This window comes from Runella limosa DSM 17973 (assembly GCF_000482465.1).
Classification (GTDB): domain Bacteria; phylum Bacteroidota; class Bacteroidia; order Cytophagales; family Spirosomataceae; genus Runella; species Runella limosa.
Window position 1 is genome coordinate 300,206 of sequence record NZ_KI519420.1, and the last position, 57,671, is coordinate 357,876.

Genomic DNA, 57,671 nt, shown 5'->3' on the forward strand with positions numbered 1-57,671 from the left:
ATACCCTGAGAATTATTCGGCTGATTTCGTCGGGATATGAGTATCCCTCCGCACGGATTGTGCCTCAGGGTACTCCTACCCTGAGGAATGCACAGCACAAAAAAATAGCCCGAACACAAAGGCTCGGGCTTGCAAGGGGTAAGTAGAAAGCGAAAGATTAATTGTCCTTAGGGGAGTTCAAAGGATACTGTGTATCTTCTTTGGGAGCTACCTGAGGAGCGTGCTCTTGCGCGTATTTCTCGTAATTGAGGTCTTTTTCCGAAACTTTCGTCGTGACAGGTTCCAACACGGCTTCCACGTGTTTTTCAACCGTAAATTTCACCGCATCAACGGCAGCTTGGGTACGGAGGTAATACATACCTGTTTTCAAGCCTTTCTTCCACGCGTAGAAGTGCATCGATGTAAGTTTTCCGTAGTTGGCATTTTCCATGAAAATATTCAACGACTGCGACTGACAAATGTACGCCCCACGGTCAGCGGCCATATCCACAATCGTCTTTTGTTTAATTTCCCAAGCCGTTTTGTAAAGGTCTTTGAGGTGTTGTGGGATTTCGGCGATTTTTTGAACCGAACCGTTGTGCATCATCAACTTGTTCTTCATCGAATCGTTCCACAAACCTTCTTTTACGAGGTCTTTGAGAAGGTATTTATTAACAACCACAAACTCACCCGACAATACGCGACGAACGTACAAGTTAGAAGTAAATGGTTCAAAACATTCGTTGTTGCCCAAAATTTGACTGGTAGAAGCCGTTGGCATTGGCGCTAACAAAAGCGAGTTGCGAACGCCGTGTTTCACCACATCCTTACGAAGTTGTTCCCAGTTCCAACGACCACTCTTAGGAGTAACGTTCCACATATCAAATTGGAAAGTACCTTGTGAAATTGGAGAACCTTTCCACGTTTCGTAAGCACCATCTTTTTGGGCCAACTCCATTGAAGCGACCAAAGCGCCGTGGTAAATGGTTTCGTGAATGTCTTCGTTGAGACGGCGGGCTTCTTCTGATTCAAACGGCATACGCATCAACAAGAACGCATCGGCCAACCCTTGGATACCAATCCCGATAGGACGGTGGCGTTTGTTACTGCGTTCTGCTTCTGGGATAGGGTAGTAGTTGAGGTCAATGATTTTGTTGAGGTTGCGGGTCACCACTTTCGTGATTTCAAACAACTTCTCGTGGTTGAAATGCAAGAAACCATCCGTACCTTGTTCTACAAACTTAGGCAACGAAATCGACGCCAAGTTACAAACCGCTACTTCTTCAGGAGAGGTAAACTCCATGATTTCGGTACACAAGTTCGACGACTTGATGGTACCCAGGTTCTTTTGGTTCGATTTGCGGTTGGCGTGGTCTTTATAAAGCATGTATGGCGTCCCTGTCTCAATTTGCGACTCCATAATCGCAAACCAAAGGTCTTGGGCTTTCACCGTTTTGCGGGCTTTGCCATCGCGTTCGTATTGGGTATATAACGCCTCAAACTCGTCGCCATAAGTATCTGCTAATCCTGGGCATTCGTGAGGGCAAAGCAACGACCATGAGTCATTGGCTTCTACGCGCTTCATGAACAAGTCAGGAATCCACATGGCATAGAACAAATCGCGGGCGCGGAGTTCTTCTTTTCCGTGGTTTTTCTTCAATTCTAAGAAATCAAAAATATCGGCGTGCCAAGGCTCCAAATAAATCGCAAACGAACCTTTACGCTTACCACCACCTTGGTCAACGTAACGTGCCGTATCGTTGAATACGCGCAACATTGGTACAATACCGTTGGAGTTACCGTTTGTGCCTTTGATGTAGCTACCTTTTGCACGAATGTTATGAATACTTACCCCAATTCCCCCCGCCGACTGCGAAATAAGTGCGCATTGCTTGAGGGTGTCGTAGATACCCGCAATGCTATCCTCTTTCATCGTCAGCAAGAAGCAGCTCGACATTTGTGGCTTCGGTGTTCCTGCGTTGAAAAGTGTAGGAGTGGCGTGTGTAAACCATCTTTCTGAAAGTAAGTTGTAGGTTTCAATTACCGAGTCCAAATCCTCTAAGTGAATCCCTACCGCTACCCGCATCAACATGTGCTGAGGGCGCTCGGCGATTTTGCCGTTTACTTTCAAAAGGTATGATTTCTCCAGCGTTTTATACCCAAAGTAGTCGTAGCCGTAGTCGCGGTCGTAAATAATGGTTGAGTCGAGCAAAGCGGCGTGCTTGCGAATGACGTCATAAGCTTCTTTCGAAATCAACGAAGCATTCTCACCCGTTTTGGGATCGGTATAAGTATAAAGTTGCTTCATCGTTGCTGAGAACGATTTCAGCGTGTTTTTGTGCAAATTGGAAATAGCAATACGCGCGGCCAAGATGGCGTAATCGGGGTGCTTGGTGGTCATGGAAGCGGCGGTTTCGGCGGCTAACACGTCCAATTCGGCTGTAGTTACACCGTCGTAAATACCAGATACCACTTTTTTTGCTACTTCAATTGGTTGAACGTAAGCAGCTTCCAGTCCGTAGCACAACTTCTCTATGCGGGAAGTGATTTTATCAAATTTGACCGATTCACGGCGGCCATCGCGTTTAACAACATACATAGGTACTTCGTATTTTTATTGGGGTTATCTTCTGTTTGGTACTGATTTGGTTTGAAAAGCACAATTCACTTTTGCACGTGCCCAAAAGAGCACCTGAAAGGGCAAATAGCTTGTCATTGGTTTTGCGAAATTACAAACGTTTTATGAGTGACCCTAATCAAAAAAAACGATGCTGGCTCACATCTTATACTGTCGTATAGTGTTCAGAAATTAGTAACGAATTTGCTATTAGCGGGTTACGAGTCTCTTGGTTAGGGCATTCAATTTTGAAAAATCAAGAAAAAAAATACAAAAATTTAAGAGAGTATCGTAGCCCATTAAATCGCTATGTTTGGAGCTTTTCGTGGTACAATTTACGACGAACCTTTGGCTTCATTCAACTTTTCAGGAGATTTTTTTTTGAGGAATTTATCAAACGGTATTTTCTCCCCATTTATTAGGCATATTAAAAGGAGGTGCTATACCGTATCGTACCGCCAAAGGGGAAAAACGTCTCCTTTTTTAAATTCATTTTGGTCGCTTGGTAGTTCCAAAAACCCTTGATTTTCAACGAGATTGGCAAAGTCTCCTGAGCCGTGCCCAGTCACGGGGCGTGCCATAAGCGTTGCTTTGTCTTGGTATATTTGAACTTGTAAAAAGTAAGTTAAATTGGAAGTGTAAGTATAATTTTCGTCAAGAACGGCATACGTATTGTCAAAAGTTGATAGCCCTAATGACTGGCGTAACCACGGAATAAAATACCGTCTCGCGCACAGAAACGATGAAACGGGATTGCCTGGGAGAGCGAAGACAACGTTGCGGTCTTTTCGTCCAAACCAGAACGGTTTTCCAGGTTGCTGGCTCAGTTTATGGAAATATTTCTGCACGCCTTCGGCTTGAAGGGCTTTTGGAATAAAATCTTTTTTCCCTTGCGATACCCCACCGCACAAAATGAGGACGTCGTATTGTTGTAGGGCTTGTTGAATGGTCTGTTGTGTGGTGGCCAAGTCGTCGGGAATGTGAATAAAATCCACCTCGATTTGGTACGGCTTGAGCAAAGTGGCGATGCAGTGTACATTGGAACTCCGAATCTGGTGAGGAAGCGGCGTAGCTTCAACGGGCACCAGCTCGTCGCCTGAAGTAATAATCACCACCGACGGCAGTTTTTTTACCATCACTTCTGTGGCTCCAACGCTGGCAGCAATGGCGATTTCGGGTGGACCTAAAAACGTGCCTGCGGGAACAATAGCGGCACCCGCTCTGCGGTCTTCGCCCCGAAAGTGGACATTTTGTTTCTCGCGAACGGTAAATTTAAGCTGGGCTACTCCATTTTCGATTGTCACGTCTTCGTATTTGATAACCGTGTCGGTGTGGATGGGAAGCGAAGCCCCCGTCATTACCTCAATACAAGCGGTAGCATCTTGGAGCGTGTGCTGTACGTCGCCCGCAGTTTGGGTACTTTCAATCCGAAAGGTACGTTGACCGTTTTGGAAACTTTGCCATTGAATCGCAATCCCGTCCATCGTCACGCGGTCGAAAGGAGGAAAATCGCGGTCGGCTACGAGCGGTTCGGCCAGTACACGGCGATAGGCGTCAGTAAAAGCAACGGCCTCGGTACCGTAGTCGAGGGTATTTTCTAAAATAATGCGCGTGGCATCGTTTACAGATGTCAAGTCCATGTTCAATAAATCAATCGCGTTCGTGAATAGGGGTTGTGCGGAGGCGCAAGGCTTCTCCCGTACGCTGGGAAAAAACGGCCCGTATCTCGGCTAAAACTGACAAAGCAATTTCTTCTGGCGAAATAGCGCCTATGTCCAAACCTACGGGAGCGTGAATTCGTTCGCTTTCGGCTTTTGAAATAACAATCCCTTCGTCAGAAAGTTCTTTAAGAATTTTTTCGGAACGGACTTTGGGTCCTAACATCCCCACGTAACTCGCCGCCGTTTGTAGCACTTTGGGAAGGTTGTATTTGTCCGTCTTAAAATCGTGCGACATGAGAATAATAGCCGTGTGTTCGTCAATTAAAATGGTGCTAAAATCGGCTGGGGTAACAATCGCATTGGTAACAGCCACCAATTTAGACATCAGTTTCTGAGGATTGGCAACGATGGTTGTCCGCCAACCGATTTCTTTGGTAAGACGAGCCAATGGTAGCACATCGTATTGGTGACCCATCAATACAAGGTGAATTTCTGGAGGAAGAATTTCGATGAACAATTCAAGCGTTCGGCCGTCGGGGAGGTCAAACGCCTTGGGACGAGAACGCCCTTTTTCGGCATACACCTCTATCGTATGGGTAAGTTCTGCCTGAAGGCTTGAGTTGTCCAAAAATGCAATACTTTCAGGGCCTGTATAACGGAGCATTGTTCCTGCTTGTAAGCCTTGGTAGTCGTCTTCTAACCCAATCACAGTCAGTAGAATATGCGTCTGACGGCGCTCGTTCATGCAGCTTTTGAGAATTTCAACGGGATTATTAGCATCCTCAAACGAAAGGGGAGTCAATAAAACGTCAATGACCCCGTTGCAGCCCAATCCCACGCCAATCTGGTGCTGGTCGTCTTCGGTGGTGTCGTAAGTCACTAGGCTCGCTTGCGATTTGGCAATGGCGAGGCGTGCTCGCTTGAGGGCATCGCCTTCTAGGCAGCCCCCACTGATGCCACCTACCCACACGCCGTCGTCCATGACAAGCATACGGGCACCCGTACGACGATACGACGACCCTTCGACGCGCACAACGGTGGCGAGGGCGGCTTTGGTAGTGCTTCGGTCGATGCCGTCGTAGGCTTCGATGATGGCTTTGATTTCTTTCATGTTAACGTGCTAATTTATCTTAGTAAGAGCCACAACAAAAATAGAGGATTCCCAATTCCCGCCAATGATATTCGTTAGCATTGGTCAAATTCGTTCCCGATATTTGTGGCCAAAGCAATTATTAACAAACCGAGAATGAAGACAATTGTTGTGTATTGTGGGGCAAACGCGGGCAAGCGACCTGAGTATTTTCAAGCAGCCGAGGAAGCTGGACGTGCGTTGGCCAACCGAGGGATAAGTCTGGTCTATGGAGGAGGAAATCTGGGGCTGATGGGGGCCGTTGCTGATGGGGTATTGGCAGGCGACCAGAAAGTAACGGGAATTATCCCTAATTTCTTGGCCGAATTAGAAGTGGCGCACAAAACGCTCACCGAAATTCATTTTGTGGACACAATGCACGAGCGCAAAGCCAAAATGGTTTCCATGTCAGACGGAGTCATTGCGCTTCCTGGTGGCTTCGGAACCCTCGACGAGTTGTTTGAAATTCTGACGTGGACGCAGTTGAAAATTTTTCATGGGCCAGTCGGGGTATTGAATGTCAATGGTTTCTACAATCACTTATTAGCTCACATCGACCACATGGTGGAAGAAGGTTTTTTAAAAGCGGAAAATCGTGAGTTGTTGATAGTGGCGGATAACATAGAGGAATTATTGGATAAAATGATGGCGTTTGAACGGAAGGAAACTAAGCTTGAGTTGAAGAATATTCAGCAGGGATAAAGAGTCAATCAAAATGCTCAAAAATATGTCAGAGATGAAGCTAAAGTCCTTTACGATTAAAGGATACAAATCAATAAAATCAATTGAAAATTTTGAACCGAAACCTATTAATATTTTAATAGGGCCTAACGGAGCGGGGAAAAGTAACTTCATTTCTTTTTTTAAGTTTTTGAGTTGGATACTGAATTCTGATGGCAAGCTTCAAGAGCATGTGGCTTATTTGGGGGGAGCGAACGATATTTTGCACGATGGGGCCGAGATGACAAAAACAATCGAGGCCGATTTAGTCGTTGAAACGGAAAATTGGGTAAACGAATATTCTTTTGGCTTAATGTTTGCCCGACCTGATAAATTAGTGTTTCGTGAAGAAAAGCATCGGTCTTCGGCCAAAAACAAAAAAAAACAAGCAAATTGGGTTAGCCTTGGCGTGGGTCATGAAGAAGCAAGACTACCTCAAACACTTTCCCCTTATGCTGATACGATTCTTAATCTGCTTAGAAAATTGGTTGTATATCAATTTCATAATACCAGTGATACTGCGCCCATGCGTTTGAAATGGTCGGTGGCAGATGGTAGGGGGCTTAAACAAAACGGGGAAAATTTGGGAAGCTTTTTGTATCGTATTCAACAACAAGAGCGACCTTATTATTTGCGAATTGTCAAATATATTCGATTGGTTTTGCCCTTTTTTGATGACTTTGATTTATACGAAGAGTTTGGTCAAATTCTACTGCGTTGGAAAGAAAAAGGGACGAACAAAGTTTTTAATGTTGGACAAGCCTCCGATGGTATGCTACGAACGATTGCTTTGATTAGCCTATTGGCGCAAAATCCTAAAGATTTACCTGCCGTATTGTTCTTGGACGAACCCGAGTTAGGCTTACACCCAAGTGCAATCGATGCGGTTGCAGGCTTGATAAAGGTTGCTTCTAAACATTGCCAAGTATTTGTGGCCACGCAATCTATTAGCCTTGTGAATAACTTTGAGCTAGATGATTTGGTGGTGATTGAACGAAAAGGCCGTAGTTCTGAATTTCATCGGCCAGATTCAGACAGTTTAGAAGTATATCTTGAAGAGTTTTCTACGGGACAAATTTGGGAGAAAAATATCATAGGAGGAAGACCATGAAGTTCGTAAATATTATAGTTGAAGGAAGCACTGAAGAGGCTTTTGTAAATGATGTGTTAGTAAAGCATTTTTCTTCGTTTAATATTTTTATCTCTGCTCGAAAGATTAAAACAGGTTGGGATAAACTAAACAATAAACCAGCTAAAGGAGGTTTACTAAAATATAACAAGTTTAGGGGCGATGTCCAGAAATGGATTGTATCTGACAGGGGCCGTGCCGACACATTTTACACAAGCTTTATTGATTTGTATGCTTTTCCAAAAGATTCGGAAAGCCCTTATACAAAAGACTTACAAAGTATTGAAAATCCATATCAAAAAGTGGAAGCGCTAGAATCGGCTATTGCTACTGATATCAATCACCCCAATTTTATTCCTTATATACAATTACATGAGTTTGAGGCATTCCTTTTAGCTAGTCCAGATAGGTTGCTAGGAATGTATCCTGATGAACAAACTGCTATTGGTAGGTTGACAAAAGAGATTGCTTTGATGCCTCCTGAAGAAATCAATGAATCTCCCCAAACAGCTCCTTCTAAACGAATCATTCGTTACATTCCCGATTATGAAAGTCAAAAAGCTCAAGTCGGGCCAATGGTGGCAGAAGATATTGGCTTAACCCTATTACGGGAAAAATGTCCTCACTTTGGTGAGTGGATAACAAAATTGGAATCGGTTTAATTTTAGCATTATAAAACAAGTCCCGTTGGTTTCTCAAAACCAACCCGAGGACGCTCAAATCTTCGTTTTTAATCAAAAATAAAGAGAAACATGTCAAAAATAGTGCAAGATATACTGGCAGGTGTGGCTACTTTGTCGGTTCAGGGAGATGTGACGATTGCCATTACAGGCATCGAATTTGACTCTCGAAAAGTAACCTCAGGAAGCTTGTTCGTAGCTCAGAAAGGAACGCAAGTCGATGGGCATCAATTTATCCCGAAAGTCATTGAAATGGGCGCAGCAGCAGTGCTTTGTCAAGATATTCCAACAGAATTGGCCGACGGTGTCGTCTATATACAAGTGGAGGATTCTGCCCGCGCCATGGGCCAAATCGCGTCTAATTTCTACGATAATCCTTCTTCTAAACTTAAACTGGTCGGTGTAACAGGAACTAACGGAAAGACATCGTCCGTGACGTTGTTGTTCAAACTATTCCGCCAATTAGGGCATCGGGTTGGGTTACTTTCAACGGTGCAAAACCAAATTGACAACGATATTATTCCGTCCACCCATACGACGCCCGATTCAGTCAAAATCAATGAGTTGTTGGCCGAAATGGTTCGTCGCGGGTGTTCATATTGCTTTATGGAAGTAAGTTCACATGCGGTGGCACAGGAACGCATCGCGGGGCTGACGTTTGCGGGAGGAATCTTTACCAATATCACCCACGACCACCTTGATTTCCACAAAACGTTCGATAACTACATCAAAGCCAAAAAAGGATTTTTTGACCAGTTGCCTAAAACGGCCTTTGCACTCGTCAATATCGACGACCGCCGTGGGGGCGTAATGGTGCAGAATACCGCCGCCCGTAAAGAAACTTACTCGCTCCAAACCGTGGCGACGTTTAAAGGAAAACTCATTGCCGATAGCCTTTTCGGGCTTCAAATGGACGTGGACGGCCAAGAAGTTTGGTTTAAATTGATTGGAAAATTCAATGCCTACAACCTATTAGGCGTATATGGTGCGGCTATTTTGTTGGGCGAAGATACCGAACAAGTACTGACGGCGCTGTCGGCAGTTACGCCGCCACCAGGTCGTTTTGAGCAGGTGGTTAGCGCCACAGAAGTTGTTGGGATCGTGGATTATGCCCACACGCCCGATGCCTTGCAAAACGTTCTCGAAACCATCAACGAACTTCGCGAAGGCGACCAACAGGTAATTACCGTAGTAGGCTGTGGCGGAAATCGGGATGCGACCAAGCGCCCCGAAATGGCGCGAATTGCCTGCGAATTGAGCAATAAAGTGATTTTAACGTCGGATAATCCGCGCAACGAAGACCCTTTTGCGATTTTAGAGCAAATGCAGGCAGGCGTTTCACCCGTTGATTTTAAGAAAACCAAAACCATCGAAGACCGCCGCGAAGCCATTCGATATGCAGTGTCGTTGGCCCAGCCGCATGACATCATTTTGGTGGCGGGCAAAGGCCACGAAACTTACCAAGAAATCAAAGGTATAAAGCATCATTTTGACGATAGAGAAGAATTACGGGCGGCGTTTGAGTAACCAGCCAATGTAAAAATTTTGTAACTTTACGTAAGTTCAGAAAAGGAGAAACGCTATGGCCACTACAACACAAACCATTCCCCAAAGCCTTATTTACGAAGAGTTTGGCGGTCGTGTCTATTATCGCAAAGGATACCGTAAAGTATTGTTAGGACTCAAAACGGAAGAAGAAATTATGGGAAGTAGTATTTTTCAATCGCTTATTATTCAGGCTTTTGTCTTCTATTTGAAGTCCATTCTTCCTAAAAAAACGTTTTGGGTTCCTACCAATGAAGCAGGATTGCATTTATACCGAAGTAAAAATTTTGCAAACGACATCGCAATAATAGAAAAATCTAAGCTTGTAGATCCTGTTTCTGACAAATACAATGCTGTCCCTCCTAAATTCATTATCGAAGTGGATGTGAAAATTGATGCTAAAGCCGAAAATGAGGAAGAAGGTGGGACGGAAGCGGATTATATTCTTCAAAAATCGCAAGAATTGTTGACTTTTGGGGTGGAGGGAATTGTATGGATTTTGACGAAAAGTCGTCAAATTTTGGTGATACGTACCCACAAAAATGTAGAAGTATATGCTTGGAGCGAGAGCGTTCCGCTGTTTGATGACTATACGTTTTGCTTGCAACAAATTTTAGAAGACGAAGAGATTTTGCCAGTTACATAAAGGTTTTAGGGGGCATTTAATCTCCTAAAACCTCCCTTTCCACAAAAAACATCCCTTTCTCTCCGCGATTTTTGATGTCTTTTTTGCCACGGTCGGAGCAAATAAAATGCGATTTGACCAGCTCGTACGTACCTTCCGAAATATTGACTTTGCCAGGAAGGCTCGCTGATTCCATGCGAGACGCAATGTTGACGGTATCCCCCCAAAGGTCGAAGGCAAATTTCTTCTCCCCCACAATTCCTGCCACTACTTCCCCCGTGTGAATCCCGACGCGGGCTTCAAAAAAAGGCAAATTTTCGTGGAGCCGTTGCTGTTTGCGGGCTTCGATAAACTCTTGGAGCTCAAGCGCTGCCCGTACGATGCGCACGTGAGCGTCGGAGTCAGGCACGGGTACGCCACCTGCGGCCATGTAGGCATCGCCGATGGTCTTTATTTTTTCAATCTTATTGTTGCCCATAATTCGGTCAAAACGCTTGAAACAATAGTCCAGCTCGGCGACCAGTTCTTGGGGCGGGAGTTTTTCGGCCAAAAACGTAAAGCCCACAAAATCAGAGAACAATACGCTTACTTCTTCGTAATGCTTTGCTTCGGCGGCACCGCTTTTCTTGAGCTCGTCGGCTACTTCTTTGGGCAGAATGTTGAGCAGTAGGTATTCCGATTTGTTTTTTTCTTCCTCAATAATTTTAGAATATTTTTTGACATTAAGCAGGCTTCGGTAAATGCCAAGAGCGACTACCAAAACTCCCAGTACTACCACAATCAGTAAATTTCGTTGGCTTTGTTGAAGTTCGACTTCTGCTTCTTGCCGTCGAAGTTGGTCTTCTTTTTGGGTCAGGATTTTTTGTTGGTCGCTGATTTTGAGGGAGTCAATGACTTTGGCAAACGAAATAGAGTCGAGCAGTTGTTTTTGGCGCAAGAGTGTCAATTGGATTTTCATTTGTTCCTCAGTCATGAGTTTGAGGCTTTGGTTGCGGACAACAAGCTGCGAATCCAGAAAGTGCTGTTGAACATCCAACGCCTTTTTTTGTTGGTCGAGGGCGTCGATTTGAGAGGATAAATTTTGATTTTTCCACTCTAAAAATTGCTTTTCGTTTTCTACTTTTTTCTTCTCTTCCGAAACTTTGTCTTTTTCCTTTGAAACGGCTTCTAACTCTTTATTTTTTTTGTTGCCGAAAAGCCGCCACCCCTTTTTTTTCGTCGTAGCTGAGTCGGTTTTGCTCTTTTGTGCTGCTAAAGGGTGAGTAAGTGTCAATACCAATAACAATATCCAAAGACGTCTTTTCATAATGTATGGATTACCTAAAGGACTCAAGCGTCGTTTTTAATTGTTCATCAATTGCTTCAATGGCAGTTTGGTAGCCGATTTCAACGATTTTTTCGTACGATTTCCAATCTATGATGCCAAAATTGCTCACATTGGGGTTGATGTACAGGTCGCAGTAGGGCTTGTATTGATTGGCTTTAAAATCACTAGAAATGGTGGTTGACTGAAAAATCACGGACATCATATTGGGCATTCTCGTTCCCGTACTTTGCCCCATGACCCGCCCTTTGAACGCTTGCCATGTACCACCTGATTGGTAATCTTCGTTTTTTTGAAGCGTACGCTGCACGTTCATATCGACCGAAATTACTTTGCCCACCCCCTGCGCCAGCATAACATCTACGGGCGTATTATTAAAAATTCCACCATCCACCAGCAAGCCTTCTTCGTCAATCACTGGGGGTAAAATACCTGGCAGCGAGATGCTGGCCCGTACGTATTTTCGCAATTTTCCCGCTTGGTGAATCATGGCTTCGGCTTTGGTGAGGTTGCTAGAAATACAATAAAAATTGCGCCACAAATCTTCGATTTCGACGTCACCGCAATATTTTTCTAAAATCTCTTCCACTTTCTTGCCTTTAATGAGCGAAAAATAGGGGATTAGGTTAAAATCAGCCGTCGGATTTTTTCCCTCTACGTAGATTTTACGCATCACTTTGTCAAGCGTTTCGGCAGAATGCCCCATGGCAATAAAACTGCCAATGATAGAGCCCATGCTCGTTCCCCCCACAAAATCGACGGGAATACCACGTTCTTCCAAGGCGCGATACACCCCCACATGCACAAAGCCCCGCGCTCCGCCTCCCGATAGCACCAACCCGACGGATTGGCCCGTGAGGTAGCGTCGAATGCGCTCAACGTCGGAGGGGTTATCTTGTTCTACGTGGAAATGCCGCTGAACTCGCCTGCTTCGTAGCCAACTGGAGGTCTTGGTCGGAAAATCAGCCATGGGAGGATGAAGCAGCACCAGCGTTTTGTTGACACTTGAGGGGCCTGTATATAACAAGGCCATTTCGGCAGCGCTCGGTCCTGAGCTGTATTGACTTTCAGAAATAATTAGCACTTTATCCGCCTGACGAACGCAGCGTTTGGCCCATTCGCTGGTGAGGGTGTCGGCCTCGTAAAAAACATAATTGTATTGAGCTTCTTGTTCATCGAGCCAATTACTGAGCAGTCGGTAATTAGCCACGTCCGTTTTTTCTACATTCGCAATGTGTGGGTCGTTAAAGTGCTGGCTAATCCGCTCAATGGATAAATAGGAACAACTTGCCTTTGGGTGAAGTGCTTTGAAAACGGCCTGGCAAAATGCTTTTTCGGCGGGAGAATGATGCAAACAAATGAGGGCAACGTTGGTGATTTTGTAGTTCGTTTTTTTGGAAAGATTTTGCCGATTTAGTCGCTCAATAATCAAATTGGTGATGTTGAGAACGACTTTGGGTGACACCATGATGATTTTTTCAAAGGCGGCTTTACTGATTTTTACCAAAACAGAATCGCGGATGGCGACGATACTCGCACTGCGCGGAGACTCAGTAAAAATCCCCATTTCTCCCACCGTTTCTCCTGGCGGAATTTCACCCAAGGGGATTTCTGACCCGTCGTCGGTCGGAACATACGCCCGTAGCCGTCCGCTGAGTACGCCATACAAACAATCTGCTTCATCGTTTTTATGGAATAAAATTTCTCCCCCCGCTATTTCTTTCCATTCTAATAAATCAACGACTGATTCAAAAACATCCATTGGGAGTTCTCCAAAAATGCGGGTCAGCGTAATTTGGAGTAATTCGTAGTAAACAGCTTTTTGCATAGTCAAATATATCCCTAACTTCAATGATAGTCAAGCGAAGAGTATATATTTCTGGTAGAGTAAATCGCACTATAAAGCATGTGTTGAAATAAAATCAAATTAGCATAACAAACGCGTAGGTCGTAACTTTGCGCTTTCGCAGAAGATTTCGAAAACTCACCAATGACTCACCTACCACTTTCTGAATTAGCCCAACGATTTAAGGGCGAACTGTACGACGATACCACCATGCGAACGCTCTACGCTACCGACGCGTCGGCGTATCGTGAGATGCCGCTGGCCGTGGCGATTCCGCAGGACATTGAGGATTTAAAAGTGCTTATCCGTTTTGCAAATACCCATAAAACTTCCCTCATTCCGCGTACGGCTGGAACGTCGTTGGCGGGGCAAGTGGTTGGAAATGGCATCGTGGTCGATGTATCGCGGACGTTTACGAAGATTTTGGAAATCAATGCCGAAGAACGCTGGGTGCGCGTGCAGCCAGGCGTCGTTCGCGATGAGCTAAACATGGCGTTGAAGCCTTATGGATTGTACTTTGGCCCCGAAACTTCTACTGCAAACCGCGCGATGATTGGCGGGATGGTGGGAAACAACTCTTGCGGGTCTAACTCAGTGGTGTATGGCTCCACGCGCGAACATTTGTTGGAAGTGAAGGCCCTGCTTGCCGATGGGAGTGAGGCTACATTCGGCTCTTTAAGCTCAAATGGGGGAATTACTTCTTTCCCCACGGAAGGTTTAGAAGGAGCTATTTATGCCAAGACGTTTGAAATTCTTTCAGATACTGAAAATCAGGAAGAAATTCGTAAAAACTTCCCGAAAAAGTCAATTGAACGCCGAAATACGGGCTACGCGCTGGATATGCTCTTGGATTCTGTTCCCTTTGGAGGAACGGAGCCTTTCAATATGTGTAAGTTGATTGCGGGTTCGGAAGGAACGCTTTGCTTTTTGACCGAAATAAAGTTGAACATTATTCCGCCGCCGCCCAAAGCGCAAGGCTTGGTGTGTGTTCACTTTGATACCATCGACGACGCGCTTCATGCCACCCTCACGGCGCTAAAATACAAACCACAGGCCGTTGAGCTGATTGATAATTACATTTTGGAATGCGCGGCTGAAAACCCCGAACAAAGCAAAAACGCGTTTTTTGTTCAGAAAAAAGCGGACGGTTCATATCCCATTATTTTGGTGGTGGACGTGTCTCAAGATACCAAAGAGGAGGTAGAACGGGTAGCGGCAGCTTTGATTGAGGATTACAAAAAGGAAGGAAAAGGGTTTCATTATCCGCTCCTCCATGCCGATGATACGAAAAAGATATGGACGTTACGGAAGGCGGGTTTGGGTCTTTTGGCCAATCTCCCTGGCGATGAAAAGGCCGTGGCCGTGATTGAAGATACGGCTGTGGATGTACAAGACCAACCGTATTTTATTCGTGATTTTAACGAAATTTTGCACAAAAACGGCATGTCAGCGGTGCATTATGCGCACGCAGGTTCGGGAGAAATTCACCTTCGCCCCATCATTAACTTAAAAACCAAAGAAGGCCACCGCCAATTCCGAATGATTGCGGAGGAGATTGCTACTTTGGTGAAAAAATACGATGGCTCGCTATCGGGAGAGCACGGCGATGGGCGTTTGCGGGGCGAATTTATTCCGCAAATGGTGGGAGAAAAAAATTACACGTTGTTTAAAGAGCTTAAACGTGCGTGGGATCCTAATGCGATTTTTAACCCAGGGAAAATTGTGGATACGGTGCCAATGGATACGTTTTTGCGCTACGAAGCTGACCAACAAACGCCTGATGTTAAAACGTATTTCCGCTATCCAAACCAAACCATACTCCAACACGCCGAGCAGTGTAATGGCTCGGGCGACTGCCGCAAAACGCAGTTATCGGGTGGAACGATGTGTCCTAGTTTTATGGCCACGCGCAACGAAAAGGACACCACCCGCGCTCGGGCTAATATATTGCGTGAGTTTTTGACGCACAGTTCCACAACCGCTAATGGCGGTTTTAGGGATGATAAAAATACCTCCATTGGGGGCATGGAGGCTGTCAAAGAAGTATATGATTTGTGCTTGGCCTGCAAAGGTTGCAAAGGTGAATGCCCGTCGAACGTGGACGTTGCCAAACTGAAAATGGAGTTTTTACAACACTACTACGATACCCATGGCGTACCGATGCGTTCATGGTTGGTGGGTAATTTCTCCAAAATGACGGGTATTGCGAGCTACGTGCCTTGGGCGTACAATTTGGTGTTCAAAAATGCTCCTTTACGCCGTATTGCCAATCAGGTGGTTGGTTTTCACCCCGACCGAACCATGCCGTTGTTGCATAGCACGACTTTGAAGAATTGGGCAAAGGGCAGAGGGCAAAGGGCAGGTAGCAAAGTATATCTTTTTTGTGATGAATTTACCAATTATAACGACGTCGAGATTGGTAAAAAAGCCATTCAATTGTTGGAAAAACTGGGGTACGAAGTGGTGATTCCTGAACACGGGCCGAGTGGGCGTCCACAGTTGTCGAAGGGGTTATTGAAAGATGCCAAAAAAATTGCGGAGCAAAATGTGCAGCTGCTCAAAGGGTTAATTTCAGACCAAACACCATTGGTGGGAATTGAGCCGTCGGCTATTTTGACGTTCCGCGATGAATATCCTGATTTGGTGAGTGAGGAATTGGTCGAGGATGCCAAACGTTTGGCTAAAAATGCTTTACAATTTGATGAGTTCATCGCCCGCGAAATCGACGCCAAACGCATTACTAGCAAGCAATTTACCGAAGAACCCAAACGCATAAAACTGCACGGTCATTGCCAGCAGAAAGCCATTGCCTCAATGGTGCCGACGAAAAAAATGCTTTCGTTGCCTAAAAACTACGAAGTGCAGTTGATTCCGAGTGGCTGTTGTGGAATGGCAGGAAGTTTTGGCTACGAAAAAGAACATTACGACTTGTCGATGAAAATCGGAGAAATGGTGTTGTTCCCTACCGTACGTCAGCAACCAGAAGAAGTGGTTATTGCGGCGCCAGGGACAAGTTGTCGTCATCAAATTCATGATGGAACGGGCCGTCATGCGCTGCACCCAGTAGAAATTTTGTGGGAAGCATTGCGCTAAAACAAAAAATGGCAAACCGAGAATCTCACCGCTACAACCACTTACCCTTGCTTCGGTCAAGACCTGGGGGATTCAATGGGAGCTGGTAGTTCCGATTTGCCGATGCAAAATTAGGAAATTGTGAAGAGAGATGCAAAAAGTTAATTGTTAATCGTCGATAGCTAATCGTTAATTGCTTGATAATTATACTTTTAAATTTTATAAAAATTCGATTTTCTATGGATTATAGGCTAAAAACAATGGACTAACTGATGAAAAAATGGATAGAAGCGGCGCGTTTACGGACGTTGCCTTTGGCGTTATCGAGTATTCTAATGGGGTGTTTTTTGGCCGCAGCACACCATCAATTTAGCTGGACAGTGGCTATTTTGGCGGTTGTAACCACCGTTTGTTTGCAAGTACTTTCCAACTTTGCCAATGACTACGGCGATGCCGTAAACGGAAAAGACACCGAAGCGCGGCAGGGGCCTCAGCGGGCGGTACAGTCGGGAGCGATTTCGGCTAGTTCGATGCGAAACGCCGTGATTTTGTTTTCGGTAGTATCGCTGGTAAGCGGAATTGGGCTGTTGTACGAAGCCCTCAAAGATGCTACATGGCAGTCGTTTTTGGCCTTTTTGGGGTTGGGTATTCTCGCCATCATTGCGGCCATTACCTACACCGCAGGCAAGCGTCCTTATGGCTATGAAGGGCTGGGAGATTTGTCCGTGCTTATATTTTTTGGATGGGTAGGAGTGTTGGGCGTGTATTATTTGCATACCAAAACTTTTGATCCAACGTTGTTATTACCCGCCACAAGTTGCGGACTATTTGCCGTGGGTGTATTGAATATTAATAACATCCGAGACATCGAATCTGATACTTTGACGGGCAAGCGTTCGGTACCTGTGCGTATCGGTCGTGACAAAGCGATTATGTATCATTGGATACTATTGACGGTCGGAATGCTGGCTAGTATTGCCTATTTACTGCTCACGGAATGGACATGGAGTCAGTGGGTGTTTGTACTTAGCTTTCCGCTTTTTGTGAGGAATGGTCTTGCCGTTAGCCGACTGACAAACCCAAGAGAGCTAGATCCGTACCTAAAACAGATGGCGCTTTCCACATTGCTTTTTGTCTTGTTATTTGGAATAGGATTTTGGATAGGATAATTTACTTTTCGACATAAATATTTTAGGGGTCATGTTGGCTAGGCGTCTAAAAATCGGTAGTTTTGGCAAGCCAATCCCAATATTCATCAAACTTTTTTTACGTATTGCTATGAAGCAACGCTCAACTTTTATGTTTGTTTTTGCCTGTATTATGGCATTTACTCATGTTTTGAAAGCTCAAAAAACTGCCGCGGAGTATTTTGAAGAAGGTGTTAATAAAAGTAAATCTGGCGATTTTGTGGCCGCTCTTCAAGCCTTTAATTTGGCTATTACGATGAGCCCAGAAAACGCCCCTAGTTACTACAACCGCGCCATGGCGAAGGCGAATCTGAAAGACCACCGTGGGGCAATTTTAGATTTTGACCGTTCTATCGAATTAAATCCTAAGTATTCGGACGCGTACCTCTACCGTGGATCGAGCAAAGCCAAACAAGATGATTTCCGCTCTGCTATCCAAGACTTTTCACGGGCTATTGAATTGAACCCTGATGATCCACAAGGCTATTATCAACGCGGAGTAAACCGTGCTCGTGTAGAAAACTACCGTGGAGCGCTGCAAGATTTGAACCGTACGATTGAATTAGAGCCAAACAACGCAGGAGCGCTTTTTGCCCGTGGTACGGTCAAGACAAAATTGGAAGATTATACAAGTGCTTTGGTTGATTTCTCTCGTGTGTTGGATTTGACACCCAAAAGCCCATCGGCATTGTCAGGACGTGGTTACGTAAAAATCAAATTAAATGATTTTGCGGGTGCTGTGAACGATTACAGCAAAGCCATCGAATTGAAACCAGAGGATGCTGAGTCGTTCTACAACCGTGGTTTTTCTCGTAGCAAACTAGAAAAATACGAAGAAGCCATTGTTGATTTTGACCAAGCGATTCGCCTTGACCCACAAAACCACCGTGCTTATTACGGACGTGGATTTAGCAAAAGCAAATTGGGCAACCAACGCGATGCAATCTCGGATTTGAACAAGGCAGTTGATATTAACAACACCCCTACCGATACAAAAGTGGTTTATATGGGAAGCATTAGCCGCTCGATTTTGGACCAGCTTCGTGAAGTAGTGCAAGAAAAAAATAAAATTAACGAACTTTCGACTGAACGTTCGGAGGCATTTTTTGCGCGGGGAGTTGGTAAAAACAAACAAGGCGATGGCAAAGGTGCGATTATCGACTTGAACAAAGCAATTGAGTTTAACCCTACTTACGCAGAAGCATATTTTACGCGTGGTATGATTAAGTCTGCCATTGGCGACCAAAGAGGAGCTATCCAAGATTGTACAAGTGCCATCAAATTGAGCCCTAAACACGCAGAAGCATATTACGTTCGTGGTTTAATCAAACACAGTCTTGGCGACGAAAATAGCGGCTGCTTAGATTTATCGAAAGCGGGTGAATTAGGATATACGCAGGCTTACAAAGTAATCAGCGACTACTGTAACTAATTCCCAAATACGGTTAGTTGTAAGCACTACCAACAAAAAAGGCCTTGGCGAACGCCAAGGCCTTTTTTGTTGGAAAACCATTTATTCAAAACGTAAGTGTTTTACCGATTCGCCTGAGCTGGCTAGTTCCACCAAGGAGTCGATGCCAAGCTGAAGGTGACGGTTTACAAACTGAGAAGTTACTTTTTTATCGCTCTCTTCGGTTTTTACACCCTCAGGAACGAGTGGGTTGTCAGAAACCAACAACAATGCACCATGAGGGATTTGGTTGACAAACCCAACGGTAAAGATGGTCGCCGTTTCCATGTCAATCGCCATAGCTCTGATTTCGCGAAGGTATTCTTTAAACGTTTCGTCGTGTTCCCAGATTCGGCGGTTGGTGGTATAGACCGTACCTGTCCAGTAATCTAACTCGTGTTTTTTAATCATGGACGACACGGCGCGCTGCAAACGAAAAGATGGCAACGCAGGAATCTCTGGTCGCATGTAATCGTTGCTTGTTCCTTCGCCGCGAATGGCCGCAATGGGAAGTACCAAGTCTCCGATTTGCGTTTTTTTCAATCCACCACATTTTCCCAAAAATAGAACTGCTTTGGGATTGATGGCCGACAACAAATCCATGACAGTAGCCGCCATGGCGCTGCCCATCCCAAAGTTAATGATGGTGATATTATCGGCGGTTGCGGTTTGCATGGCACGGTCGCGACCATACACTTCGACCCCGTACTTGTCGGCAAACATTTGTACGTAATTGATGAAGTTGGTCAACAAAATGTATTCTCCGAAGACCTCCAGCGGAGTTCCTGTGTAGCGTGGGAGCCAATTTTCTACGATTTCTTCTTTGCTTTTCATTGGTTTTGTGTTGATTTTTGGGGAGAATAGGTTAAAAAAAAGATTTGTAAGATGCCCTTACAAATCCTCCTCTGTATGGTTGAGCTAAATTTGCCCCCCTTTGATTACAAAGTTACGAAAATTGCGGGAAAACCTCATATCTTCGACGTAATTCGGCGTAAGTACCTGCTTATCACGCCCGAAGAGTGGGTGAGGCAGCACGTCTTGCACTGGTTGATAGGCCATCATCAGTACCCAAAATCCTTGATTCGTACCGAAAGTGGCTTACAGTACAACCAACTGGCCAAGCGCACCGATATTCTGGTGTACGACCGCTCGGGTGCGCCTTTTTTGTTGGTGGAGTGTAAGGCCGTTCACATTCCGCTGACGGATGCCGTCCTCGACCAAGCCATTCGCTACAACGCCGTGCTGAAAGCGCCCTATTTGCTCATTAGCAATGGACTTGAACATTTATTGTTTGAAATAAAAGAAGGAGAAGCTAACGCGCTAGAAATAATCCCGTCTTTTGAATAAGATAACTCATTGGATTTTATTGTTTTATCAAATGTTTTCGGATGCTTTCGGTGGGAGTATGAACGCGTAATACGTACGTGCCCGAAGGCCCTTGAATAGGAATGCTGACGGTGGTTAAATCTCCCGATAAGTACTGAAACTTACTGGTAATTAGCTTGCCATTGAGGTCAAAAACTTCCGCCAAAATTTCCATTGGACGCGGAGCTTTAAAGAGAAGACGGGCGTCGTTAACAAAAGGATTGGGCGCTACTTCGACTGTTACTTCGTGGATGGGAGTAGGGTCAACGGCGGTGAGCGTACCGGGTATGTTCATGTCCATCCAGGCGAGGCGTTGCGTGAGCCATTGTTTGAGTTCAAGGACTTCGCCCGTCCAAGTGCTTGGAATGGGTGTAGGATTGGGCCAAATATATTGGCCCAAAACGGGCCACCGCTGAAAATTCCGCTGTTGTGCTTCTTGAAGAACAGTCGCTAGTGAGTCAATATACGACATAAGCGTTTCGGTTTTCCAAGCACCTTTGCGCATTCGTTGGTATTCGTCGTTGAGTTCGGTGACATAAGTGGGGTCTTCGAGCATTCGTTTCCAATGAAAAGGTACTTGCCAGCTATCTCTAGGACACACATTTCCGAATAAATATGCCCAGCCGTAAGTAAGTGGGGCTTCGCAATAGTCAGCATTCCCAAAGGCCAAGTCGTAGTCCCAAGCGGGGCCTGCTTTTATTTTCCCCCCTTTGCTGTCGCGGTCTTTGTGAAAAAACGTACTGATGCGGTAGCCGTCCACGTTGCGGGCTACTTCATTGACCAGAAAAATGCGGGCAAACGAAAGTCCATCATAAAACCGACGATAGCCTACTTGAGGGTCTCTGAACTGAGTACCATTTAAAGCCGCTTCGGCACTATCTACTTTGGCAATGAGGTATGATTTTTGGTTGGGAGTAATTTCGTCAAAATCGGGGTATTCGTACAAATACTGGATACGGCCACTGTAGTTGACTTTAGAAAACCAGCCTATCGACCCGCCCGAACCCGTTGGTTTGTCAACCTTAAAAATATAGCCACCCGTAAGCGCATCGCCGCTGTTGTCTTGGTCCGATAACTTGGTAATGTTCAATCGCCCGTTGACCCGTTTGATTTTTTCCATAAGAACATACACCCCTTCGTAGCGCCCATTGACGATGACTTCGACGAACTGCGTACGGCTGGCATACATCCCCAAATCGCGCGCCATTTTCATGGCGAGAACGTTGTGTAAAAGGCTTTTTTCGTTGTAAGAAGCAAACAAAATCCAGTCTTCCTCTTTGGGCATACCAAACAGCGCTACTTCTTTGCCGTCGCCTTTTTCGTTCCGAAATTCAAAACCGTACGATTTTTTGGGAAAAAGCTGAGAAGATGACCCACGAAATTCAATGCCTGCGATGCCTTGGTAAACGTTGGCCGCATCTGAGGGGCCTGTTCGTTGGGCAGGACCGTTGTAAATAATTCTCATTTGCGCGTTGATTTTGGGCGAATCCACAATCAACTGCCCTTGGGTATCAATAATGACGAGGGGCAAATTGGAGGTCACAAGGTTTTGGGCTGACACCACCGCACAAAAAAATAAATTCAACACCATCCCAAGCCAAGTTCTCATATTTACAATCTTTTTGTTTCAGTTACGTTTTTAAAGAGCCACAAAAGCGAGCGTTTTTAACGCTAAGTTCGATTATTAAAAAAACATTGAAAACTACAAAAAAATATCAATAACGCTATGGAAACGGAAGCAACGACGATTGACCGAAAAGAGTTTTTTCGCCTAGTGGGGGTAAGCTTTGGCGCTATCGTACTTCAACAGTGTTTGTCGGGATGTAATACGGGCGCTAGTCCCGACCCCAATCCGACGACTCCCACTGATTTTTCAGTGAACGTCAATAATGGTACATTTACGGCCTTGCGCAATGCAGGAGGCTTTGTCCGAACCAACGGAGTAATCATTGCACGCACGCAGCAGGGTGGGTTTATCGCAGTTTCGCAAGCTTGTACGCACGAAGGAACGGCGGTCAACTACATTGTCTCAAACAATACTTTTCTGTGCCCCAATCACGGCTCAGTGTTTTCGAGCGAGGGAGAAGTGCAAACGGGGCCAGCCACTAAGCCGTTGACGCGCTATAAAACCTCGTACGACCCCTCGACGGGCGATATTCGTATTTACCCTTAGTCTATGTTTTATACTTTAGTTCCTCAACATATTTTTGAAACTCCCGCGCCCGAGGATGCTTATTTTCGACAGGCGTGGGAGTTTTGTCGTTTGTACGCCTTGGGGCAAGCGACTTTTGTGCTGCATACATCGGGTTCGACAGGCACACCTAAGCCCATTGCCTTGACGCGCGCCCAAATGCAAGCCAGTGCCCGCGTTACGCAGCGTGCGTTGGATTTGCGGGCGGGTCAGCAAGCGTTGGTGTGCCTCAATGTGGGCTACATTGCAGGAACGATGATGCTCGTGCGTGGAATGGAATTAGGACTGACGATGCACATCGTCGCGCCTTCTTCGCAGCTGTTTGCTGCGCTACCCGATGATGTAGCAATAGATTTTGTGGCAGTGGTGCCCTTGCAGTTGCAAACAATTCTGGATACCCAGCAAGATGAACGCCTCAATTCTTTGAAAGCCATTCTTGTAGGAGGAGCACCCGTGGGAGATACATTAGGGGATGCCATTCACCGACTTAACGTGCCCGTATTTAGTACCTATGGCATGACCGAAACGGTATCACACGTGGCGCTTAGAAGACTAAACGGAGAAGAGGCAACGGATAGCTATGGGCTGTTGGAAGGAGTGGAAGCCGCTACCGACGAACGTGGCTGTCTTCGTCTGTGCGGGGCAGTGACCAATCACCAATGGATACAAACCAACGATGTAGTGGAGTTTCTAGGGCCTCGAAAATTTATCATAGTGGGGCGCGCTGATAACATTATTAATTCGGGAGGAGTCAAAATTCAGCTGGAGAAAGTAGAACGTGCGATTGAAAAAACGGGGTTGATTGCTTCGCGCTTTTTTGCGTGGTCGGAACCCGACGAACGCTTAGGACAAAAACTGATTTTAGTAGTAGAAAGTGAAAAAAAGCTTGATGCCGAACTACTTCAAACGAGATTACTACCTGAGCTTTTGACTTACGAACTTCCTAAAAAGGTGTATTTTGTTAAAAAATTTGTAGAAACACCCACGGGCAAAGTAGATAAGCGCCGTACCTTTGAGGAAAATATACGCTAAATGGCAACTTTTCGTAAACTGACGATCCAATTTGAAACTTCGGCGCAACTTCCGCCGCCTTACTCATATCGCTACGTATTGCGCATTCTTCCTAATGAGCAGTCAATTAATGTCGATTTAAAATTGACCTATACCCACCGCGACGAACTCGATGCCGACGAAATTGAAGCAGAAGGGTTTACCGATAATGATGACTATGAGTGGAAAGGGGCCTTGGAGAAGGTGTGGTCTGACGAGCTTGAAAAAGTCCTCAAGAAAACCCAGATGGGAGGCAGTATGCTTCAAGACGAAGAATTTGATTTTTTGACCTTGGAGTGGGAAACGGATACGACGAAAAAAGGCCAACCCAAAAATACCGAAGATTGGCTCTATTTTGCCCAAGAATTGCTTCAGGCGATTTATGAAACATCGGAGAAAGAACGTCCCTTTGAAATGCAAGTCATTGACGCGACTTCGCAAGGAACAAGAGAAGCGCAATTGACGGCTTCGTTTCGTACAAGAACGGCGCAGGTCAAACGCGTAGTGGACGGCAAAACATCGCTGCGTTTTTATCCGTGGCAAGAACTGCCTTCGTTGATGGAAACTGTATATGCGCCTAACTGGCTCACCGACAATGCCTCAAGCCAAAAGCCCAAGCGAAATGGTCTATATTTTAACCTTGGCGATGGCGTATGGTACGAATGGGGAAAACAGGTAGTGGAGCCTGGCAAAGGAGCAAAAACACTCTCGAAACTCAAAGATGTAGTAACGACGTTGTTTGCATAAAAAACCTCCCGAAAGTTTTAAAACTTTCGGGAGGTTAAGCTGTAAAACTACCTAAGTCTATGAAAATTAGGACCAAAATAGCCCTTCAATTTACGGTGATTATTGCCGCCATTTTGGCCACATTTTCGGTGTCATTTTATTACGTGGCGGAGCAAAATCGTAAAGACGAGTTTTACAAAAACTTGTGCGATCGCGCCCTAACGCGGGCCGACTTGCTGGTGAAAATCGCGGCGAATAACAAGAAAATCCTGAAAATTCTCGACAAAGAAACCTTGTCAAAACTCTACGGCGAGAAGGTGTTAATGTTTAATGACGAAGATAAAATCGTGTATGCCAGCTACGACCCCGACAGCGCCGAAAATTATTATTACAATGCCGATTTGTTAAAATCTGTTCGGAAAAAGAAATACGTCGAAACCGCCAATGGGAAGCTATTGGTGGCAGGTTTGATGTACACCCACCCCGAAAAAGGAGAACTGGTACTGATGACTTCGGCCGAAGATGAACTGGGAAATACCCAACTTCAACGCCTGCGAGATTCGTTGATTTATAGCTTTTTGTTCGGTATTCTCATCACGATTGTGTTGGGCTTTATTTTTGCGGGACAGTCGCTTAAGCCATTGTCGGATATGAACCGTGAGATTAGCACCATCACGGCCTATAACTTGCGAAAGCAATTAAATGAAGGAAATCGACAGGATGAATTAGCCCAATTGGCCATCAATTTCAACCAAATGCTTCAGCGTTTGGAGCAATCTTTTGATTTTCAACGGAGTTTTGTTTCGAATGCTTCTCACGAGCTTCGTACACCACTTGCGGGCTTAAAATCCGAAATTCAGATAGCGCTGGAAAAAGAACGTACGCCCGAGGAGTATCAAAAAGTTTTGGAATCACTTCTGAACGATGCGCAACGGTTGATTCAGTTGACAAACAGTTTGTTGCAACTGGCGCAGTCGGAAAAAAAAGAGGAGCGAACGATGAGCTTTCAGTCCATTCGTTTGGATGAGCTGGTATTTCAAACCCAAGAAGAACTTCAAAGCCTCCGCACCGACTACCAGATTCACATTGATTTTGAAGATATTCCTGACAATGAGCAGGACATTACCGTCCTTGGAAATGCCCCTTTGCTCAAAACGGTTTTGAATAACCTGATGGATAATGCTTGCAAATATTCGCCAGATAAACGCGCCGATGTAAAAATCGGCTTTGACGAACACAATTGCTACATTCGAGTCACAGACCGAGGAATTGGCATCCCTGAAAATGAAACTCAGCGGATTTTTGAACCACTTTATCGTGCCAAAAACGCTACTACTTTTCGAGGATACGGCATTGGTTTGTCGGTATGTCGTAGGATTGTGGACATGCACCGTGGCACCATAAAAGTAACGAGCCAACTGGATGTAGGAAGCACGTTTGAAATAGTACTCCCGCATATTTAATCGTTTTTAAGCCTTAACTGCCTCTATTTTATGGAAACATCCGATACTGTCCTTTTCAAAGCCGAGTTTAACAAACTGGTAAAGCCTTACATGATGCTTTATGTGGCCTCTATCATGTTGGCCACTGTTATCGGGATTGTACTTATCCCGTTTTGGTTTTTAGGAATAGGCCAGTGGTGGGCCCAGCACTATTATGATAGACTAGAGTGTGAACTTACCGAAACGGTTATTCGCTTTAAAAAGGGGATTCTTATTCAAGTTGAAAAAACCATCCCGTTGGAAAATATTCAAGATGTAACCTTTGTAGAAGGGCCACTTTTACGGTATTTTCATCTTTGTATTTTAAAATTTGAAACCGCAGGTCAGAGCGCAGGCCAAGCCCACGATATGCAGCTGATTGGAATCGTGAATGCCCAAGAATTACGGAGTTTAATTTTACGCCAGCGAGAAAAAAGAATCATGGCCAAAAATGCCCCCTCAGCTTCTACTTCATCCAATGACAATGCCGAATTATTACGAGAGATTAGGGATATTTTGACGGAAATCAAGGCAGAATTAAAGAAACCCAAAGTTTCGTAAAGATTAGAAAAAAACCTTGTTTTGCTTTTGGAGGCAGCACCTTATAATCTACAACTACTTATGTTTCGTCGCGATTTTGTAAAAACTGCTGTCTCGGCTTCGGCAGCTACGCTAGTGAGCGGTGTAGCCACGGCTAATACTACGACTCCCAAAGCAAAAAATAATTTTAAATTGGCCTACGCCCCTCACTTTGGCATGTTCCAAAATAGTGCAGGCAAAGACCTTATCGACCAGCTTAAGTTCATGGCCGACAATGGCTTCACAGCCCTAGAAGACAACGGTATGATGGGGCGCCCCGTGGAGGTACAAACCAAAATCGGCGAAACATTGGCGAAGTTGGGAATGACCATGGGCGTGTTTGTGGTGGACAAAGGTGGAAACGGTCAAAATACCCTTGCCGCAGGCAAACAAGCCCACATTGACATTTTCTTGGATGGGTGTAAGCGCGCCGTAGAAACCGCCAAACGCTGCAATGCCAAGTGGATGACGGTCGTGCCAGGCGATTTTGAACGTAATCTTCCTATTGGTATTCAGACAGGTCACGTAATTGACGCGCTTCGTCGAGGAGCGGATATTTTGGCTCCTCACGGTTTGACGATGGTATTGGAACCCTTGAGCGATAGCCCTAATTTGTTTTTGCAGACTTCTGATCAGACCTACGAAATCTGCCGTGCGGTGAATAGCCCCGCCTGCAAAATTTTGTTTGATATTTACCACATGCAGAAAACCGAAGGGCACATCATTCCGCACATTGATTGGTGCTGGTCTGAAATTGCTTATTTCCAAATTGGCGATAACCCAGGACGTAAAGAACCAACGACGGGCGAAATCAACTACAAAAACGTGTTCAAACATATTTACACCAAAATGAAGGCCAACAATCAAAACTTCATCTTTGGGATGGAACACGGAAACTCTAAGCCAGGCAAAGAAGGCGAAGAGGCACTCATTAAAGCCTACCTAGAGTCGGATAGCTTTACGGTGTAAAAAAGTGCGTCGGGGTAACATAAAAGCTTATAAAGTGCGTCGGGGTACTCATACCCCGACGTATTCATTTAAAAACAAAACCCACTATTGGTGTTGAAAGCATTTCTCAAAACGGTGATTGGCCCCGCAGGCCGTAAACAATTAAGAGCATTACAAGCCTCGGCGCAAGCCGCAGTATATGGATTAGGCAACGACGTCCAATGCCCCATTTGTGAAAGTACGTACAGCCAATTTTTGCCATTCAACCGCCCCAATGCCCTTTGTTATACCTGTAAGTCGCTCGAACGCCATCGTTTGGTGTATTTGTATTTGAAAAATAAGACTGACTTTTTTACGGGGAAAAAACGAATTCTGCACTTTGCCCCCGAAAAATGCTTGCACGACGAAATTCGTAAGCACCCCCAACTTCAGTACGAAACAGCCGATTTGATGACTACCTATATCGACGCCATCGGGGTGCTGCCCGACCACGTCATGTCGGTGACTGATATTCAATTTCCTGATAACACTTTCGACGTCGTGATTTGTAACCACGTCTTTGAGCTTGTGCCTGACGACGCCCAAGGAATGCGCGAGATTTATCGGGTACTTAAACCCAACGGCTACGCCATTATTCAAGGTGCGGTGAATAACTCAATGGAAAAAACCGTAGAAACCCAACACCTGACTCCCGAAGAACGGAAACGCATCGCGGGAGCTCACCAGCACGTTCGCCGCTATGGCCGCGACTACCGCGACCGCCTTGCTGCCGCAGGTTTTAGGGTAGAAGTAAGTGCTTATGTGCAAGAAATCGACTGGAAACGCTACGGACTCATGGCGGATGAGAACGTGTATGTGTGTTGGAAAAAATAATTTGTGACGTCGGTTTCTCAAAACCGACGGATGCTTCCAGTGGTGGTTTTGAGAAACCACCAGCACGACGCCCGTGACGTCGGTTTCTCAAAACCGACGGATGCTTCGACTATACAGGAGGTAGCAGGACGGGAGGTTGAGAGCAATGAGGTATTTTTGGGCTAAACCTTTGTTATTTCTTAATCCTGCCTTTTACCGTGACGCTACGAGCCCATCTACTTTTGTTTGTTTTTGGCTGGGGAGTTTGCCTTTCTACCTTGGCCCAACCTACCCAACTGGCTAATTACAACGTTGTTTGGAAAACTCCAAGTAAAAACTCGTCCGAATCCATGCCGTGTGGTGGGGGAGATGTGGGGCTGAATGTGTGGGTCGAAGACGGCGACATCCTTTTTTATCTTTCCCAAAGCGGTACGTTCGACGAAAACAACGCCATGCTCAAGCTGGGGCGGGTCCGACTTCGGCTGTCTCCTAATCCGTTTACGGGTACTGATTTTAAGCAAGAACTTCGGCTTCAAGACGGCGGTGTGTATATAAGCGGTGGTAAAACGCGCTTACACTTGTGGGTAGATGTGTTTCGTTCGGTGGTGCACGCGGAGTTGCAAAGTGACAAACCTGTCAACGTGAAAGCCGCGTACGAATCGTGGCGCTACGAAGACCGTTTGGTGCAAGGAACGGCCATTCGCGAAAACTCCTACAAAACTCCCCAAAAGTTTGACCTCAAAACATATAAAGACGAAATAGCTTTTCGTGGCAATGAACTGTGGTTTTACCACCGAAATCGTGACGATGTCCCGAATCTTTTTGATTTTACGGTGCGGCTTGAAGGGATGGAGTCGGTGAAATCACAATTGTATAACCCCATCAAAAACAATACGTTTGGGGGAGCGATGCGTTCCCGCACTATGCGTCCCGCTGGCATTACCACGGGTAAATACCTTGATACTGATTTTAAGGCGTGGAACCTAGAAACCCCGCGTCCCGTTCGTACCGAACACCTAGAACTGGTGTTGAACACAGCACCCACTTCCACCCTCTCCGAATGGGAAAATACGGTTGTGCGCCGTCAGCAAGAAGTTACCCAAACCCAAAAAATAGCCTTGACCCAGACCCATGCTTGGTGGAAACAATTTTGGGAACGAAGCTATATTTTTATTGAGGGAAAAGACAGTACTATTTCGCGCAATTACCACCTTTTTCGCTATCAGCTGGGATGCAATGCGTTTGGGCAATGGCCTACGAAATTTAACGGTGGGTTATTCACATTTGACCCACAATTTGTGGATAAAAAATACAATCACACGCCAGATTTTCGCTTGTGGGGCGGGGGAACCATGACCGCCCAAAACCAGCGATTGGTGTATTTTCCGATGCTCAAAAGCGGGGATTTTGAGTTGATGAAGCCCCAATTTGACTTTTATTTACGTTCGCAGACTAATGCAGAACTGCGCTCAAAAGTGTATTGGAACCACAATGGAGCGTGTTTTACCGAGCAAATCGAAAATTTTGGCTTGCCCAATCCCTTTGAGTACGGCTACAAGCGCCCCGAAGGCTACGATGCAGGAATGGAGTACAACGCTTGGCTCGAATACCAATGGGACACCGTGTTTGAGTTTTGTTTAATGATGCTCGAAACAGAGCGTTATGAAGGGCGCAAGATTCAAACGTACCTGCCTTTTATCGAAAGCTGCCTGACATTTTTTGATGAACATTACCAATGGCTCGCCAAACAACGAGGGACAAAAGCGTTAGACGAAAAAGGTCAGTACGTTTTTTATCCAAGCTCGGCTTGTGAGACGTACAAAATGACCTACAATTCCACGACGGTTATTTCGGCTTTGAAAGTGATTTTGACGCGTATGCTTGAGCTCCCAGACGATTATTTGCCCACTTCCCAACGACAGAAATGGACGACTATGTTGGAACGTTTGCCGCCTTTGCCTTTGCAAGAAATCGACGGACATAAAACCTTGGCGCCCGCCGTAGTGTGGATGCGGGTACAAAACTCCGAAGCGCCGCAGTTGTATCCCGTATTTCCGTGGGGGCTGTATGGTGTCGGAAAGCTTGAGCTAGAAGTTGCCCAAAACACCTATCGCTACGACCCGCACGTCCAGAAATATAAAAGCCACGTGGGATGGCGGCAACACAACATTTTTGCGGCACGACTTGGGCTAACCGACGAGGCCGCTGAACTTACTAGAAACAAGTTTAAAGACGCTGAATTACGTTTCCCAACCTTCTGGGGGCCAGGGTTTGATTGGACGCCTGACCACAATTGGGGAGGGGCTGCGATGATAGGTTTGCAAGAAATGCTAATGCAAACTGAGGGGCGAAAAATATATTTATTACCTGCATGGCCCAAAGACTGGAATGCCACGTTTAAATTAAACGCACCGTACCAAACGACGATTGAAGGGCGTATCAAAAATGGGACGATAGAAGACTTAAAAGTGACCCCCGCGGAGCGCTTGTCGGATGTAATTGTGGATGGCAAATAAGACGTTCCAAGTTTGGCACTCAGAGGGTCTGAAACTTGGAACGTCTCTTGTAATTGTATCAAAATAAGTAGTAAAAAAAACAGGCTTTGCGCCTTCTGTTACCTATAACCCTTGCATCGAATGAAACCACTACAACACACGACGAGTAGCCGTCGAGATTTTTTAAAATTAGGCGCAGGAGCCGTTGGAAGCATCCTTGCATCAAGTTCTTTGGCCGAAGCGGCACTTTGGGCGGAAGAAAGTCGCAAACTTTCGCTGCCGTTGGGTATCTGTACGTCCTACGACAAAGCGGCGTTGCTCAAAAGCATTGGTTATTCGTACGTTGAAGAAAACGTCGGTCGTTTCTTGATTCCTGACAAAGGGGGAGACGAACAATATGCTAAAAACGTAGAAGCACTCAAAACAACGGGCGTACCGTTGCGTTCGTACGTATCGTTTATTCCAGGAAGTATCAAGTCGGTAGGGCCTAACGCCAACCACGAAGCCCTGTTAGAAAGAGCTGATTTAGCATTTAAACGTGCCAAAGAATGCGGTACACCGTATGTGGTGTTTGGAAGTAGTGCGTCGCGCACCATTCCAGAAGGATTTGACCGCGCCAAGGCCAAAGAACAACATACAGAAGTGAGCAAAAAAATGGCGCTTTTGGCCGAAAAACACGGGATTACGGTGGCTTTAGAACCCCTCAACCGCAGCGAAACCAATTTTATTAACAGCTTGGCCGAAGGGGTTGAAATTATTGAAGCCGTCAATCACCCACGTTTTCGGTTGTTGTGCGATATTTACCACATGCTCAAAGACAATGAAGGTCCCGAGCAGATTGTGAAATACGGAAAGTACATTGTCCACTGCCACATTGCCGAAAAACAAAATCGCACCGCTCCTGGCGTCGTAGGTGATGATTTCAGAGAATATTTCAAGGCATTGAAAAAAATCAAATACCGTGGCGGATTATCAATAGAAGGCCGTTGGACTAATTTTGATAGCGAAGCCAAAAAAGCCTTTGAAGTGCTGACGCAGCAAATGTCAGAAGTCTAAACTATGATAAAATTCCGATTATTAAGTCTGTTTTTCGTGCTGAGTACGGGCTTGGGTTGGGCACAAACGCCGCTCCCAGACCCGCTCGTTTCGGCCAATGGTCAGCGTGTAAAAAATGCTAAACAGTGGCATACCAAACGCCGAAAAGAGTTGCTTGAATTATTTACGGCTGAAATGTACGGACAAGCGCCGCCTCGCCCCAAAGACATACGATTTGAGGTGTTTGATGTGGACAAAAATGCCTTGAATGGCAAAGCTACTCGCAAGCAAATTGCCGTTTATTTTAATGGCAAAGCCGACGGGCCGCGAATGGATTTGTTGATATACATTCCCAATTACCTCAAACGACCTGCTCCTGCCATTTTGGGATTGAATTTTTGGGGAAACCACGCCATTCATCCCGACCCAGCGATTCGAATCACAACGAGTTGGATGGAATCAGGTAAAGGAAACCCGTATGTGAAATTATCATGCGTCACCGACCACCGAGCCACGGAGGGGTGTAGAGGAGTAAACGCCGCTCAGTGGCCTATTGATACGATTTTGGCTCGTGGTTATGCCTTGATTACGGCTTATCGCGAAGACATTGCGTCTGACGATGCAAAAACAGGCTTTCAAAAGGGGATTCATCCCATTTACCCCGATTACCAGCAACGTAATGATAATTTTGGGACAATTGCAGCCTGGGCGTGGGCGTTGAGCCGAGCCATGGATTATGTAGTAACCGACAAAGCGATTGATGCCAAACGCGTGGCGGTCTTTGGCTGGTCGCGCTTGGGAAAAGCGGCGCTTTGGGCAGGAGCTACCGATGAGCGTTTTGCGATGGTCATAAGTAATGAATCGGGCGCAGGAGGAGCCAAGTTGTTTCATCGAGGGGTAGGTGAAAACATCCGTCGATTGTGTACGGTTTTTCCGCACTGGTACGCTGCCAGTTTCAAAAAATACATGGACAAAGATACTTTGTTGCCCTTCGACCAGCACCAAGCGATTTCGCTGGTAGCGCCGCGACCTGTGTATATTGCCAGTGCTGTCGATGACAAAGGCGCTGACCCACAAGGCGAGTTTGCCGCCGCCAAAGCCGCCGAATCCGTGTACTTATTTTTAGGCAAAACAGGCTTGCCAGCTACCGTTATTCCTCCCCTCAACCAGTCGGTGCAAGGACAAATCGGCTATCATATTCGCACAGGAGGGCACGATGTCACCTTGTATGATTGGAAACAATACCTGAACTTTGCCGATAAACATTTCAACTAGTTGTATAAACCCGATGACATCTTTCAAAAAAATCGCACTTTTTCTCGTTATTGGTTTGTGGAGTACGTCTGTATGGGCCGAAAAAATTGACACAGTAGAAACGTACAGCCCTTCGATGAAAAAAAACATCAAAGCGGTGGTACTTACACCCGACTCATACGATGGTAGTAAAGAATTTCCTGTCGTTTATCTATTGCATGGCTACAGTGGTAATTATGCCGACTGGGTTAAAAAATCACCCGCTATGCAGCGCATGGCCGATGTATATCAAACCATTATCGTTTGTCCCGACGGTGCATTTTCGAGCTGGTACTGGGATAGTCCCGTTGACGCCAGCATGAAGTACGAGACTTACGTGTCTAATGAGCTAGTGGCTTGGGTGGACGGGCGTTATAAAACCATCAAAAGCCGCGAAGGCCGTGGAATCACGGGCTTGAGCATGGGCGGACACGGAGCGTTGTATTTGGCGTTTAAACACCAAGATGTATTTGGAACCGCAGGAAGTATGAGCGGAGGAGTGGATATTCGTCCTTTCCCTAACAACTGGGACATGGCAAAACGCCTCGGGAAATATGCCGACGCGCCCGAGCTTTGGGAGAAAAATACCGTTATCAACTTAGTACATTTGCTCACCCCGAACTCACTGGCCTTGATTATTGATTGCGGGAGCGAAGACTTCTTTTACCGCGTTAATAACAACCTGCACGACAAACTATTGGAGCGTAATATTCCCCACGATTATATCTCACGCCCAGGGGGACATAATTGGCCTTATTGGAACAATGCCATTGATTATCAATTGCTCTTCATGAAAAATTATTTCGAGCGCTTGAAAAAGAAATAACGGCATAGGTTTAAAACAGCAGCACTACTTTCACAAGAAACGTGGGGAAAAACATCAGACATTTTGTAAGAGATAGCTGGCTTACTGCCTCGTACTATACGGGGCTGAGTCAGCTTTATCATGCCTTAGTGGGAAGAAAACGCGGGATTATTTCTTACCATAATGTGCTTCCCGTGGATAAACTGTCCGCATTTGATACGTACAACGTGGATGTGACGGCAGCGATTTTCGACAAACAACTCCAATTCTTAAAAAAACACTTTCGAGTACAGCCCATTCAGGAAATAGAAAATCCAAACGCCAAGGGGATTTTCATTACAGTCGATGATGGGATGCGCAACAATTATGAAGTACTTGCCCCACTCTTAGAAAAACACGGTATTTCGGCTCTATTTGCGATTTGTCCCGCCATGGTTGACCGACAACTGCCTTACATCTGGCGCGACCACTTATTTTTGCTTTTGTGCCAAGCCGCAAACCAATCTGTGAGACTGCCCTTCAACGACTATCAAACGCTGCTCCCAGTTCCTGAAACACCCGCAGGAATCAATAACCTGACGCGGCAGCTTAAACAATACGTTTACAAACAGCAATTGGCGGATATTTATGGTCTTGTCCGCGAAATTTGCCAAAAAAATGGGTGGGACTATGAAGTACTCTCACCTGACGAGCTTCGGTACGATTTTATGACTTGGCCTCAGATTCGGGCATTGGTGGCTCAAGGGCACAGGGTCGCCTCCCACACGCAGACCCACCGCGTATTACGTTTTTTGAGTCAAGAAGAAAAAAAAGTAGAATTGGAAGTCTCTAAACAGCGCCTCGAAACTGAACTGAAGCAAGAGGTACCGCTCTTTGTTTATCCTTATGGAAGTAGGGCCGAAATCGACCAAGTTACCGTCGATGCTGTACAGGAGGCAGGGTATCGCATGGCTTTGATGAATGTTCAGCAACCAAACCTTTCACCCCTTACTTTCTCCCAGCCCCGTTTTGCTTTTCCGCCCATTTCAGATTCGTCGCATCTACACGCTATTGTATCGGGCTATAAATTTTTGTTTCGGTAGGTTAAATCTTTCTTTATCTTTGGCTACGGGCGAAGAAATAAGCTATTTTTATTCGATTTCGATACCTTCTTCCTGCATAAGTTGAGCAAGGTTGAGGACACAATCGTCTAAAACGGGGATGTTGGTATCAAACGGAACCATGACCCATGTTTCGGTTTTTGAAAATACAAAAATGATTTTGGTTTGGGTCGAAACCCAAATCACCTTTTCGGTGCCGAACTCAAGCATTTTTTGTGCTTTTTCAATGATATAGCTAAATTTTTCATCGTGGTCGTCGGGGTCAATATCTATTTTGATGTCTATTTCTACTACCACTTTGGGAGCAACCTCAAAATAACGATTGTTTAGCGTCAGCCCCTCCTTTTCAAAAATAGCGATGTCATTAGCGAGATTCGTGTTTTTACTGATATGAATCCCAATCTCGTTGGTAGCCAAAAAATACCGTTTTCGATTGATAGACATGAATAAAAACCCATGAATAATACTAACCAAAATGCCTTGTAATGAACTACAACCCATGATTTCAGCCGTTTTTTTCTTTTTGTCTAGTACGTCCCTGTAGCCTTTGTACGGCAATACTTTCCCGTTCAAGGTTTCATAAACCAAGTACGAAGGGATTTTTTCAAGTTTTCTTTTACGACGCGGTACTTTCTGAGTAGTAGTCATAACATAATCAGTTTTAAACAAATATAAGCCCTAAACATCTACAATGCAAAAGACAGCTTCTCGCTCAGGACTTTCTAAACTCTTCACCAATCTGACCTTTTGGGTTTTGACGGCCATTACAATTGGCATCTTATTAGGGCATTTTCGACCCGATCTGGCGTTGATGAAGGTATTGGATGAACCCATCAAAGGTAAGTTTTTAGGGCAAGAGCTCGAAATTGGCGCTACGTTCAGCGAAATGCTGGGTAAAACGTTCATAAGTGTTGTCAAACTTTTTATCAATCCTATCATTTTCCTGACCATTACATTGGGAATTATTTCGATGGGTGATTTGAAAAAAGTGGGAAAAGTGGGCGCAAAAGCGTTGTTGTACTTTGAGGTCGTAACGACCGTAGCACTCATTATTGGGATAATCGTAGCCAATGTCATTCGTCCAGGCGATGGTGTGGTGACGGATAGTATCAAAGGAGGCGATATTTCTAAATATACCCAAAGTGCTGGTGCGTTCAGCTGGTGGAAGTTTTTTATGGACAATTCTACGCTCCAAGTCCTCGCCGTGGCGATTGTGCTTGGGGCAGTGCTAAGTAATTATTCGGGTCGGCAAAAGGTAATCGACTTCCTTGCCCCTATTTCCAAAGTAATTTTCAAAGCGTTGCACCGCGTCATGATGCTTGCGCCGATTGGAGCGTTTGGCGGAATGGCATTTACCATTGGAAAATACGGTATTCAAACGCTGTTGCCCCTCGCAAAACTGATGGTGACGGTTTATACTACCATGGGAATCTTTGTATGTGTGGTGCTGTGGTACATCCTTCGGACGGCCAAGGTCGATTTGTTTAAGTTTTTGCGCTACATCCGCGAGGAGCTTTTGATTGTACTGGGTACTTCATCGTCAGAGGCGGCTTTGCCTTCTTTGATGGAAAAACTAGAAAAAATGGGCTGCTCGAAGTCGGTGGTGGGGCTGGTCGTCCCTGCGGGTTATTCTTTCAACCTCGATGGAACGACGATTTACCTTTCAATGGCCGTTATTTTCTTGGCGCAAGTCTTTAACGTACACTTGGATTTGACCCAAATGCTGACCATCATCGGTATTTTGATGGTGACGTCCAAAGGAGCAGCGGGTGTGACGGGCAGCGGCTTCATCGTATTGGCATCAACGCTAACGGCGCTCAAAGCCATCCCCGTAGAAGGGTTAGCATTGTTGTTGGGCGTTGACCGTTTTATGTCGGAAGCGCGAGCCATTACCAACTTCATCGGCAATGCCGTAGCGACGGTGTGGTTGGCCAACCACGAAAAAGAGTTTGATCGTCAAAAAATGAATTATGCGTTTGGGCACGTCGAGCGTTTTGAAGACATCGAAACCGACAACCTCGATTAAGCTTCCCGAATCATAATCGTGTGCGGAATCCCGTCTTCGAGGTAGTCTTCGCCCGTTGATTTGAAGCCAAACGACTCATAAAACTTTAACAAATATTGTTGGGCGCCAATCTTGATAGGTTGGTGCCCAAATAATTTTTCACATTGTTCAATAGAGTACGCTATCAACTGCCTTCCTGCCCCTTGGCCGCGTACTTTGTCGGAGGTAGCCACCCGCCCAATCGACGTAAAGCCCTCAAAAGATAGATTCAAATCAAACAAACGGGTATAAGCCACCAATGCCCCGTCGTTGTCGTAACCAAGGCAATGCCACGCGTAAAAATCTTTACCGTCGGCATCGTGAAAAGGGCAATTTTGTTCCACAATAAACACATCAATACGAAGGGCAAGCAGATCGTACAATTGGCGTAAACTGAGTTGGTCGAAGGGAAGGCACTGAAATGTGATGGCGGCCATAATTTTCGGGAGGTTTGTTATCTTTGACAAAGGACAATGATTTGGCAAAATTGGAACAATTTCTAAATTTTCACACACATAATGTGTTAGAACTTCCCGCTGAACGAAGTATTTTAAACATTCTCGGGCAAGACATGGCTGCGTACGGCTTTGACCCAGACCGTTGGGTATCGGTCGGCATTCATCCTTGGTATGTTGATGTTGAAACGTGGCAAACCCAGTTGGTAGCATTAGAACGACGGGCTACCCAAGCTGAAGTAAAAATGGTAGGAGAATGCGGCCTTGATCGTTTGATTCCACTTTCGTTAGAAATGCAGCTCAAGGTGTTTGAAGCACAAGTCCAAGTAGCGGAGCGGGTTCAAAAACCCGTTGTCATTCATTGTGTACGGGCTTTCAATGAATTGTTACAATGGCATAAACATCGGCGAACGCAAGTGCCTTTGATTATTCATGGATTTAATAACCAACCGCAAATAGCGCGACAATTGCTACAAAAAGGATTTTATCTATCGTTGGGAACGGCATTACTTCGGGAGAACGCTAACGCCACAAAAGTGCTCCAAGAAATGCCAATCGAACGGCTCTTTCTCGAAAACGACGACCGCGATGTTCCTATTGAGGAGGTCTATCAAGAAGCTTCTGTGCATTTGCAGTGTACTACAGGACACCTACAAAACCAAATTTGGACTAACTTTGCAGCACTGTTTTCGCAGAAATAGCCTGGTAGGCTCTTTTATTTATTTAAGATAGTGTTTAAAATGGCAGATTTAGGATGGCTTTCGCGTACGCGCCTCATGGTGGGCGACGAAGGATTGGATAAACTTCAACAAGCCCACGTGTTGGTGGTGGGGCTAGGTGGTGTGGGTTCATTTGCCGCCGAATTTATTGCACGCTCGGGCGTAGGAACGATGACGATTGTCGATGGCGACGTTGTTGACCCATCCAATCGTAACCGACAACTTCCCGCACTCGCCACCACGCACGGCCAGTCAAAGGCCGAATTGATGGCTGAACGTTTGTTGGCCATTAACCCAGAGCTGAAGCTGACGGTGATTAAAGAGTTTTTGACCCCTCAAAAAGTGCGTGATATTCTTGGTGCAGCTTCTTATGACTACGTGATGGATTGCATCGACAGTATTACCCCAAAATTGACCCTTTTGGTGACGTCGCGCGAGTATAACTATCCGCTGGTAAGCTCGATGGGAGCGGGGGGGAAATACGACCCCACTCAGTTGAAAGTAGCTGATTTGTTTGATACGTACGAGTGTTTCTTGGCGCATTACGTTCGTAAACGCCTCAAAAAATACGGGATTACGTCAGGAATTACGGCGGTGTTTTCGACCGAAAAAGTGCAAAAAGATTCGTTGATGCTGACGGACGGAAATAACTTTAAGCGCTCCGCCTACGGTACTATTTCGTATTTACCCGCTACTTTTGGAAGCGTTTGTGCCTCTGTTGTTATTCGAGAATTGTTGGGACAAAAAGTGCCATTGCACAAGAACCCTTTGAAAGAGATAAAGAAAAAACAACAGCAAAAAAAGGCGAAAAAAGCGCAAAACAAGTAACTTTGATGAATGACTAGCCCACAACAAGCTATTACTTACTGTCCAAATTGGCAGTAACATGGCCAATAAGCCTTACTTTGCATGAGCTTTACCCTACATCTTGACCACGACGCTAAAACCCCTAAGTACAAGCAAATTGTAAAATCGGTGATTAGCTCGATTGAACGTGGTGTTTTAAAACAGGACGACCAACTTCCTTCCATCAACGAACTTAGTGAAGAGTACTATTTAGCGCGCGACACCGTCGAAAAAGCCTATAAAGAACTCAAAGCACTGGGGGTGATTGACTCCGTACGCGGAAAAGGCTTTTATATTTTGAACGAAAAGCCAAAGCAAATGCGGGTGTTGTTGGTGATGAACAAACTCAGCGCTTACAAAAAAGCCGTGTATGAGGCTTTTGTGAGTACCTTGGGCGACCGCGCGACAGTGACGTTACACATACATCACGGCAACGTACGGGTGTTCGATGACATTATGAAAGAGAGCATCGGGCATTACCACTACTACGTCATCATGCCGCACTTTTATGACGAAGCAGACCGCGTGTCGGTATTGTCGATGCTTAAAAAGATTGACCCCAAAGAACTCATTTTACTCGACCGCGAGTTTTCGGATTTTTCGGGAGAATACGCCAGCGTTTACCAAGACTTTACGGACGATATTTACGGGGCTTTGCAGTCGGGAATAGACCTGTTGAGTAAATACGAGGAAATTGTACTCGTGTTTCCGCAGGATGTAAAGTACCCACCTGAGATTGTACGCGGTTTCCGCAACTTTTGTGCGCACTACCATAAGCAAGGACGAATTATCGGAAAAGCGTCCGACGATGAAGTTCTCAAAGGCCGCGCCTACATTGTGTTGGAAGATTCTGATTTGGCCGAATTAGTAAAAAAGACCAGACTACAAAGCCTGGTCTTGGGTGAAGAGGTAGGAATAGTATCTTTTAATGATACGCCCCTTAAAGAGGTTTTGGCTAATGGAATCACCGTTATTTCGACAAACCACAGCCAAATGGGGCGTACAGCGGCAGAATTGATTCTAAAAGGAAAGGTGATGAATCTCAAAAACCCTTTTGGCCTGATTCGGCGCGGCTCCCTTTAAAACGCCACTTATTGCTTTATACTAACCCTTTTAACAAATCGGGAAGTAGCCCGAAGAAAAGGGTAATGATGGTTGTTACAATCAACACCAAACGGTAGAATTGTGGTACTTTGATGGCATTTCCTTCGCCTTCGCGCATGTAAGCGGCAATCACGGCTCTGAAGTAATAATAGATACCCACGGCAGACATCAAAACGGCCACAATCAAAATCCACGTCAGGCCGCGCTCTACGACGCTTGAGAATACAAAGAATTTACCCCAGAACCCAGCCGTAAGCGGAATCCCAGCGAGTGAAAGCATCGAAACAGTTAGAACAAAAGCCAACAACGGGTTTTTCTTGCCCAAGCCATTGAAGGCGTTGAAGCTTTCGCTCACTTCGTTTGACCGTACGCCCGTTTCTTTGCTAACAATCATCAACACGCCAAAAGCGCTGATAGTAGCTAATGAATACGCCAATGAGTAAAATACAATCGCATCTTGTGATTGTGAACTAAGTGCTGTAAGGCTCAGAAGCAAGTATCCCGCGTGTGAAATACTGGAATAAGCCATCATGCGTTTGAAGCTATTTTGGTAAACAGCTGTAATGTTTCCTGCCAAAAGCGTTAGCACTGTAATGCCCGCTAGGGTTGACCACCAGAAGGTATAAGCACCCGAAAACGACCCAGACAGTAAGCGGTAAATGGCCGCAAAACCCGCAGTTTTTACAATCGTTGACATAAAGGCCGTAAATACCGTCGGCGCTCCATCATAGACGTCGGGAGTCCAGAAATGGAAAGGAGCAGCTGATACTTTGAAAAGCATTCCAATCAACAACATCAACAAACCTACGTACATCATCACCGACGGACTAGGGTTTGTCAATACGTATGACTTGAGGGCTGCCAGGCTGAATGAACCTGTAGCACCGTACAACAAAGCCATTCCAAAAAGCATAATTCCTGTCGCAAACGAACCCATTAAGAGGTACTTGAGGGCGGCTTCGTTGGAGCGTAAGTTACGCTTATCACTACCTGTCAGGACGTACATAGAAACCGAAAGGATTTCGACGCCCACAAATAGCATGAGTAGGTTTTCGTATCCAATCATAATGATGGCTCCTACCAACGAAAACAACATAATGGCGTAGTATTCGGCGGGTTGGGCAGCTTCATCGTCGATAAAACCGCGCGTAAGCGCCGAAATCAACAAAGCCGAAATCAACACAATGCCCGAAAAAGCCATCGTAAGCTTATTTTCGAAAAGCATTCCTTTGAAATACAACGACGGGGCATCGTTCCAGTTAGCAAAGTTGGCGATCAAGGTGAGAACCAATACCAAGAGTGTGGCAGGTAATAGTATATTTTTTGATTTTTGAAACCCCAAAAACAATACCAGAAGGCCAAGTATGGAAAGAAGTATGATTGGAAGCATTTTGTTTAATTTTTCAATTTGAAACTGAAACGGCGGCGAACCGCTTAAAAATAATTCTCAAATTAATAATGAATCATTTGTAAAAGGTTACTTACTGCGGGCTCGGTCAATTTCAAAAATGAATTAGGATAAAGACCCATCCAGAAAACCATAATCACTAATGGTACCAATACTGCCCGCTCGCTGAACGACAAATCGGCAAAATGCTCAGTGAATGCGGATTTTGCACCAAACATTGATTTTTGGAACAAACGAAGCATATAAACCGCTCCCAAAATGATGGTCGTACCCGCAATCGCCCCTAACCAAATATTTGACTCATACACCCCACGAAGTAATAAAAACTCACCTACGAAACCGTTTGTCAACGGAAGTGCAACACTTCCCAACATTAGAATCATGAAGTAAACCGTCAAATGAGGAGTGCGTTGGGTAATGCCGCCCAATTGCTCGATGTTACGCGTTTTAGTACGAGAAAAAATAATTTCGATGATAAAAAACAAACCTACGACGTTGATTCCGTGGGCCAACATCTGAATCAATGCGCCTTGTACACCACTGAGGGTTTGTGAAAACACCCCCGCCGACATCAAACCAACGTGTGCAAACGATGAATACGCAATGAGGCGCTTCATGTCGCGCTGCTGAATGGCGATAATAGAACCGTAAACAATTCCGATGACCGACAAAATGATGGCCGTTGTTCCCCACGTTTGTAAACCTAAAGGAACGATTGGCAACACAAAGCGAATGACGCCATAAACCCCCATTTTAAGCATAATACCTGCCAAAAGCATGGTAGCGGGTGTAGGAGATTCGGTATAAGTATCGGGCTGCCAAGTGTGGAACGGAAACACGGGCATTTTGATGGCAAACGCAATAAAGAACGCCCAGAAAATCCAGCCTTGCTTTTGGGCGTCAAGGGCTAATTTATAAAAAGCCGAAATTTCAGAAGTGTGCCCTTGGGCTGAACTCGTTTGGTAATACAAATACACCAAAGCCACGAGCATAAACAAACTTCCAAAAATGGTATAAACAAAAAACTTGAAAGTGACTTTGATACGGTCTTCGCCGCCCCAAACTGCCGCCAAGAAATACACTGGAATAAGGGCAGCTTCAAAGAATAAATAAAACAAGAATGCGTCGGTTGCGGTAAATACCCCCATCAAAGCAGCTTGCATGAAGAGGATAAGCGCATAAAACGTCGAAGCATTTTTGTAGGGCTGACGGAAGGTCGAGAGAACAATGAGGGGCGTCAAGAAGGCCGTAAGCATCACGAGCAAGATGCTGATGCCGTCGATACCTCCTGCAAACGAAATCCCTGCTGATTGAATCCAAGGGTAACTGAAACTGAACTGTTGGGCCGCCGTAGGTTGAAATTGAGCGTAAATCACCACTGCCAAAACCAGCTCAATCGCCGCCCCAATCAGGGCCAGCTGTTTCGCGCTGTTGTTTTTGGTGAGTAACGTAATCACCCCTGCAATCAACGGAATGAGTATAAGTGAAAGAGTAAGCATATTAAAATGTCGATTTCAGAATGTATCAAAAATTTCACTTCAGTAAGAAATTCCACGCCAATACAAGGACGATACCAATCACCATCGCAAACACGTAGAAGCCTGTTTCACCCGTTTGCAACAAACGAAGACGGCCGCCTAAAAACTGTACCAAACGACCTGAGCCGTTGACGATGACATCAATCAAGAACTCACCGAAGCTGTAAAGAATATCTGAAAGTTTGCTGATGGGCTTCACAAACACCGAATCGTACAATTCGTCGATGTAGTATTTGTTTTGAAGTACTTTGGGGAAACCTGTCACGTCTTTATCGGCCGCAGGAACCACTGCCTTGCTGATAAACAAGCTATACGCAAACCCAATGGCCAACACCGCCGCACCTACCGATACACCCATCAAAATATATTCGGTTGAATGTTCAAGGTGACCTTCAAAAAGCGCAGGGTTCACTTGTTTTGACCCTTCAAACAACGGAGCCATAAAATGACCCAATGCTTCGCCTCCGCCCAATACGTGCGGAATGTTCATCAAACCACCCACAGCAGAAAGCACTGCCAATACCATCAATGGAATCGTCATTGTAGCAGGTGACTCGTGCAAGTGGTGTTCTTGTTCGTGCGTTCCACGGAAGTCGCCAAAGAACGTTACAAATAACAAACGGAACATATAAAAGGCCGTCATCATTGCGCCTACAATTCCCAATGCCCACATGATTTTATTGTGCTCAAATACGTGCGCCAAAATTTCGTCTTTTGAGAAAAACCCTGAAAGAGGGAAGATACCCGCAATGGCAAACGTCGCAATTGTAAAAGTCCAGAAAGTAACGGGCAAATGCTTGCGCAAACCACCCATGTTGCGAATGTCTTGCTCGTCGGACATGGCGTGAATCACACTACCCGCGCCCAAGAACAACAACGCTTTGAAGAAGGCGTGCGTCATAACGTGGAACATCGCCGAGGTGTAAGCACCTACGCCCAATGCCAAGAACATGTATCCTAACTGACTCACGGTAGAGTAAGCCAATACTTTTTTGATGTCGTTTTGGTACAAACCAATGGATGCAGCTACAAGGGCGGTCAACAAACCTATTCCGCCGACAAAGCCGAGGGTAGCTGGTGCCAATGAATAGAGCACGTTGGAACGAATCACCATATAAATACCTGCTGTTACCATGGTAGCTGCGTGGATAAGGGCCGAAACAGGCGTTGGACCCGCCATCGCGTCAGGAAGCCAAGTGTAAAGAGGAATTTGAGCCGATTTTCCCATGGCTCCCACAAACAACAAGGCAGTGATGGTTACAATCACCGTATCGTTGATGCCAAAACCACCGTTTGCTGCTTTACTGAATACTTCGAGGTACTCGACCGAACCGAAGTGTTGGATAATCATAAAAATACCCAACAAGAAGCCCAAGTCCCCGATGCGGTTCATAATGAAGGCTTTGCGGGCGGCATTGTTGTAGTTGGTCACTTTGTTCCAAAAACCAATGAGCAAATAAGAACAAAGCCCTACGCCTTCCCATCCGATAAACATGATGACGTAGTTAGAACCCATCACCAACAGCAACATGAAGAACAAGAAGAGGTTGAGGAAGGCAAAAAACTTACCAAAACCTTCATCGTGGTGCATGTAGCCAATCGAATAAATATGAATCAACGAACCTACGCCCGTCACGACCATCAGCATCAATAGCGATAACTGGTCAATTTGGAACGAGAAAGGAATCGTAAGTTGTCCAATCGAAATCCAATCAAAAAGTTTTACCACTTGAGGCTGACCGTCGAAGCTGTTCCATGCCAAGATGGAAATAATGAAAGCTCCCAACGTAGCGGCCGAACCAATGACCCCCACTAGGCTCTTGGGAACGTGCCGAAAACCTACGCCATTGATGGTAAAACCAATCAACGGCAACAAGGGTATAAGAATAAGTAAGGATGGAGACATATATTTTTGAAACGTTAGTGGTCAATTGTTAACTGTTTAGAAGCGATGGCTGTTCAACGATTAACAATTAACGGATAACAAATAACAGCTTTTAATTACCATTTCAATTTATTCAAGAAACCAATGTCGATGGTTCGGGTATTGCGATAAATCATCACAATAATCGCCAACCCTACTGCCACCTCAGCCGCAGCTACCGCCATGATAAAAAACACAAAAACCTGCCCAACGGGGTCAGATTTATAGGTTGAAAAGGCGATAAGTAAGAGATTGACGGCGTTGAGCATCAGTTCGACGCTCATAAAAATGATCAGCGCGTTGCGACGGGTCAGCACCCCCAGAATGCCTATCACGAACAGTGTTGTAGCCAACAACACGTAGTTTTGGAGAGGGATAGACTGTATTACGCCAGGAATCGACGGTGTAGCTTGTGGAAACATATAGTAGTTAGGTCGAAAAGATGTCTGTTGGTGAAATAAGTCCCAAAAACGGGGGCAAATTTACTGAATAATCGTACTTGCCCAAATTAGAAGTCTAAAAACTGTGTTTTATGAGTATTTTCGAGCAGGCCCGATGATCCACCGCTTCAGTGTTTTTTGCCAAGTACTGCCCAACCAAGCGTCAAATAGTTTGTCTCTAATGCCAAGCGGAGGAATTTGGGGGGCTTGTTGAGGAGCAGCTGATAATACCAAATGAAAACTGCCACTGGCTGCGCCGCTGTATTTGATTCCTCCACGAACAAATTGAGTATTAAAAAAGTCAACAAACGCGGGTTGATGGTAAAGACCTAGTCCTTCAAATTTCTTAATCCACCAGTCTTTTGGCTGTACGGTTTGGTGCAGGTTGACGCCGTTGACAATATCATCCACGGTAGCGACACTCATAATCCATAAGCCATGGGGGGCAAGGTGTTTCTTGACATTGGAGGCTACCACCTCAATTTTGTCTTCGGCGATGTGTTCCATTAACTCCCACGAAGTCACCAATTCAAACTGAACGGGCGTTTTTTGGGCTTGAGTTTGGATAGAAATGTCAAAGTTTTCGGTGACATCGCAGGTAAACAAATTGTCGGGGATGGTTGCCCATTCGGCGCGTTTAAATTTCTTGGAATAATCACTTCCCTCTAGTCCAATGGCAAAACAGCCATCGTTTAGGCAGTCGCGAACAAACCCTCCACCCGCACACCCAATGTCTAAGATTTTCCAAGGGCGAGGAAAAGAAGCAAAAACTTGATATACTTTTTCATTGAAGCGATAGTTGCGACTATTGTCATTGGCAGTCCCCCAAGGAACCAAATGATCAGGTGAATCAAAAGCAATGGGTTTTAGGGTATCAACAACGGTACGAGAAGAATCAGTAAACTCAAAAGAAGAGGGAGACGAAAGCATAAAATCGATTTTGAAAATAGTTAAACCCCAAAATTACAGTAAATTGTAGAACTTACTTTATCATTTCCTCAAGTAATAAGGTTAAACGCATTAAAAAAGGTAGCCTCAGCGAGTCTAAATATTAGTAGAAAAAGGCAAGCAAATACCTCCTCAAAGCCGCCGGTGGCGCGAGCGTCTCCGCTCGTATCGTTATTAGCAGGCTTCTAGCCTACCATCTTTCCCATGAAGGCTTGAAGCCTAGGAAATAGTTAGCACGAGCGGGGACGCTCGCGCTATCGGGCGGACAATCAGGTAAATTTGACCGTATCTTTGCCAAAAAAGATGCCAATGGCAATATTACTGATTGGAAAATTGTAGAATGTAAAGGCGGAACAAGTGAGATTGGTGGAAGGCAAAGAAAAGTAGTATTACCTCAAAACCCAACACTTACCTATAATGAGCAAGGCACAGAAGCTTATATTAGAAGCATTATTGAGGATTTAACAAAAGATGGTAATTCTCTGTCTATTGAACAAGAACGTCTATTGCGAAAAATGAATATTGACATTGAGCTGCAAAAAGTTAAGTCATATGTTTTACGTCAACCATTTGATGACGCTACTGGCAATTTGAAAGAGGCAAAACTATCAACCATTTTTTAATTACCATGGAAAAAATAAAGTTACACGTAATTTCGGCTTGGACACCTGAAAAAAATGATCTTCTAAATGAAAGAGGAATACTTAGAGTTTCATGGGCAATTGAGGATTTTATTTCTATTTTAAATTCTTATAACTCTAAATCAAATTTAGGAGGACTTGCTGATATTCTATTTCGAGATATTGGAACAGCAAATCGTTATGCCAAGGAAAATTTTGTCTACAACCTACTCTACTACTATTCGCAATTAAACTACGCTAATTTTCTAATTCGCCTCAATGTCGGTAAACCTGTGCAGTTTACGATTGCCGATAAAGAAATAGAATCTATTGGTGAGTTTAAAAATAGTGAGATAGGCACAGGTCATGTCATTGCGGGTATTGCGGCGGCTCGTATTTTACGGAATCAACCCTTCTTAGATTTCTATGCCAATATACCTGTAACACTTACCGAGCAACAAAACCAAGAAGATATCATTGGCGAAACCATGATGTATTTTTACCAAACCCTTATCAAAGGTACTGCCGATAAAGATACTGCCGCTGTCACCCACTACCACATCAATAGTTTTTTAGATTGGGAAGAGTACAAAAAATACATCAAAGCAGAAGGTTTCAATTCAGAAAGTGTTTGGAAAATTGTTTTTGATTCTCGAAAACAAACAACGGGCTATTTCTTGTTTCCCCTCTTAGAAATTTATCATTATATCTTACACCAAGACCAAGTTGGTTATGAAAAAGCAGTTTATGAGGCATTAGTCAAATGGAAGGCGTTTTTCACAAGACCTAAATATATAGAAAACGGGCAAGAATTTGATTACAGCACTAGCCCAAGCGGCTACTTAGCCTTAGAAATTGCTGCGGCCTGTGCCTACGCATATGACAGAGGCATGAAATTAGAAACGGTAGAATCAGATTATATTCCCAAATGGATGATTGAAGGTAGGTTTGATAATTTTGAACTTTTGATCAAAGGTGACAGCCCCGCATAGTGGGAGCTTTTTGCGCCGCTTGGCAAAAGAAAAGTAATAAGTAAAGGGGATGAGCGGTCAGAGCAGCGTTGTGGATTTCTCCTGTCGTCGAAATGACAGAAAAAAGGATGAAATAAAGAGCACACGTGTAGCATGAGTGTAACACTCACGCTATCATTAGAGTAGACCAGTTGTGTTTTTTTTGATACAGTGCTTGCGGAGATTGTCTATGCAGTAGCTTATGCCTAAATCGTTTTAGGGAGAGCTATTGGGTTTGTTGACGTACTTTTTGCACAAACTCGACCGTTACCGAGACCAACAGCGCAATTTTAGCATCGTCAAAATCAGTTTCAGCCAAAAGAGTTTGAACAAAAGCATAATTACGCTCATAACGCTCTTTTTCAATTCCTTTTTCAATTCCTTTCTCAATTCCTTTTTCAATTCCCTTTTTTTCGCCTTTGGCTAACCCTTTTTTCTCTCCAATGCGGCGTTCACGCTCCAATACAAATTCTACGATGCCCATGGTCTGATTTGGTTTATTTAATGTTTGCTCTATTTCTATGTCAAATTTAACATCATTCTCTATTTTTCCAAAACGTACATATAACTTCAAAAATCCCATCAACGCCTCTATCTTGGCTCTCTCAAAGCCTTTGCTTACCAATCGTTTGAGTAAATTTATTTTTTGACTTAACAGTTCCTCCTCCGATATCTTTCCTTTCTTTAAAGCGACGAAAGCCGTCAAGATTACTAGCGCAAAAGGGTTATTACTTTGGGCTAATGTGTCTTGGTCTTGCTCCAAAATCTTGTATAAATTGAAATCATACCGAATACGGGTTCCCAGATACTGCTGTTCAAAGTGATTAGGCTTAAAACGTTTATTTTTATCCGTTAAAATGGCAAAAGCGGTAATGGGCCTCTGGTACTTATCGTAGATGCGGTAAAAATACTGAAACATGCGATGTGCAAAATCATTATCGCTACTGCCCTGCACTTCGATATGTACCAAAATCCAATGCTCGTCACCTTGTGTGGTAAAGACTTTTACAAGTTTGTCCACATACTTGGGTGAGAAATCGTCGGGATTGGCAGGGAAAAGTTGCTCAAGTTCTTTGTCTAAAAACTCAAATGGTTTGTTGAAATCGAACAATTCTTCGGCATTTTCAAAGAAAAACCGCAGAAAATCGTCGAACACATCTTCTAAAATGGCCTTCCAAAGGCTATCATCTCGTTTCATAGATTAAAAGTAACAGGAAATTCGAGGACTTACAACGGTCGCTATCACCAAAAAGTACCGATGTCTCGCTTGTGCTGCTCATTGCAGAGCAGCATTGTGGATTTCTCCTGTCGTCGAAATGACAGAAGTGCTTATTATTTGGAAAGACGCTTGCTTAGTTTCTCTCTAATGATTTGTAAGTCAGTTACTTTTAGTAAAAAACAACTGCTGATAAAAACGATTACAGCTAATCCTGCCAGCCCCGCACCAATAAAAAAACTTGCTACCTTGGAGTAATGACTTATAGCTTGCCAGTAGTCCTTGGCTAACCAACCTACGCCAACACTTACGATGAAAGCGAAGGTAATTTTGAGGACTTCAGGGAGTTCGTAAAAACCAAAATAGGCTTTTTTCTTTGTCCATACCGTAAGCAGCGGAACGAGCGCCATAAAGGTACTGTGCGTAAAGAGGTGGATGAGTACGCCCGTAAAACCAAAGGTTTGGATGATGAAGTAGCTGAACAAGGCCGAAAGAACGTGAACCACGCTCCAAAAATAGTACTGCAACTCAGGATTGGTAACCGAGACGGCAAGTTTGCGGTAAATCATGTAGGGCCCAGTGCAAATCATGGCGGCAAAAAACACGCACAAAAGCTGATAAACACGCGCTACGTCAGAAGCGTTGAATTTAACACCTCCCCAAAGCGTCCAGATGAGGTATTGGCCGCCTGCTATAAAAGGGATAAGTACCAAAAAGCCGATAAAAAAAGAAAAATTGAGGTTTTTGGCAACAAAAGCTTTGATCAACTGTCCGTTGTTTTGGTGAAGCAGACGGTTGATTTCGTTGAAAAAAACGGTGCTGACGGGGATTAAAAAGACGTTGGCCACTTTGCCATAAATAAGTTCGGCGTACCGAAACAACGCGTACGTACCTGCTGGCAAAAGCGAAAGAGCGGCGTTAAAAATAAACGTATAGACCTGCACGCCCCCCATGTAGGTTGAGGTCGCCATTAGGGTGCTAGACAGCTCACGGAGGGGAAAGTGAGGGTTACGAAAAAGCCAAGTGTGGCGGTAATGAATGTGCCGTAAATAATAAGTCACGGTACCAAACTGCGCCAAAACACTGATAAAAAGTGCCGCAACTAAGCTCCAAATATTGCCGTCTCTTCCCCAAATGCAAAGAATAAGAACGTGAACCAATTGCGAAATGGTACTGGTAAATTCGGTTTTTCCGTAGATATTTTCGGCATTGAGCATGCCCTGAAAAATGTTGGTGGCAATCTGAATTGGGAGCAAAAAACCCGTAAAACAGAAAATTTGCCATACTTGCTCTTTGGTGGTGAGTTTGAAGCCTGGCACGAGTAGGTTAACGAGGTCGGTTCCGCTCGCAATAAATAAGAGAACCAACAGAAAAGCGATTCCTACCAGGTAATTGGCCAAGGTGGCTACGATTGACATCGCTGCTTGGGTACTCACTTTGGATTTGATGCGATGGTAACGTGCTACGACTACTTCGACAAGCTGCCCTGCATTGACAAAGCGGGAGACGGTTGTGCCCAATACCGAAGCCGCGAAAAAAGCCTCTACTTCCGCCGATGTGCCAAAAAAATAGACCATGAGGGTGGAATTAACCACATTCAGGATGACATTGATGGTGTTGAGACTTAGTAACGTAGCTATGTTGCGATAATCTAAATTCATTTGAAGGTTTGTAGTATTTTTTTGCCAAGCTGTTTCACCCCAAAACTTACACGGTGGGAAATGCTGTACAAATGCGGATAATCAGTTTTTCGATTTGATACATAATTTTGATCAATCACATGGGTTTGAATCTGGGTTAGGTGTTCGCGTACGTACCGAGGAGAATTGGCTGGGGTCAAGACTACTTTTTCCATCCAAAGGTCTTTATGGAGGTCGATGACCTTATTCCTGAAGGCAGACATTGGGATGTGATTACAGCGCGTTGTTTGAATGATTTCCGCATCCGAATATCCTCCGTGCGGAAATGTCCGATATTTTCGCAAGATGCTCTCAAGGTCATAGCAATACGAATACTCAAACACCAGCGTACGCTCCCATTCAAGCACGGCTCCGATGTAATCAGAACGGAGTAGCCCCATGCCCATGTCGCCCGTGGCTTGGGCCAACCGCTGAACCGTAACGATGGGCGTAGCCCGAACGGCATTCCAAAGGTTGTCGTAGTCGTACCAAAATCGGCGGCGGGGGATTTGTAAAAGACCGTCGTTGGCAGAGGACAGTTTATTTTCTAAAAAAGAAAAATTATCAGGAAAAGAATCAAAATCAATCGCTTCGTCGGCATCCGAGAGAAGTACCCACGTATCGGGTTCGTGGCCGTATTTGTCAACAATGTACTTCTGCGCAAGTGAACGTTGACGGCGCTCCGAATCCATGCCTTGGGTGTCGATGTCTTTGCGTGTGTAATCAATGGGTGGGTGCTGCAACGAGGCCGAAATGAGGTGAAGGCGGTCGCGAAAGGGGGCAAAACGCTCGTCGGAGTCAAGTACTTGTTGGGCAAAAACACCCTTGTATTCTCCCTGAAAGGTATATTCATTTTCAACGATGACCCACTCTGTAACAAAACTCCCACCCAAAATAAATTTGATAAGAAGGGCTTCTTTTTCGTGGGGTTCACTAAATAAAAAAGTATCAATAATTTTTGTCATAAGTTAAACAGATGGTACTTAAGAGAACGCACAGGCTATCGGGAACGTATGCGAAATTGAGAAAAGGTGGTGTGAGTTGTGTATAACACGGGTTTTTCGCCAACTTTTAGCCAATTAATTTCGTACGCATCAAATGGTTGCAGACAGTCATAGACTTCGGCTTCGAGTCCTTTTCGGAAATAGCTTCGTTGTTTCACCATTGCCGCGAGACTATTGCGTTTGGAGGCTGTTGGAAATACAACGTGCTGATTATCTTTGGAAAGTACCAAGTAAATGGCCTCGTTGTCACGGCTAGGAAATTGGAGTTGCGGTTCTTCAATAAGCCAATAATTTCCGCAAGTAACTCCGTCAAGTTTTTTCTCTTCAAAACGTTCGACTACGGCCTGACTTGCCAAATCAGTACGGGTCGCGCTGTTGAGTTGGGTCAACAAATCGTACGGAGGAGTGACGATAAATAGGCCGCTTTGTTTGGCTTCAACGACATCCGCCCCAAATTGAGGGTTGAGAGAGGTTCCTAATACGTCGAGCCGATTGTGGAGTCTATTGTGGTAGTCAACAATCGTGCGCCATTCGGTGGTTTTTCGGAGGCCGATGTCACGGTAAAAACTCAGCACAGTCACCAACCCAACTAGCCCCCAAATCGACACGCGTCCCCAGCGAGGCAGGTGAAAAGGAAGGTGGCGGAAGGCCATTAGTAGGCTTACTGCCACGGCCAACGAGCTGTATTGTCGATAACGTCCTCCAATGATGATGCTCATGCCTTTCTCGGCCCGAAATAAGCCAACGGCCAAGGCTGTCAGTGCGACAAAAGCAACCAACGCCAAAAGAATAAGGTCGGTACAGTGACGGGTTTTGAGGTAATTTTTGGCCGTAATCAACGTCATTGCGGCAACGCCCATTCCCACAATCACCGCGATGATTTGTCCTGCTTTTCCTCCTAATAACGCGCCATAAGAACCCAAAAACGCTAGCACATTGAAAGGTAAAAGCGGTAAGTTACTTAACAAAAACAGGCCTTCGGACGGCTGTTGGCGCATTAGATAAAAGTAGCTGCCGCAGGTGATGACGCCCAAGCCTCCCCAAATTGTCCATTGCAAAAAAAGGCGGCGTTCGAGCAAGAGAATTAATAACCCAATGGGCCAAATCATGAGCCCGTTTCCGTTGCTAAACGTAGCGACCATTGCCAATGGGATTGCCCAGTACCAGCGACGAGCCGAGGTAAGCAACCAAGTACTGAAGGCAACGGGCACTAAAACCCAGATATTCGACCATAAAGCCATCGCCCACAAGGACGTGACGGAGTATTGAGGGTTTAAGAAAATAAAAACAACTAAGAGGAAATAGTGGGCTGGATAACGATGGCTCGCCACAAAGGTACGGTAAAGTAAGCCCAAAGGAAGGAGCAGCAGCCCATTCCCAAGCAGGACTAACGCCGCAATATTGATTTGCCCCGTCAGGCCATAATCAACCCAGCTTACCAACCGAGTCATCGAGATAATGTGCTCATTGTGAGGTAAAAATATAGAGCGAAGTTTTTCCCCGCCTGTCGCTTCACGAAACTTGAGTAGATAGTCTAAAATCGCATCGTAGTCATCGAGGTAGGGGATGTCCACGGAGTAGTGGGCGACGTAATAGAAATACCACGCTACGTAGAGAGTTGCACCGATAAGAAATCCTGTTAATCCAGCCGTTGTTTTAGACATTGTTGTTCAAAATAAACCCCACAAACTCGCGCACGGCCCCATCGCCACCTTTTTTTTCGAGTAATAGAATGTTCGGAATTTCCTTGATGGCCTTGACTGCATTGGCAGGACAAGCCGCAACGCCAACTGCGCTCAGAAGTTCGAAGCAATTGATGTCGTCTCCCACGTAGGCTACTTCTTCAAGACCGATGTTAAGTTCTTGGCAAATTTGTTGGGCAGTGGCCAGTTTACCCCCATCGCGCTTTCCTTGATAAAGATAATCAGCTTTGATTTTAGCCGCTCGTCGTGCCACGATTTGGGTATCTTCCGAGGTTACAATCCCCGTTTTGATGCCTGCTTTACGGAGCAGTTCAAACGCCATCCCGTCGTGCGTATGAAACCGCTTCAACTCGTCCCCACTTTCGGTATAATACATACTGCCGTCGGTCATGACGCCATCCACATCGGTTAAAAAGAGTTTTATCGCCATTGGGTCGTTCAGTTTATCATTGTAGTTTTTGTCATTTCGACGAAGGAGAAATCTAAGGTCGTATCGTCTGCTTGGTAGTGTAAAATTGCACTTTTTTATTTTCGGCCAAATGCACCAAAAACAACTGATATTCTCCTTCGGGAAGCTGACACGTCGCCAATTCTCCCACAAAACCAGGTTGGAAGTACGTTCGTTGCCGCACAAATTGCGCAGGCTTCGTCTTGAGCGAAGTTGTAGGATACAAGAATGCGTGTTGGTCGCTCTTCAGTGCCCAAAACCACATAGCGTTTGGCGTAAGCTCAAACTGTGGCGTGGTTGATTGTACGGTATATGCTTCCACACAACGCGTCGTATCGGCAGATTGATCAACGTGTAGGGTGATGGGCGCCAAGGGTAGTTTTTCCGAAGAGCTAGGCCACTTAAAGTCCGCCAAGCTAGTGAGGTCGGCTTTCAGTAGGTTTTTGGCCAAAGTTTCTTGAAAAATACTGGCAAATTCCTGAGGAGCGGGCATTTCAAGATACAGCGCGTTGTTGTGCTGCATGTTGTAGGCGTCGGTAAAAAAACGCTGATTGTCCATGTAGCGATAGCCCCAGTCGCGGTAGTAAGAAAACGCTCCTACTACAAGGCTTGCGGCCATCGTTCCCGCAAAAAGCCAGTTTGCGTGGCGTTTTGGATACAAATACACCATACTACTCAAATAAACAAGGGCTACGGCCAATGCAGAATAATGCCGATAGCGTCCCAAGTACATCGCATCTAGCCCAACGGGTTCGGTGCGTAAAATGGAAACGCCTCCCGCCGTTGCGAGAATAAACAAAAAGAAGACCAGCATTCGAAAATGGAAAGAAGTGCCGTACGAAGGCTTTTTCCATTGTCCCAAATTAATCACCACAAGTGCGGCCGTAAGCACAAACCCAAGTCCTAATGCTACTTTTTTGAGGCTTCCTGAAATAAAATCACCGTAGTTTCCCACGAAAATCATGCTTCCTAGCAGCCATTTCAACGGATTTTTTTGAACTCCGTAAAAAGTGTCAGGAATCCCGAGCGATTTGGCCCATTGGTAAGCCAAAATTACAAGAACGCTGGCGGTTCCCCACAAAACAAGGCGTTTGGGGGCGGCTCTTTGAAACAATAATACCCCAAAACCAATCAACAAGACCAACAAACCGTTGCCGTTGGAAAAGGTGGCGGTGAGTCCGAGAAAAAAAGCCAAGCCAAAACGCCAAAATTCTTTCTTCTCCGAAATCAATAAGTTGAACGATTCAACCGCCAGCCAAACCACAATCAGGTTAGACCAAAGTGCCATGGGCCAAAGCGCCGTTTCGGAAAACTGAACCTGAAAAAGAAAGAAGGGAACGGGCAAAAAATACAGTGTTGGAAGCTTGGCTTCTTGCGAAAGACGATACAATAGCCATAAAATCCGTACCCAAAAAAGGTTACCCAGAAAAATTATCATTTTCAAATCCATTTGCCCCGTGACGGCCACTTGGAGGTAGGCAATGAGTTTGGCGGGAAGAATCACGTGTTCCCGAAACGGTACAAAGAGCAATCGTCCTGCTTCGGGAGTAAACGGAAAAGCCTGATTAATAAAAGCCAAAATGGCAGGAATATCGTCCTCGTTGGGAAAAGGGGTGCTAAAATGATAGGCGTACCAAAAGAAAAATAAAACGGGAAGGCTAGCTGCGGCTAAAATAGCGAGTTTTTTGAGCATGAGGAATAACGTTTTTGGAAACTAGGTGTTACTCAAATCGGACACATTCGACCTGATTCATGGTTTCTTCGGCTTTGCGAAAACCAGCAAGGTCGTCGATGTCGATGGCATACTCAAAAGGCAAGACGTAAGGTAAAATAGGATAGCCTGACATGGATTTTTTCTCCAAAATAACGTGCGGACGAATGACGTCGAGGTTCCCGATATGCCAATGTACGGGCGGGAGTTTTTGACGGGGTTCATTGTAAAACTCAGGAAGAGTAGGGTGGCTCAAAAGCGGTTTCATCGTAGCCGTTTCGGGGTCATATACCCACATTTTATACGGCGTGATGGGGGTAGGAGTAATGGTGCGAATGCTATCGGCTTCGGGGGTATTCCAAAGCGTCTGAATGGCATCGTCGATGTGCCGAACCGACCGAACGGGCGACGTAGGCCGTAGCTGTACGACGAGGTCGGGGCGATAGCCTTCGTTTTCCCAAAACCAGTTGAGGGCGTGCGTAAATACATCAAAATCAGTGCTTAAGTCTTGTGCAAACTCTGCGGGACGTATAAACGGAACTTCGGCGCCGTATTTTTGGGCTGCCTCCGCAATGGCTTCGGAGTCGGTTGAAATGATGGTTCTGGTAATGGACGGGGTTTCGAGGGCGGCTTTGACACTGTACGCCACCAAGGGATGTCCAGCAAGGGGCAGTAAGTTTTTATTGGGAAGCCCTTTGCTTCCGCCGCGGGCTTGGACGATGGCTAAAACGTTTGGTTGCACCATAAAAATTAGGAGGCAAGAGGAGTTGTATTTTTTCGATATTTGAGCTTATGGCGCTGTTCGGCTTCGATGTCCAAAATTTCCTTGTTTTTAAACGTAAGGGCTTGTTGGATTTGGGTCAAGTCCCGTACCAGTTTTTGAAGACCTGGAACTTCAAGCGAGGCAGCGTGGTCCGTTCCTTTCCACGTACGGTCTTTGGTGAAATGGCGTTCAATCCAGCGCGCGCCCAAAGTATAGGCGGCAACGTCGGCGGCAATGCCCAAATGATGCCCCGAAAACCCAATTTCTTTGACTCGGTGATCGTAATGTTCGTACAAACGATTGATTTCCAGTAAACAAATGTCTTTGAAAGGCACAGGATAGCCCGACGTACAATTGTACAACACCAATCGACTTTTGGCTTGGTTGGTCACTTCAAAAAACTTGACCAATTCTTCAATTTCATCAAGCGTCGTCATTCCCGAAGAAATATGAATATCGCCCGCGTACTCGTCCCGAAGAAACTGAAGCATGTCGTAATGATTGTTACAAGCCGATGGAACTTTGATAAAATCGGGTTTAAGGGCGGCGATTTCTCGGGCGGAGGTAATGTCCCACACCGAGGTGGCGTAGCCAATGCCAATCGACTCGGCGTACTCTTTGAGGTCAGCGTGTTGTTCCCACGTAAACTCTAAAAATTCGCGGTGCGCGCCGTAAGTATTTCCGTACGCGTTGTAGGGTACGGGGTGAGGGGTGTTGTATTGTTCGTCGGTGAGCAATTCGCGGGCATTTCGCTTCTGAAATTTAGCGTAATCGGCACCGCAGTCTTTCGACAACTTGATAAGTTCTTTAGCGATTTCAAAGTCACCCATGTGGTTACAGCCAATTTCGGAAATGACCAAGGGTTTACGATAATCAAATTTGAATGCCATAGTACGTGCAATTTGGATTTGTTTTTAGAAGCAAAAAGGTCACAAAGGTAACGGTTGATTTTGAGTTTTGGCTATTGTGTTCCAATCCACCGTGCTAGTTACCTCGTATATTTGTATAAAAATTCGTAGGAACTTTTTTCCTCGAATTGAGTTACAATGATAGGTATTTTAATGAATATGAATCAATCTGTGTCGCAACCTAGTTCGAGTACTTCCAAAAATATTGGTAAAACGGGGGTTTTTATTGTAAACCTCGGTACGCCTGATAGCCCCAACACCCCCGATGTTCGCAAATATTTACGTGAATTTTTGATGGA

The 57,671-nt window shown here is 45.2% G+C and carries 50 protein-coding genes (1 of these 50 cut by a window edge); 28 read left to right on the forward strand and 22 right to left on the reverse strand.

The features are described 5' to 3' along the window. Positions 1-157 precede the first annotated feature (157 nt). The 3 genes from K339_RS33445 to K339_RS0111265 form a co-directional block, all read right to left on the reverse strand. The gene (locus tag K339_RS33445; RefSeq protein ID WP_037300175.1) at positions 158-2,578 is read right to left on the reverse strand and encodes a ribonucleoside-diphosphate reductase subunit alpha; all 2,421 of its coding nucleotides are present in this window, start codon (positions 2,576-2,578) and stop codon (positions 158-160) included. Between the two features lie 458 nt (positions 2,579-3,036). Beyond that, positions 3,037-4,236 carry a molybdopterin molybdotransferase MoeA gene (locus K339_RS0111260; protein ID WP_051397954.1) on the reverse strand — a complete coding sequence of 400 codons (1,200 nt, stop codon included), beginning with the start codon at positions 4,234-4,236 and terminating at the stop codon, positions 3,037-3,039. Positions 4,237-4,246: 10 nt separating this feature from the next. Further along, positions 4,247-5,368 carry an XdhC family protein gene (locus tag K339_RS0111265; protein ID WP_028523658.1) on the reverse strand — a complete coding sequence of 374 codons (1,122 nt, stop codon included), beginning with the start codon at positions 5,366-5,368 and terminating at the stop codon, positions 4,247-4,249. A 135-nt stretch (positions 5,369-5,503) separates the two neighbouring features. Here K339_RS0111265 and K339_RS0111270 point away from each other — a divergent pair, with 135 nt between their 5' ends. From K339_RS0111270 to K339_RS0111290, 5 genes are all read left to right on the forward strand, one after another. Beyond that, on the forward strand, positions 5,504-6,088 hold the full coding sequence (locus tag K339_RS0111270) for an LOG family protein (RefSeq protein ID WP_028523659.1): 585 nt from the start codon (positions 5,504-5,506) through the stop codon (positions 6,086-6,088). 34 nt (positions 6,089-6,122) lie between these two features. After that, positions 6,123-7,217, forward strand: coding sequence for an AAA family ATPase (locus K339_RS0111275; protein WP_037300524.1), 1,095 nt, complete (start codon positions 6,123-6,125; stop codon positions 7,215-7,217). Continuing rightward, positions 7,214-7,897: a DUF4276 family protein gene (locus K339_RS0111280; RefSeq protein WP_028523661.1), complete on the forward strand. Its 684-nt coding sequence runs from the start codon at positions 7,214-7,216 to the stop codon at positions 7,895-7,897. Before K339_RS0111275 ends, K339_RS0111280 begins: the two co-directional genes overlap by 4 nt. Before the next feature lie 90 nt (positions 7,898-7,987). Next, on the forward strand, positions 7,988-9,442 hold the full coding sequence (locus tag K339_RS0111285; RefSeq protein ID WP_028523662.1) for a UDP-N-acetylmuramoyl-L-alanyl-D-glutamate--2,6-diaminopimelate ligase: 1,455 nt from the start codon (positions 7,988-7,990) through the stop codon (positions 9,440-9,442). Positions 9,443-9,497: 55 nt separating this feature from the next. Then, positions 9,498-10,106: a PDDEXK family nuclease gene (locus tag K339_RS0111290; protein WP_028523663.1), complete on the forward strand. Its 609-nt coding sequence runs from the start codon at positions 9,498-9,500 to the stop codon at positions 10,104-10,106. 16 nt (positions 10,107-10,122) lie between these two features. Here the strand turns inward: K339_RS0111290 and K339_RS35915 are convergent, their stop codons facing one another. Then, positions 10,123-11,391, reverse strand: a complete 1,269-nt coding sequence (locus K339_RS35915; protein WP_084332189.1) for an adenylate/guanylate cyclase domain-containing protein — start codon at positions 11,389-11,391, stop codon at positions 10,123-10,125. A gap of 10 nt (positions 11,392-11,401) precedes the next feature. Continuing rightward, positions 11,402-13,237: a patatin-like phospholipase family protein gene (locus tag K339_RS33455; RefSeq protein WP_051397957.1), complete on the reverse strand. Its 1,836-nt coding sequence runs from the start codon at positions 13,235-13,237 to the stop codon at positions 11,402-11,404. Positions 13,238-13,399: 162 nt separating this feature from the next. On the opposite strand from K339_RS33455, the gene K339_RS0111305 reads away from it, so the two are divergent. From K339_RS0111305 to K339_RS0111315, 3 genes are all read left to right on the forward strand, one after another. Continuing rightward, a complete protein-coding gene (locus K339_RS0111305; RefSeq protein WP_028523664.1) occupies positions 13,400-16,348 on the forward strand; it encodes an FAD-binding and (Fe-S)-binding domain-containing protein in 2,949 nt (982 codons plus the stop codon). A gap of 251 nt (positions 16,349-16,599) precedes the next feature. Further along, complete coding sequence (locus K339_RS0111310; RefSeq protein WP_028523665.1) at positions 16,600-17,496, forward strand: 1,4-dihydroxy-2-naphthoate polyprenyltransferase; 897 nt, start codon at positions 16,600-16,602, stop codon at positions 17,494-17,496. Between the two features lie 109 nt (positions 17,497-17,605). Then, positions 17,606-18,946 carry a tetratricopeptide repeat protein gene (locus K339_RS0111315; RefSeq protein ID WP_028523666.1) on the forward strand — a complete coding sequence of 447 codons (1,341 nt, stop codon included), beginning with the start codon at positions 17,606-17,608 and terminating at the stop codon, positions 18,944-18,946. A gap of 81 nt (positions 18,947-19,027) precedes the next feature. Here the strand turns inward: K339_RS0111315 and K339_RS0111320 are convergent, their stop codons facing one another. Continuing rightward, entirely contained in the window at positions 19,028-19,798 is a 771-nt protein-coding gene (locus tag K339_RS0111320; protein ID WP_028523667.1) for an AMP nucleosidase, read from the reverse strand. Between the two features lie 75 nt (positions 19,799-19,873). On the opposite strand from K339_RS0111320, the gene K339_RS0111325 reads away from it, so the two are divergent. After that, a complete protein-coding gene (locus tag K339_RS0111325; protein ID WP_028523668.1) occupies positions 19,874-20,311 on the forward strand; it encodes a type I restriction enzyme HsdR N-terminal domain-containing protein in 438 nt (145 codons plus the stop codon). Positions 20,312-20,327: 16 nt separating this feature from the next. On the opposite strand, the gene K339_RS0111330 is transcribed toward K339_RS0111325, so the two are convergent. Beyond that, complete coding sequence (locus K339_RS0111330) at positions 20,328-21,938, reverse strand: CotH kinase family protein (protein ID WP_051397958.1); 1,611 nt, start codon at positions 21,936-21,938, stop codon at positions 20,328-20,330. 117 nt (positions 21,939-22,055) lie between these two features. On the opposite strand from K339_RS0111330, the gene K339_RS0111335 reads away from it, so the two are divergent. The 13 genes from K339_RS0111335 (at position 22,056) to K339_RS0111390 (ending at position 34,866) form a co-directional block, all read left to right on the forward strand. Then, positions 22,056-22,502, forward strand: a complete 447-nt coding sequence (locus K339_RS0111335) for a QcrA and Rieske domain-containing protein (protein ID WP_037300179.1) — start codon at positions 22,056-22,058, stop codon at positions 22,500-22,502. 3 nt (positions 22,503-22,505) lie between these two features. Further along, positions 22,506-23,552, forward strand: a complete 1,047-nt coding sequence (locus K339_RS0111340; protein WP_037300181.1) for an AMP-binding protein — start codon at positions 22,506-22,508, stop codon at positions 23,550-23,552. Further along, positions 23,553-24,317: a hypothetical protein gene (locus tag K339_RS0111345; RefSeq protein WP_028523672.1), complete on the forward strand. Its 765-nt coding sequence runs from the start codon at positions 23,553-23,555 to the stop codon at positions 24,315-24,317. A 59-nt stretch (positions 24,318-24,376) separates the two neighbouring features. After that, the gene (locus tag K339_RS0111350) at positions 24,377-25,759 is read left to right on the forward strand and encodes a sensor histidine kinase (protein WP_028523673.1); all 1,383 of its coding nucleotides are present in this window, start codon (positions 24,377-24,379) and stop codon (positions 25,757-25,759) included. Between the two features lie 30 nt (positions 25,760-25,789). Next, positions 25,790-26,338, forward strand: a complete 549-nt coding sequence (locus K339_RS0111355) for a PH domain-containing protein (protein WP_028523674.1) — start codon at positions 25,790-25,792, stop codon at positions 26,336-26,338. 60 nt (positions 26,339-26,398) lie between these two features. Further along, positions 26,399-27,325 carry a hydroxypyruvate isomerase family protein gene (locus K339_RS0111360; RefSeq protein WP_028523675.1) on the forward strand — a complete coding sequence of 309 codons (927 nt, stop codon included), beginning with the start codon at positions 26,399-26,401 and terminating at the stop codon, positions 27,323-27,325. A 90-nt stretch (positions 27,326-27,415) separates the two neighbouring features. Then, the gene (locus tag K339_RS0111365) at positions 27,416-28,177 is read left to right on the forward strand and encodes a class I SAM-dependent methyltransferase (RefSeq protein WP_169731849.1); all 762 of its coding nucleotides are present in this window, start codon (positions 27,416-27,418) and stop codon (positions 28,175-28,177) included. A gap of 3 nt (positions 28,178-28,180) precedes the next feature. Beyond that, positions 28,181-28,342 (forward strand): hypothetical protein, encoded by a 162-nt coding sequence (locus tag K339_RS37110; protein WP_157607561.1) that lies wholly within the window; start codon positions 28,181-28,183, stop codon positions 28,340-28,342. Positions 28,343-28,374: 32 nt separating this feature from the next. Next, positions 28,375-30,672, forward strand: coding sequence for a DUF5703 domain-containing protein (locus K339_RS0111370; RefSeq protein ID WP_157607562.1), 2,298 nt, complete (start codon positions 28,375-28,377; stop codon positions 30,670-30,672). A 120-nt stretch (positions 30,673-30,792) separates the two neighbouring features. Beyond that, on the forward strand, positions 30,793-31,707 hold the full coding sequence (locus K339_RS0111375) for a sugar phosphate isomerase/epimerase family protein (protein ID WP_028523678.1): 915 nt from the start codon (positions 30,793-30,795) through the stop codon (positions 31,705-31,707). Between the two features lie 3 nt (positions 31,708-31,710). Continuing rightward, entirely contained in the window at positions 31,711-32,961 is a 1,251-nt protein-coding gene (locus K339_RS0111380) for an alpha/beta hydrolase family protein (protein WP_028523679.1), read from the forward strand. Between the two features lie 13 nt (positions 32,962-32,974). Beyond that, positions 32,975-33,805 carry an alpha/beta hydrolase gene (locus K339_RS0111385; RefSeq protein ID WP_028523680.1) on the forward strand — a complete coding sequence of 277 codons (831 nt, stop codon included), beginning with the start codon at positions 32,975-32,977 and terminating at the stop codon, positions 33,803-33,805. 41 nt (positions 33,806-33,846) lie between these two features. After that, positions 33,847-34,866 (forward strand): polysaccharide deacetylase family protein, encoded by a 1,020-nt coding sequence (locus tag K339_RS0111390; RefSeq protein ID WP_028523681.1) that lies wholly within the window; start codon positions 33,847-33,849, stop codon positions 34,864-34,866. Positions 34,867-34,914: 48 nt separating this feature from the next. Here the strand turns inward: K339_RS0111390 and K339_RS0111395 are convergent, their stop codons facing one another. After that, positions 34,915-35,532 (reverse strand): Uma2 family endonuclease, encoded by a 618-nt coding sequence (locus K339_RS0111395; protein WP_028523682.1) that lies wholly within the window; start codon positions 35,530-35,532, stop codon positions 34,915-34,917. A 43-nt stretch (positions 35,533-35,575) separates the two neighbouring features. Between K339_RS0111395 and K339_RS0111400 the strand changes: the two genes are divergently transcribed. Continuing rightward, positions 35,576-36,910: a cation:dicarboxylate symporter family transporter gene (locus tag K339_RS0111400; RefSeq protein WP_028523683.1), complete on the forward strand. Its 1,335-nt coding sequence runs from the start codon at positions 35,576-35,578 to the stop codon at positions 36,908-36,910. Here K339_RS0111400 and K339_RS0111405 read toward each other — a convergent pair. Continuing rightward, on the reverse strand, positions 36,907-37,365 hold the full coding sequence (locus tag K339_RS0111405) for a GNAT family N-acetyltransferase (RefSeq protein WP_028523684.1): 459 nt from the start codon (positions 37,363-37,365) through the stop codon (positions 36,907-36,909). The two genes, K339_RS0111400 and K339_RS0111405, sit on opposite strands and share 4 nt — an antisense overlap. Positions 37,366-37,499: 134 nt before the next feature. On the opposite strand from K339_RS0111405, the gene K339_RS0111410 reads away from it, so the two are divergent. From K339_RS0111410 to K339_RS0111420, 3 genes are all read left to right on the forward strand, one after another. Beyond that, entirely contained in the window at positions 37,500-38,084 is a 585-nt protein-coding gene (locus K339_RS0111410; RefSeq protein WP_211243796.1) for a TatD family hydrolase, read from the forward strand. A 39-nt stretch (positions 38,085-38,123) separates the two neighbouring features. Continuing rightward, positions 38,124-38,930, forward strand: coding sequence for a tRNA threonylcarbamoyladenosine dehydratase (locus K339_RS0111415; protein ID WP_028523686.1), 807 nt, complete (start codon positions 38,124-38,126; stop codon positions 38,928-38,930). An 81-nt stretch (positions 38,931-39,011) separates the two neighbouring features. After that, entirely contained in the window at positions 39,012-40,031 is a 1,020-nt protein-coding gene (locus tag K339_RS0111420; protein WP_028523687.1) for a GntR family transcriptional regulator, read from the forward strand. A 16-nt stretch (positions 40,032-40,047) separates the two neighbouring features. Here K339_RS0111420 and K339_RS0111425 read toward each other — a convergent pair whose 3' ends face one another. The 5 genes from K339_RS0111425 to K339_RS0111445 form a co-directional block, all read right to left on the reverse strand. After that, the gene (locus K339_RS0111425) at positions 40,048-41,442 is read right to left on the reverse strand and encodes an NADH-quinone oxidoreductase subunit N (RefSeq protein WP_028523688.1); all 1,395 of its coding nucleotides are present in this window, start codon (positions 41,440-41,442) and stop codon (positions 40,048-40,050) included. A gap of 62 nt (positions 41,443-41,504) precedes the next feature. Beyond that, on the reverse strand, positions 41,505-42,959 hold the full coding sequence (locus K339_RS0111430) for a complex I subunit 4 family protein (RefSeq protein WP_028523689.1): 1,455 nt from the start codon (positions 42,957-42,959) through the stop codon (positions 41,505-41,507). A gap of 34 nt (positions 42,960-42,993) precedes the next feature. Further along, positions 42,994-44,904 carry an NADH-quinone oxidoreductase subunit L gene (nuoL, locus tag K339_RS0111435; RefSeq protein WP_028523690.1) on the reverse strand — a complete coding sequence of 637 codons (1,911 nt, stop codon included), beginning with the start codon at positions 44,902-44,904 and terminating at the stop codon, positions 42,994-42,996. Positions 44,905-44,999: 95 nt separating this feature from the next. Then, on the reverse strand, positions 45,000-45,344 hold the full coding sequence (gene nuoK, locus K339_RS0111440) for an NADH-quinone oxidoreductase subunit NuoK (RefSeq protein ID WP_028523691.1): 345 nt from the start codon (positions 45,342-45,344) through the stop codon (positions 45,000-45,002). Between the two features lie 108 nt (positions 45,345-45,452). After that, positions 45,453-46,292: a class I SAM-dependent methyltransferase gene (locus tag K339_RS0111445; protein ID WP_028523692.1), complete on the reverse strand. Its 840-nt coding sequence runs from the start codon at positions 46,290-46,292 to the stop codon at positions 45,453-45,455. A 646-nt stretch (positions 46,293-46,938) separates the two neighbouring features. Between K339_RS0111445 and K339_RS0111450 the strand changes: the two genes are divergently transcribed. Continuing rightward, positions 46,939-47,922 (forward strand): Imm49 family immunity protein, encoded by a 984-nt coding sequence (locus K339_RS0111450; RefSeq protein ID WP_028523693.1) that lies wholly within the window; start codon positions 46,939-46,941, stop codon positions 47,920-47,922. A gap of 244 nt (positions 47,923-48,166) precedes the next feature. On the opposite strand, the gene K339_RS0111455 is transcribed toward K339_RS0111450, so the two are convergent. From K339_RS0111455 to K339_RS0111490, 8 genes are all read right to left on the reverse strand, one after another. Then, a complete protein-coding gene (locus K339_RS0111455) occupies positions 48,167-49,138 on the reverse strand; it encodes an Rpn family recombination-promoting nuclease/putative transposase (RefSeq protein ID WP_028523694.1) in 972 nt (323 codons plus the stop codon). 134 nt (positions 49,139-49,272) lie between these two features. Beyond that, on the reverse strand, positions 49,273-50,817 hold the full coding sequence (gene murJ / locus K339_RS0111460; protein WP_028523695.1) for a murein biosynthesis integral membrane protein MurJ: 1,545 nt from the start codon (positions 50,815-50,817) through the stop codon (positions 49,273-49,275). Next, positions 50,814-51,800, reverse strand: coding sequence for a hypothetical protein (locus tag K339_RS0111465; protein WP_028523696.1), 987 nt, complete (start codon positions 51,798-51,800; stop codon positions 50,814-50,816). The genes murJ and K339_RS0111465 overlap by 4 nt, the downstream gene beginning before the upstream one ends. 35 nt (positions 51,801-51,835) lie before the next feature. Further along, positions 51,836-53,503 carry a hypothetical protein gene (locus K339_RS0111470; RefSeq protein WP_028523697.1) on the reverse strand — a complete coding sequence of 556 codons (1,668 nt, stop codon included), beginning with the start codon at positions 53,501-53,503 and terminating at the stop codon, positions 51,836-51,838. Next, entirely contained in the window at positions 53,496-53,972 is a 477-nt protein-coding gene (locus K339_RS0111475) for a 3-deoxy-D-glycero-D-galacto-nonulopyranosonate 9-phosphatase (RefSeq protein ID WP_037300188.1), read from the reverse strand. Before K339_RS0111475 ends, K339_RS0111470 begins: the two co-directional genes overlap by 8 nt. A gap of 52 nt (positions 53,973-54,024) precedes the next feature. Further along, entirely contained in the window at positions 54,025-55,683 is a 1,659-nt protein-coding gene (locus K339_RS0111480; protein ID WP_028523699.1) for an LTA synthase family protein, read from the reverse strand. A gap of 28 nt (positions 55,684-55,711) precedes the next feature. After that, positions 55,712-56,446, reverse strand: coding sequence for an acylneuraminate cytidylyltransferase family protein (locus K339_RS0111485; protein ID WP_028523700.1), 735 nt, complete (start codon positions 56,444-56,446; stop codon positions 55,712-55,714). 5 nt (positions 56,447-56,451) lie between these two features. Next, entirely contained in the window at positions 56,452-57,354 is a 903-nt protein-coding gene (locus K339_RS0111490; protein WP_028523701.1) for an N-acetylneuraminate synthase family protein, read from the reverse strand. Positions 57,355-57,531: 177 nt separating this feature from the next. Between K339_RS0111490 and hemH the strand changes: the two genes are divergently transcribed. After that, positions 57,532-57,671, forward strand: the beginning of a protein-coding gene (hemH, locus tag K339_RS0111495; RefSeq protein ID WP_028523702.1) for a ferrochelatase. 922 nt of this gene lie beyond the right edge of the window; only the first 140 of its 1,062 coding nucleotides appear in the window; it begins with the start codon at positions 57,532-57,534; the stop codon falls past the right edge of the window.

What these genes read in the sequence shown, in the direction of transcription:
- K339_RS33445 (WP_037300175.1), bottom strand. Translation starts at nt 2,578, where the DNA reads ATGTATGTTGTTAAACGCGATGGCCGCCGTGAATCGGTCAAATTTGAT.
- K339_RS0111260 (WP_051397954.1), bottom strand. Translation starts at nt 4,236, where the DNA reads ATGGACTTGACATCTGTAAACGATGCCACGCGCATTATTTTAGAAAAT.
- K339_RS0111265 (WP_028523658.1), bottom strand. Translation starts at nt 5,368, where the DNA reads ATGAAAGAAATCAAAGCCATCATCGAAGCCTACGACGGCATCGACCGA.
- K339_RS0111270 (WP_028523659.1), top strand. Translation starts at nt 5,504, where the DNA reads ATGAAGACAATTGTTGTGTATTGTGGGGCAAACGCGGGCAAGCGACCT.
- K339_RS0111275 (WP_037300524.1), top strand. Translation starts at nt 6,123, where the DNA reads ATGAAGCTAAAGTCCTTTACGATTAAAGGATACAAATCAATAAAATCA.
- K339_RS0111280 (WP_028523661.1), top strand. Translation starts at nt 7,214, where the DNA reads ATGAAGTTCGTAAATATTATAGTTGAAGGAAGCACTGAAGAGGCTTTT.
- K339_RS0111285 (WP_028523662.1), top strand. Translation starts at nt 7,988, where the DNA reads ATGTCAAAAATAGTGCAAGATATACTGGCAGGTGTGGCTACTTTGTCG.
- K339_RS0111290 (WP_028523663.1), top strand. Translation starts at nt 9,498, where the DNA reads ATGGCCACTACAACACAAACCATTCCCCAAAGCCTTATTTACGAAGAG.
- K339_RS35915 (WP_084332189.1), bottom strand. Translation starts at nt 11,391, where the DNA reads ATGAAAAGACGTCTTTGGATATTGTTATTGGTATTGACACTTACTCAC.
- K339_RS33455 (WP_051397957.1), bottom strand. Translation starts at nt 13,237, where the DNA reads ATGCAAAAAGCTGTTTACTACGAATTACTCCAAATTACGCTGACCCGC.
- K339_RS0111305 (WP_028523664.1), top strand. Translation starts at nt 13,400, where the DNA reads ATGACTCACCTACCACTTTCTGAATTAGCCCAACGATTTAAGGGCGAA.
- K339_RS0111310 (WP_028523665.1), top strand. Translation starts at nt 16,600, where the DNA reads ATGAAAAAATGGATAGAAGCGGCGCGTTTACGGACGTTGCCTTTGGCG.
- K339_RS0111315 (WP_028523666.1), top strand. Translation starts at nt 17,606, where the DNA reads ATGAAGCAACGCTCAACTTTTATGTTTGTTTTTGCCTGTATTATGGCA.
- K339_RS0111320 (WP_028523667.1), bottom strand. Translation starts at nt 19,798, where the DNA reads ATGAAAAGCAAAGAAGAAATCGTAGAAAATTGGCTCCCACGCTACACA.
- K339_RS0111325 (WP_028523668.1), top strand. Translation starts at nt 19,874, where the DNA reads ATGGTTGAGCTAAATTTGCCCCCCTTTGATTACAAAGTTACGAAAATT.
- K339_RS0111330 (WP_051397958.1), bottom strand. Translation starts at nt 21,938, where the DNA reads ATGAGAACTTGGCTTGGGATGGTGTTGAATTTATTTTTTTGTGCGGTG.
- K339_RS0111335 (WP_037300179.1), top strand. Translation starts at nt 22,056, where the DNA reads ATGGAAACGGAAGCAACGACGATTGACCGAAAAGAGTTTTTTCGCCTA.
- K339_RS0111340 (WP_037300181.1), top strand. Translation starts at nt 22,506, where the DNA reads ATGTTTTATACTTTAGTTCCTCAACATATTTTTGAAACTCCCGCGCCC.
- K339_RS0111345 (WP_028523672.1), top strand. Translation starts at nt 23,553, where the DNA reads ATGGCAACTTTTCGTAAACTGACGATCCAATTTGAAACTTCGGCGCAA.
- K339_RS0111350 (WP_028523673.1), top strand. Translation starts at nt 24,377, where the DNA reads ATGAAAATTAGGACCAAAATAGCCCTTCAATTTACGGTGATTATTGCC.
- K339_RS0111355 (WP_028523674.1), top strand. Translation starts at nt 25,790, where the DNA reads ATGGAAACATCCGATACTGTCCTTTTCAAAGCCGAGTTTAACAAACTG.
- K339_RS0111360 (WP_028523675.1), top strand. Translation starts at nt 26,399, where the DNA reads ATGTTTCGTCGCGATTTTGTAAAAACTGCTGTCTCGGCTTCGGCAGCT.
- K339_RS0111375 (WP_028523678.1), top strand. Translation starts at nt 30,793, where the DNA reads ATGAAACCACTACAACACACGACGAGTAGCCGTCGAGATTTTTTAAAA.
- K339_RS0111380 (WP_028523679.1), top strand. Translation starts at nt 31,711, where the DNA reads ATGATAAAATTCCGATTATTAAGTCTGTTTTTCGTGCTGAGTACGGGC.
- K339_RS0111385 (WP_028523680.1), top strand. Translation starts at nt 32,975, where the DNA reads ATGACATCTTTCAAAAAAATCGCACTTTTTCTCGTTATTGGTTTGTGG.
- K339_RS0111395 (WP_028523682.1), bottom strand. Translation starts at nt 35,532, where the DNA reads ATGACTACTACTCAGAAAGTACCGCGTCGTAAAAGAAAACTTGAAAAA.
- K339_RS0111400 (WP_028523683.1), top strand. Translation starts at nt 35,576, where the DNA reads ATGCAAAAGACAGCTTCTCGCTCAGGACTTTCTAAACTCTTCACCAAT.
- K339_RS0111405 (WP_028523684.1), bottom strand. Translation starts at nt 37,365, where the DNA reads ATGGCCGCCATCACATTTCAGTGCCTTCCCTTCGACCAACTCAGTTTA.
- K339_RS0111410 (WP_211243796.1), top strand. Translation starts at nt 37,500, where the DNA reads ATGGCTGCGTACGGCTTTGACCCAGACCGTTGGGTATCGGTCGGCATT.
- K339_RS0111415 (WP_028523686.1), top strand. Translation starts at nt 38,124, where the DNA reads ATGGCAGATTTAGGATGGCTTTCGCGTACGCGCCTCATGGTGGGCGAC.
- K339_RS0111420 (WP_028523687.1), top strand. Translation starts at nt 39,012, where the DNA reads ATGAGCTTTACCCTACATCTTGACCACGACGCTAAAACCCCTAAGTAC.
- K339_RS0111425 (WP_028523688.1), bottom strand. Translation starts at nt 41,442, where the DNA reads ATGCTTCCAATCATACTTCTTTCCATACTTGGCCTTCTGGTATTGTTT.
- K339_RS0111430 (WP_028523689.1), bottom strand. Translation starts at nt 42,959, where the DNA reads ATGCTTACTCTTTCACTTATACTCATTCCGTTGATTGCAGGGGTGATT.
- nuoL (WP_028523690.1), bottom strand. Translation starts at nt 44,904, where the DNA reads ATGTCTCCATCCTTACTTATTCTTATACCCTTGTTGCCGTTGATTGGT.
- nuoK (WP_028523691.1), bottom strand. Translation starts at nt 45,344, where the DNA reads ATGTTTCCACAAGCTACACCGTCGATTCCTGGCGTAATACAGTCTATC.
- K339_RS0111445 (WP_028523692.1), bottom strand. Translation starts at nt 46,292, where the DNA reads ATGCTTTCGTCTCCCTCTTCTTTTGAGTTTACTGATTCTTCTCGTACC.
- K339_RS0111450 (WP_028523693.1), top strand. Translation starts at nt 46,939, where the DNA reads ATGGAAAAAATAAAGTTACACGTAATTTCGGCTTGGACACCTGAAAAA.
- K339_RS0111455 (WP_028523694.1), bottom strand. Translation starts at nt 49,138, where the DNA reads ATGAAACGAGATGATAGCCTTTGGAAGGCCATTTTAGAAGATGTGTTC.
- murJ (WP_028523695.1), bottom strand. Translation starts at nt 50,817, where the DNA reads ATGAATTTAGATTATCGCAACATAGCTACGTTACTAAGTCTCAACACC.
- K339_RS0111465 (WP_028523696.1), bottom strand. Translation starts at nt 51,800, where the DNA reads ATGACAAAAATTATTGATACTTTTTTATTTAGTGAACCCCACGAAAAA.
- K339_RS0111470 (WP_028523697.1), bottom strand. Translation starts at nt 53,503, where the DNA reads ATGTCTAAAACAACGGCTGGATTAACAGGATTTCTTATCGGTGCAACT.
- K339_RS0111475 (WP_037300188.1), bottom strand. Translation starts at nt 53,972, where the DNA reads ATGGCGATAAAACTCTTTTTAACCGATGTGGATGGCGTCATGACCGAC.
- K339_RS0111480 (WP_028523699.1), bottom strand. Translation starts at nt 55,683, where the DNA reads ATGCTCAAAAAACTCGCTATTTTAGCCGCAGCTAGCCTTCCCGTTTTA.
- K339_RS0111485 (WP_028523700.1), bottom strand. Translation starts at nt 56,446, where the DNA reads ATGGTGCAACCAAACGTTTTAGCCATCGTCCAAGCCCGCGGCGGAAGC.
- K339_RS0111490 (WP_028523701.1), bottom strand. Translation starts at nt 57,354, where the DNA reads ATGGCATTCAAATTTGATTATCGTAAACCCTTGGTCATTTCCGAAATT.